This window comes from Pantoea sp. Ap-870 (assembly GCF_011752515.1).
Lineage (GTDB): Bacteria > Pseudomonadota > Gammaproteobacteria > Enterobacterales > Enterobacteriaceae > Pantoea > Pantoea dispersa.
On record NZ_VWXG01000009.1, the window covers coordinates 57672 to 115342 of the forward strand.

49 protein-coding genes, 1 tRNA gene and 2 pseudogenes (2 of these 52 cut by a window edge) are annotated in these 57671 nt (G+C 56.9%); 31 read left to right on the forward strand and 21 right to left on the reverse strand.

The window, feature by feature from the left end; genetic code table 11:
- On the forward strand, window positions 1–765 hold the 3' portion of the coding sequence (locus tag F3J41_RS19095) for a multifunctional CCA addition/repair protein (protein WP_021509623.1). The gene continues 468 nt to the left of window position 1, outside the view; only the last 765 of its 1233 coding nucleotides appear in the window; the start codon falls outside the window, past its left edge; the stop codon is at window positions 763–765.
- A gap of 18 nt (window positions 766–783) precedes the next feature.
- Here F3J41_RS19095 and bacA read toward each other — a convergent pair whose 3' ends face one another.
- Window positions 784–1602: an undecaprenyl-diphosphate phosphatase gene (bacA, locus tag F3J41_RS19100; RefSeq protein WP_031280132.1), complete on the reverse strand. Its 819-nt coding sequence runs from the start codon at window positions 1600–1602 to the stop codon at window positions 784–786.
- A gap of 191 nt (window positions 1603–1793) precedes the next feature.
- A complete protein-coding gene (gene folB, locus F3J41_RS19105; protein ID WP_021509625.1) occupies window positions 1794–2153 on the reverse strand; it encodes a bifunctional dihydroneopterin aldolase/7,8-dihydroneopterin epimerase in 360 nt (119 codons plus the stop codon).
- Window positions 2154–2260: 107 nt separating this feature from the next.
- On the opposite strand from folB, the gene plsY reads away from it, so the two are divergent.
- A complete protein-coding gene (gene plsY, locus F3J41_RS19110) occupies window positions 2261–2860 on the forward strand; it encodes a glycerol-3-phosphate 1-O-acyltransferase PlsY (protein WP_021509626.1) in 600 nt (199 codons plus the stop codon).
- 30 nt (window positions 2861–2890) lie between these two features.
- On the opposite strand, the gene tsaD is transcribed toward plsY, so the two are convergent.
- The gene (gene tsaD, locus F3J41_RS19115; RefSeq protein ID WP_166712098.1) at window positions 2891–3904 is read right to left on the reverse strand and encodes a tRNA (adenosine(37)-N6)-threonylcarbamoyltransferase complex transferase subunit TsaD; all 1014 of its coding nucleotides are present in this window, start codon (window positions 3902–3904) and stop codon (window positions 2891–2893) included.
- Between the two features lie 281 nt (window positions 3905–4185).
- On the opposite strand from tsaD, the gene rpsU reads away from it, so the two are divergent.
- The 3 genes from rpsU to rpoD all read left to right on the forward strand — a co-directional run bounded on the left by rpsU (window position 4186) and on the right by rpoD (window position 8489).
- Window positions 4186–4401, forward strand: a complete 216-nt coding sequence (rpsU, locus tag F3J41_RS19120; protein ID WP_001144069.1) for a 30S ribosomal protein S21 — start codon at window positions 4186–4188, stop codon at window positions 4399–4401.
- A 119-nt stretch (window positions 4402–4520) separates the two neighbouring features.
- A complete protein-coding gene (gene dnaG / locus F3J41_RS19125) occupies window positions 4521–6266 on the forward strand; it encodes a DNA primase (RefSeq protein WP_021509629.1) in 1746 nt (581 codons plus the stop codon).
- A 378-nt stretch (window positions 6267–6644) separates the two neighbouring features.
- Window positions 6645–8489: an RNA polymerase sigma factor RpoD gene (gene rpoD, locus F3J41_RS19130; RefSeq protein ID WP_058759769.1), complete on the forward strand. Its 1845-nt coding sequence runs from the start codon at window positions 6645–6647 to the stop codon at window positions 8487–8489.
- A gap of 48 nt (window positions 8490–8537) precedes the next feature.
- Here the strand turns inward: rpoD and F3J41_RS19135 are convergent, their stop codons facing one another.
- The 3 genes from F3J41_RS19135 to F3J41_RS19145 form a co-directional block, all read right to left on the reverse strand.
- On the reverse strand, window positions 8538–9299 hold the full coding sequence (locus F3J41_RS19135) for a substrate-binding domain-containing protein (protein ID WP_166712100.1): 762 nt from the start codon (window positions 9297–9299) through the stop codon (window positions 8538–8540).
- 88 nt (window positions 9300–9387) lie between these two features.
- Complete coding sequence (gene mug / locus F3J41_RS19140; protein ID WP_058776518.1) at window positions 9388–9903, reverse strand: G/U mismatch-specific DNA glycosylase; 516 nt, start codon at window positions 9901–9903, stop codon at window positions 9388–9390.
- A complete protein-coding gene (locus F3J41_RS19145; RefSeq protein ID WP_125311934.1) occupies window positions 9900–10487 on the reverse strand; it encodes a TetR/AcrR family transcriptional regulator in 588 nt (195 codons plus the stop codon). The genes mug and F3J41_RS19145 overlap by 4 nt, the downstream gene beginning before the upstream one ends.
- A gap of 136 nt (window positions 10488–10623) precedes the next feature.
- On the opposite strand from F3J41_RS19145, the gene F3J41_RS19150 reads away from it, so the two are divergent.
- The 8 genes and pseudogenes from F3J41_RS19150 to F3J41_RS19185 all read left to right on the forward strand — a co-directional run bounded on the left by F3J41_RS19150 (window position 10624) and on the right by F3J41_RS19185 (window position 18066).
- Entirely contained in the window at window positions 10624–11406 is a 783-nt protein-coding gene (locus tag F3J41_RS19150; protein WP_166712102.1) for an SDR family oxidoreductase, read from the forward strand.
- 199 nt (window positions 11407–11605) lie between these two features.
- Window positions 11606–11681: transfer RNA gene (locus F3J41_RS19155), tRNA-Ile, on the forward strand.
- 211 nt (window positions 11682–11892) lie between these two features.
- Window positions 11893–12339, forward strand: a pseudogene (locus F3J41_RS19160) (DUF2778 domain-containing protein).
- Window positions 12340–12937: 598 nt separating this feature from the next.
- A pseudogene (locus F3J41_RS19165) lies at window positions 12938–13261 on the forward strand (tyrosine-type recombinase/integrase); the annotation flags it as partial.
- Window positions 13258–14247, forward strand: coding sequence for a hypothetical protein (locus F3J41_RS19170; protein ID WP_247656311.1), 990 nt, complete (start codon window positions 13258–13260; stop codon window positions 14245–14247). The pseudogene F3J41_RS19165 and the gene F3J41_RS19170, both read left to right, overlap by 4 nt.
- 711 nt (window positions 14248–14958) lie before the next feature.
- Window positions 14959–16263 (forward strand): type II toxin-antitoxin system HipA family toxin YjjJ, encoded by a 1305-nt coding sequence (gene yjjJ / locus F3J41_RS19175; protein ID WP_166712104.1) that lies wholly within the window; start codon window positions 14959–14961, stop codon window positions 16261–16263.
- Between the two features lie 127 nt (window positions 16264–16390).
- Window positions 16391–16924, forward strand: coding sequence for a TetR/AcrR family transcriptional regulator (locus F3J41_RS19180; protein WP_166712106.1), 534 nt, complete (start codon window positions 16391–16393; stop codon window positions 16922–16924).
- Window positions 16921–18066, forward strand: coding sequence for an MFS transporter (locus tag F3J41_RS19185; protein WP_166712108.1), 1146 nt, complete (start codon window positions 16921–16923; stop codon window positions 18064–18066). The genes F3J41_RS19180 and F3J41_RS19185 overlap by 4 nt, the downstream gene beginning before the upstream one ends.
- Here the strand turns inward: F3J41_RS19185 and F3J41_RS19190 are convergent.
- From F3J41_RS19190 to F3J41_RS19200, 3 genes are read right to left on the reverse strand one after another with little or no spacing between them, the layout of a single operon-like run.
- The gene (locus F3J41_RS19190; RefSeq protein ID WP_166712110.1) at window positions 18063–19916 is read right to left on the reverse strand and encodes a TolC family protein; all 1854 of its coding nucleotides are present in this window, start codon (window positions 19914–19916) and stop codon (window positions 18063–18065) included. The genes F3J41_RS19185 and F3J41_RS19190 overlap by 4 nt on opposite strands.
- Window positions 19917–19921: 5 nt before the next feature.
- On the reverse strand, window positions 19922–21163 hold the full coding sequence (locus tag F3J41_RS19195; protein WP_058759830.1) for an HlyD family type I secretion periplasmic adaptor subunit: 1242 nt from the start codon (window positions 21161–21163) through the stop codon (window positions 19922–19924).
- Window positions 21160–23472 carry a type I secretion system permease/ATPase gene (locus tag F3J41_RS19200; RefSeq protein ID WP_166712112.1) on the reverse strand — a complete coding sequence of 771 codons (2313 nt, stop codon included), beginning with the start codon at window positions 23470–23472 and terminating at the stop codon, window positions 21160–21162. Before F3J41_RS19200 ends, F3J41_RS19195 begins: the two co-directional genes overlap by 4 nt.
- A gap of 269 nt (window positions 23473–23741) precedes the next feature.
- Here F3J41_RS19200 and ddlA point away from each other — a divergent pair, with 269 nt between their 5' ends.
- Window positions 23742–24836, forward strand: a complete 1095-nt coding sequence (gene ddlA / locus F3J41_RS19205) for a D-alanine--D-alanine ligase (protein WP_166712114.1) — start codon at window positions 23742–23744, stop codon at window positions 24834–24836.
- Between the two features lie 16 nt (window positions 24837–24852).
- On the opposite strand, the gene F3J41_RS19210 is transcribed toward ddlA, so the two are convergent.
- The 4 genes from F3J41_RS19210 to F3J41_RS19225 all read right to left on the reverse strand — a co-directional run bounded on the left by F3J41_RS19210 (window position 24853) and on the right by F3J41_RS19225 (window position 30073).
- Window positions 24853–26277, reverse strand: a complete 1425-nt coding sequence (locus F3J41_RS19210; RefSeq protein ID WP_058771312.1) for a GGDEF domain-containing protein — start codon at window positions 26275–26277, stop codon at window positions 24853–24855.
- 292 nt (window positions 26278–26569) lie between these two features.
- On the reverse strand, window positions 26570–28039 hold the full coding sequence (locus tag F3J41_RS19215; RefSeq protein WP_136545726.1) for a SulP family inorganic anion transporter: 1470 nt from the start codon (window positions 28037–28039) through the stop codon (window positions 26570–26572).
- A gap of 2 nt (window positions 28040–28041) precedes the next feature.
- Window positions 28042–28683 carry a carbonic anhydrase gene (locus F3J41_RS19220; protein ID WP_166712184.1) on the reverse strand — a complete coding sequence of 214 codons (642 nt, stop codon included), beginning with the start codon at window positions 28681–28683 and terminating at the stop codon, window positions 28042–28044.
- A 580-nt stretch (window positions 28684–29263) separates the two neighbouring features.
- The gene (locus F3J41_RS19225; RefSeq protein ID WP_058771313.1) at window positions 29264–30073 is read right to left on the reverse strand and encodes a 5'-nucleotidase, lipoprotein e(P4) family; all 810 of its coding nucleotides are present in this window, start codon (window positions 30071–30073) and stop codon (window positions 29264–29266) included.
- A gap of 109 nt (window positions 30074–30182) precedes the next feature.
- On the opposite strand from F3J41_RS19225, the gene F3J41_RS19230 reads away from it, so the two are divergent.
- Window positions 30183–30893 (forward strand): polyphenol oxidase family protein, encoded by a 711-nt coding sequence (locus F3J41_RS19230; protein WP_166712116.1) that lies wholly within the window; start codon window positions 30183–30185, stop codon window positions 30891–30893.
- Between the two features lie 31 nt (window positions 30894–30924).
- Here F3J41_RS19230 and F3J41_RS19235 read toward each other — a convergent pair whose 3' ends face one another.
- The 4 genes from F3J41_RS19235 to F3J41_RS19250 form a co-directional block, all read right to left on the reverse strand.
- Window positions 30925–32244, reverse strand: a complete 1320-nt coding sequence (locus F3J41_RS19235; protein ID WP_058771315.1) for a gluconate:H+ symporter — start codon at window positions 32242–32244, stop codon at window positions 30925–30927.
- 79 nt (window positions 32245–32323) lie between these two features.
- Entirely contained in the window at window positions 32324–33088 is a 765-nt protein-coding gene (gene idnO, locus F3J41_RS19240) for a gluconate 5-dehydrogenase (protein ID WP_166712118.1), read from the reverse strand.
- A 9-nt stretch (window positions 33089–33097) separates the two neighbouring features.
- Complete coding sequence (gene idnD, locus F3J41_RS19245) at window positions 33098–34129, reverse strand: L-idonate 5-dehydrogenase (RefSeq protein WP_166712120.1); 1032 nt, start codon at window positions 34127–34129, stop codon at window positions 33098–33100.
- Between the two features lie 169 nt (window positions 34130–34298).
- Window positions 34299–35000 carry a response regulator transcription factor gene (locus F3J41_RS19250; RefSeq protein ID WP_058759838.1) on the reverse strand — a complete coding sequence of 234 codons (702 nt, stop codon included), beginning with the start codon at window positions 34998–35000 and terminating at the stop codon, window positions 34299–34301.
- A gap of 500 nt (window positions 35001–35500) precedes the next feature.
- Between F3J41_RS19250 and F3J41_RS19255 the strand changes: the two genes are divergently transcribed.
- The 3 genes from F3J41_RS19255 (at window position 35501) to F3J41_RS19265 (ending at window position 42226) form a co-directional block, all read left to right on the forward strand.
- Window positions 35501–39178: an ATP-binding protein gene (locus tag F3J41_RS19255; RefSeq protein WP_166712122.1), complete on the forward strand. Its 3678-nt coding sequence runs from the start codon at window positions 35501–35503 to the stop codon at window positions 39176–39178.
- 99 nt (window positions 39179–39277) lie between these two features.
- A complete protein-coding gene (locus F3J41_RS19260; RefSeq protein WP_021509694.1) occupies window positions 39278–39901 on the forward strand; it encodes a response regulator transcription factor in 624 nt (207 codons plus the stop codon).
- A 318-nt stretch (window positions 39902–40219) separates the two neighbouring features.
- On the forward strand, window positions 40220–42226 hold the full coding sequence (locus F3J41_RS19265) for an NADPH-dependent 2,4-dienoyl-CoA reductase (protein WP_166712124.1): 2007 nt from the start codon (window positions 40220–40222) through the stop codon (window positions 42224–42226).
- On the opposite strand, the gene rlmG is transcribed toward F3J41_RS19265, so the two are convergent.
- The gene (gene rlmG / locus F3J41_RS19270; protein ID WP_166712126.1) at window positions 42227–43345 is read right to left on the reverse strand and encodes a 23S rRNA (guanine(1835)-N(2))-methyltransferase RlmG; all 1119 of its coding nucleotides are present in this window, start codon (window positions 43343–43345) and stop codon (window positions 42227–42229) included. It lies immediately after the preceding gene.
- A gap of 81 nt (window positions 43346–43426) precedes the next feature.
- Between rlmG and F3J41_RS19275 the strand changes: the two genes are divergently transcribed.
- On the forward strand, window positions 43427–43927 hold the full coding sequence (locus F3J41_RS19275) for a M48 family metallopeptidase (protein WP_166712128.1): 501 nt from the start codon (window positions 43427–43429) through the stop codon (window positions 43925–43927).
- Here the strand turns inward: F3J41_RS19275 and F3J41_RS19280 are convergent.
- Entirely contained in the window at window positions 43924–45612 is a 1689-nt protein-coding gene (locus F3J41_RS19280; protein WP_166712130.1) for a chloride channel protein, read from the reverse strand. The two genes, F3J41_RS19275 and F3J41_RS19280, sit on opposite strands and share 4 nt — an antisense overlap.
- Window positions 45613–45749: 137 nt before the next feature.
- Between F3J41_RS19280 and F3J41_RS19285 the strand changes: the two genes are divergently transcribed.
- From F3J41_RS19285 to sstT, 3 genes are all read left to right on the forward strand, one after another.
- A complete protein-coding gene (locus tag F3J41_RS19285; protein ID WP_166712132.1) occupies window positions 45750–46736 on the forward strand; it encodes a Gfo/Idh/MocA family protein in 987 nt (328 codons plus the stop codon).
- 255 nt (window positions 46737–46991) lie between these two features.
- Complete coding sequence (locus F3J41_RS19290) at window positions 46992–47963, forward strand: TerC family protein (RefSeq protein WP_166712134.1); 972 nt, start codon at window positions 46992–46994, stop codon at window positions 47961–47963.
- 228 nt (window positions 47964–48191) lie between these two features.
- Window positions 48192–49427 (forward strand): serine/threonine transporter SstT, encoded by a 1236-nt coding sequence (gene sstT, locus F3J41_RS19295; RefSeq protein ID WP_058771322.1) that lies wholly within the window; start codon window positions 48192–48194, stop codon window positions 49425–49427.
- A 46-nt stretch (window positions 49428–49473) separates the two neighbouring features.
- Here the strand turns inward: sstT and F3J41_RS19300 are convergent, their stop codons facing one another.
- Window positions 49474–50964, reverse strand: coding sequence for a UxaA family hydrolase (locus F3J41_RS19300; RefSeq protein WP_166712136.1), 1491 nt, complete (start codon window positions 50962–50964; stop codon window positions 49474–49476).
- Between the two features lie 4 nt (window positions 50965–50968).
- Window positions 50969–52417, reverse strand: a complete 1449-nt coding sequence (locus F3J41_RS19305) for a tagaturonate reductase (RefSeq protein ID WP_166712138.1) — start codon at window positions 52415–52417, stop codon at window positions 50969–50971.
- A gap of 299 nt (window positions 52418–52716) precedes the next feature.
- On the opposite strand from F3J41_RS19305, the gene exuR reads away from it, so the two are divergent.
- The 9 genes from exuR to F3J41_RS19350 all read left to right on the forward strand — a co-directional run.
- Window positions 52717–53469, forward strand: a complete 753-nt coding sequence (exuR, locus tag F3J41_RS19310) for a transcriptional regulator ExuR (protein ID WP_058759846.1) — start codon at window positions 52717–52719, stop codon at window positions 53467–53469.
- A 336-nt stretch (window positions 53470–53805) separates the two neighbouring features.
- On the forward strand, window positions 53806–54480 hold the full coding sequence (locus tag F3J41_RS19315; RefSeq protein ID WP_021509705.1) for a DedA family protein: 675 nt from the start codon (window positions 53806–53808) through the stop codon (window positions 54478–54480).
- Window positions 54480–54848, forward strand: coding sequence for an EnvZ/OmpR regulon moderator MzrA (mzrA, locus tag F3J41_RS19320; RefSeq protein ID WP_166712140.1), 369 nt, complete (start codon window positions 54480–54482; stop codon window positions 54846–54848). Before F3J41_RS19315 ends, mzrA begins: the two co-directional genes overlap by 1 nt.
- Before the next feature lie 173 nt (window positions 54849–55021).
- A complete protein-coding gene (locus F3J41_RS19325; protein WP_136546454.1) occupies window positions 55022–55396 on the forward strand; it encodes a DUF1090 domain-containing protein in 375 nt (124 codons plus the stop codon).
- 34 nt (window positions 55397–55430) lie between these two features.
- A complete protein-coding gene (locus tag F3J41_RS19330; RefSeq protein ID WP_021509708.1) occupies window positions 55431–55736 on the forward strand; it encodes a YqjD family protein in 306 nt (101 codons plus the stop codon).
- A gap of 1 nt (window position 55737) precedes the next feature.
- Window positions 55738–56133: a phage holin family protein gene (locus F3J41_RS19335; protein ID WP_021312955.1), complete on the forward strand. Its 396-nt coding sequence runs from the start codon at window positions 55738–55740 to the stop codon at window positions 56131–56133.
- Window positions 56130–56414, forward strand: a complete 285-nt coding sequence (locus tag F3J41_RS19340; RefSeq protein ID WP_010618800.1) for a YqjK-like family protein — start codon at window positions 56130–56132, stop codon at window positions 56412–56414. The genes F3J41_RS19335 and F3J41_RS19340 overlap by 4 nt, the downstream gene beginning before the upstream one ends.
- 206 nt (window positions 56415–56620) lie before the next feature.
- Entirely contained in the window at window positions 56621–57031 is a 411-nt protein-coding gene (locus F3J41_RS19345) for a DoxX family protein (protein ID WP_010618799.1), read from the forward strand.
- An 80-nt stretch (window positions 57032–57111) separates the two neighbouring features.
- On the forward strand, window positions 57112–57671 hold the 5' portion of the coding sequence (locus tag F3J41_RS19350) for a glutathione S-transferase family protein (protein WP_166712142.1). 415 nt of this gene lie beyond the right edge of the window; 560 of the gene's 975 nt are visible here — the first part of the coding sequence; it begins with the start codon at window positions 57112–57114; its stop codon lies beyond the right edge, outside the window.

A 57671-nucleotide genomic window follows, 5' to 3' on the forward strand; every position in this document is an offset into this window, starting at 1 on the left:
CAGGCGCTGATGCGCGAGATGGCGCACAGCGGCGAACTGGCGCACCTCACCGCAGAGCGGGTGTGGAAAGAGACGGAAAAAGCGCTGCTGACGCGCAATCCACAGGTCTATTTCCAGCTGCTGCGCGACTGCGATGCATTGCAGGTGCTGTTCCCGGAAATCGACAACCTGTACGGCATTCCGGCCCCCGTTAAGTGGCATCCGGAGATCGACACCGGCGTCCACGCGCTGATGACGCTGACCATGGCCGCAGCGCTCTCCGACCAGCTTGACGTGCGCTTCGCCACGCTGTTCCACGATGTGGGTAAAGCGCTGACGCCGCCAGAGAAGTGGCCGAGCCATCATGGTCACGGCCCGGCCGGTGTACCGATTGTTGAAGCGCTGTGCCAGCGGCTGCGCGTGCCGAACCAGGTGCGCGATCTGGCCCTGGTGGTGACGGAGTTTCACGATGTGGTGCACACCATTGAACGCCAGCCGGCTGACGCGCTGGTGGCGCTGTTTGACCGCATCGACGCCTGGCGCAAGCCCGATCGCGTGGAAAAGATGGCACTGACCAGCGAAGCCGACGCTCGCGGGCGTACGACGCTGGAGAGCATGGCTTATCCGCAGGGCGATTATCTGCGGCGCGCGTTTGCGCTGGCGCAGGCGGTGCCTACCAAAGCGGTGGTCGAGGCCGGTTTCACAGGCGCGGCGGTGCGGGAAGAGTTGACGCGTCGGCGCGTGCTGGCGTTGCAGGAAGGGTTAATCGACGCGCGGCCAGCGTAACCGGCCGCGCCTCGCGCATCACATAAAGATGGCGTAAACCGCTGCCGCGACGATAAAGCGGTAGATGGCAAACGACACAAACGAGATACGTTTGATCAGCTCAAGGAACACTTTGATCGCCAGCAGCGCGACAATAAAGGCGGTCACGAAGCCCACGGCAAACATCGGGAAATCCTGCATCGTCAGGAAGCCCATGCTCTTGTAGAGATCGAGTCCGGTAGCACCGATCATCATCGGTACCGCGAGGATGAAGGAAAACTCGGACGCCGCATAGCGGCTGACGCCCATCAGCATACCGCCGGAAATGGTGGCACCGGAACGCGAGAAGCCCGGCCACAGCGCCAGACACTGGAAGCAGCCAATCATAAACGCCTGGCGATAGGTGATGTCATCAATGCCCACCGCTTTCGGCTGCTTTGGCTTGAGATATTCCGCCGCCAGCAGCAGCACGCCGCCCACCACCAGCGCGTACATCACGTTGATCGGGTTAAACAGGGTTTTAATCTGGTCATGCAGTACCAGGCCAATCACTACCGCCGGCACCATACCCAGCAGAATGTGAATCAGCGTCAGTTTTCCGCTGCCGACGCCTTCGTGGCGCTCCTGGCCGAAGTGAATGCCGATCAGGCCAAACAGCCGGCGCCAGAACATCACGACTACGGCGAGGATGGAGCCCAGCTGGATCACCACTTCAAAGGTTTCCGCCTTCTCACCTTCGAACCCCAGCAAATGGCCAACAATAATCATGTGGCCTGTGGATGAGACCGGCAGGAACTCCGTAAGGCCTTCCACAACCCCCAGGATTGCAGCTACCCATAGCTGATGAATGTCTGCCATCAAATTTTACCCTCTATCCGTTTTAAACAGTAAAAAGGCGGTCGCGCACCGCTACCGCCTGAAATTATGCCTGCACCTTGCTGAAGGAAACCTTAAGGATTTCGGTCACTTCCCCTTCATCAGCGCAGCGGCCTCCACTGAGACACACCATAATTTGGTTTGGTTTCATTGTGATGGCAATCACGCAGGATTTATTTAGGAATAGTCCCGCGCTCAATTCTCACGCCCACGCTCGCCGCCTGGGCGACAGCCCCCGGTTTACCTACCTTCACGCGTACTCCGGGCGTTTTGAAACGATTCATCAACAGATCGGCGATTTCTTCTGCCACCCGTTCGACCAGCGCAAAACGCTGCCCCTGCAGATGACTGAGGATCGCTTCGGTGACATCGGCGTAGCTCAGACAGTGGTTCACATCGTCGCTCACCGCCGCCTGACGGTTGTCCCACGCCATTTCGACATCGAGCACTAGCTTCTGCTGCATGCCCTGTTCCCAGTCGTAAACGCCAATGGTGGTGAACACGGTGAGTTGTTCTATAAATACGATATCCATGATGTCACTCTCTGTTTTTGGCTTAGCCGGATACCACTTCCGGCGGATTATGCGTATTATCCACGCTTATTGAGAACAAAACGACCCAAAAGGAACGGTACGAAGCTATGAGTGCTATCGCGCTTGGTATGATTATTTTCGCGTATCTTTGCGGCTCGATTTCCAGTGCGATCCTGGTTTGTAAACTCGCTGGTTTACCCGATCCCCGCAGCGCAGGCTCTGGCAATCCAGGCGCCACCAACGTGTTACGTATTGGCGGTAAAGCCGCCGCTGCCGCGGTACTGATTTTCGACGTGGCGAAGGGAATGGTGCCGGTATGGATCGCCTGGTGGCTGCACGTCACGCCGATGTATCTTGGTCTCACGGCCATCGCCGCCTGCCTCGGCCATATCTATCCGGTGTTTTTCCGCTTTCGCGGCGGCAAAGGTGTGGCCACCGCGTTTGGGGCCATCGCGCCGATTGGCTGGGACCTGACCGGCCTGATGACCGGCACCTGGCTGCTGACGGTGCTGCTCAGCGGCTACTCATCGCTGGGCGCGATCGTCAGCGCGTTGATTGCCCCGTTTTACGTCTGGTGGTTTAAGCCGCAGTTCACCTTTCCGGTGTCGATGCTGTCATGCCTGATTTTGCTGCGCCATCACGACAATATTCAGCGCCTGTGGCGCGGTCAGGAAAACCGCGTGTGGAAGCGTAAAAAGAAGAAATAAAAAAACCGGCGCGCAGCCGGTTTTTTATCATCAGATGGCCGGTAATTCCGCCAGTGGCCAGCGTGGCCGCACGCTGACACCCAGCTCACCGCGCGTGCCGCCTTTCAGCCGCACCATGCCGGCATAGGCAATCATCGCGCCGTTGTCGGTGCAGAACTCCGGACGGGCATAAAACACCTCGCCGCCGCGCGCGCTCATCATGGTTGCCATGCGTTCACGCAGCGTGCGGTTGGCGCTCACGCCGCCGGCAATCACCAGGCGTTTAAAGCCGGTCTGCTCCAGCGCACGCTTGCATTTGATCATCAGCGTATCCACTACCGCATCTTCAAAGGCGCGGGCGATATCGGCGCGCGCCTGTTCGTCACCGTCATGTTCGCGAATGGTATTCGCCGCAAAGGTTTTCAGGCCGGAGAAGCTGAAGTCCAGCCCCGGACGATCGGTCATCGGGCGCGGGAACTTAAAGCGATCCGGCGTGCCCTGCTGTGCCATGCGCGACAGCATCGGGCCGCCCGGATAATCCAGCCCCAGCAGCTTGGCGGTTTTATCGAACGCTTCCCCGGCGGCATCGTCAATCGATTCACCCAGCAGCATATATTCACCAATGCCGGTAACGCTGATCAGCTGCGTGTGGCCGCCGGAGACCAGCAGTGCCACGAACGGGAATGCCGGTGGGTTGTCTTCCAGCATCGGCGCCAGCAGATGGCCTTCCATGTGATGCACCGGCACCGCCGGCACGTTCCAGGCGAACGCCAGCGCGCGACCAATGGTGGCGCCTACCAGCAGCGCACCGACCAGGCCGGGACCGGCAGTGTACGCCACGGCGTCAATCTCTCCGGCCTGCAAGCCCGCCTGTTTCAGCGCGGCCTGGATCAGCGGCACGGTTTTCCGCACGTGATCGCGCGAAGCCAGTTCCGGCACCACGCCGCCGTAATCGGCATGTAATTTTACCTGGCTATATAATTGATTCGCCAGCAGACCGGATGCATCGTCATAAATCGCGATGCCGGTTTCATCGCAGGACGTTTCAATACCCAGAACTCGCATAGCTTTATCACCCTCTTCTTGCGGCGCGCAGTGTAGCACAGGCCGGCTGACGCCTGCGCCCTTCCGCACGCGAAAAAGTGTTTTTCTGTCGCGCAAAGAGTGCGCTATACTCCACGGCCTGAAAAAACCGGCAGCCGCACAGGCAAACGCTCCTGTTGGTTCTAAATTGTCCATGGTGCTTTACAAGCCAGCCGCGCCTGGAGTAAAATGCTGCACCATTTTGAAAAGTGCTGGCGCCGCAGTCAGCAGCAAAAACCGAATTTTATCGAGGTGAGAGTTACATGCCGGTAATTAAAGTACGTGAAAACGAGCCATTCGACGTAGCACTGCGTCGCTTCAAGCGTTCCTGCGAGAAAGCAGGCGTTCTGGCTGAAGTTCGTCGTCGTGAGTTCTATGAAAAACCAACGACTGAACGTAAGCGCGCTAAAGCGTCTGCAGTTAAGCGTCACGCCAAGAAACTGGCTCGCGAAAACGCACGCCGCACTCGTCTGTACTAATTTCTTTTCGGAAGTTCGCTTCCGCCGCGTGTTAAACGCAGACAGAGTCAAGTAAGAGGCCGTGCTTTCCGAAAGGAAGCGCGGCTTGTTGCCGTTTATGAGCTGAAAAACCGGGGCTTATGGCTGGACGAATTCCACGCGTATTTATCAATGATTTACTTGCCCGCACGGACATCGTGGATCTTATCGATGCCCGCGTTAAGCTGAAAAAGCAGGGTAAGAACTATCACGCGTGCTGTCCTTTCCATAACGAAAAAACCCCCTCTTTCACCGTAAGCGGTGAAAAGCAGTTCTACTACTGCTTTGGCTGTGGTGCCAAAGGCAACGCCATCGACTTCCTGATGAATCACGATCGTCTGGATTTCGTCGAGAGCGTAGAGGAACTTGCCACGCAGCACGGCTTAGAAGTGCCGTACGAAGCGGGCAATGGTCCGAGCCCGATGGAGCGCCACCAGCGCCAGAGCCTGTATCAGCTGCTGGAAGGTTTAGACAGCTTTTATCAGCAGAGCCTGCGTAATCCGCAGGCGAAATCAGCACAACAGTATCTCGCCACACGCGGTCTGAGCCAGCAGGTGATCGATCACTTTGCCATTGGCTATGCGCCAGCCGGCTGGGACAACGTGCTGAAGCGTTTCGGTCAGCAGAAAGAAGATCGTGAATCGCTGATGGAAGCTGGCATGCTGGTCAGCAATGACAGCGGCCGCACCTACGATCGTTTCCGCGATCGCGTGATGTTTCCGATTCGCGACAAGCGCGGACGCGTGATTGGTTTTGGTGGCCGCGTGCTGGGCAACGATACGCCCAAGTACCTGAACTCACCGGAAACACCGATTTTCCATAAAGGCCGCCAGCTGTACGGCCTGTATGAAGCGCAAAAAAATCATCCGCAACCGGCGCGTCTGCTGGTGGTGGAAGGCTATATGGACGTGGTTGCGCTGGCGCAGTTCGGCATTGATTATGCTGTCGCCTCGCTGGGCACCTCGACCACAGCGGAACATATCCAGCTTTTGTTCCGCTCGACCGATAACGTGATCTGCTGCTATGACGGCGACCGCGCCGGTCGTGAAGCTGCATGGCGTGCGCTGGAAACCGCATTGCCTTACATGAATGACGGTCGTCAGCTACGCTTTATGTTTTTGCCCGACGGCGAAGACCCGGATACCCTGGTGCGTAAAGAGGGCAAAGCAGCGTTCGAAGCGCGGATGGAGCAGGCCATGCCGCTCTCCACGTTTCTGTTCGACAGCCTGATGCCGCAGGTGGATCTGAGTACGCGCGACGGCCGTACCAAGCTGGCGACGCTGGCGCTGCCGCTGATTAGCCAGATTCCGGGTGAAACGCTGCGGATTTATATGCGTCAGACGCTGGGTAATAAACTCGGCATTCTGGACGATAACCAGTTAGACAAGCTGATGCCGAAGCAGGCGGAAAGCGGTACCGCGCCGGTGGCACCGCCGATGAAACGCACCACCATGCGCGTGCTGATTGCGTTGCTGGTGCAGAATCCGCAATTTGCCGCCATCGTGCCTGCGCTGGACGGGCTGGAACAGTCTAAATTAGCGGGATTGCCGCTGTTTGTGGAGTTAGTCCGCCGTTGTACTGAGAATCCTGGCCTGACCACCGGACAGCTACTAGAGTTATATCGCGGGACAGAATTTAGCCAGCCCCTTGAAACACTGGCCACCTGGAACCACATGATCGTAGATGACGAAGCGGAAGAAGTGTTCCAGGACTCGCTGGCAAGCATCTATGATGCTGCGCTGGAGCAGCGCCTCGAAGCACTGATTGCGCGCGACCGGACTGAAGGCCTGAGCGCCGCCGAACGCCGTGAATTCTGGGCATTAAGCCAGGCATTAGCCAAAAAATAAGATTTTACCGGGTCAGAATGATGAAGGCTGATAACGCCGCCCTTCTTGCCTGATGTTTCTGGTTTATGGACGCTGTAAGCGAAGCCGGAAGCAATGCATACATACCAGAGGCGTTAACGTCGCTGTCAGTTTCAAGGCTGCCAGCGCGCAGCAACCGGAGCGTACTGGCGTACGTGAGGATTGCGGGCACTGCCAGAATTGAAAATGGCAAGTGAGTTAGCCCCGGACAGAATATTAAGCGGCTTAAGTGCCGATTTACGATGGGCCAAAGCCCTGGCCGCGTTGAAGGCAGCGGCAAAAATACAACGCCTTCACTGTTATAGTTGGCTCGCTGCCGACCGACACCAATCTAATTAACAGAAGTGTGGATACCGTCTTATGGAGCAAAACCCGCAGTCACAGCTTAAGCTGCTTGTCACCCGTGGTAAGGAGCAGGGCTATCTGACCTATGCTGAGGTCAATGACCATCTGCCGGAAGATATCGTCGACTCCGATCAGATCGAAGACATCATCCAAATGATCAACGATATGGGTATTCAGGTGGTGGAAGAAGCCCCGGATGCCGATGATCTGATGCTGAATGAAAACAGCACCGATACTGACGAAGATGCCGCGGAAGCTGCCGCTCAGGTATTATCCAGCGTTGAATCTGAAATTGGCCGTACCACCGACCCGGTTCGCATGTACATGCGTGAAATGGGTACCGTTGAGCTGCTGACGCGTGAAGGCGAAATCGACATCGCCAAGCGTATCGAAGACGGTATCAACCAGGTGCAATGCTCTGTCGCCGAATACCCGGAAGCAATCACCTACCTGCTCGATCAGTACGATCGGGTTGAAGCGGGCGAGTCACGCTTGTCTGACCTGATCACCGGTTTCGTCGATCCGAACGCCGAGGAAGATCTGGCACCGACCGCGACCCACGTTGGTTCTGAGCTGTCAGAAGAAGACCGCGACGACGACGAAGAGGAAGACGAAGAGAGCGACGATGACAGCTCCGACGACGATAACTCTATCGATCCGGAACTGGCGCGCGAGAAGTTTAACGACCTGCGTACGCAGTACGAAACTACGCGCAACGTGATCAAAGCCAAAGGCCGCAGCCATGCGGACGCCGTGGCCGAGATCAACAATCTCTCTGAAGTGTTTAAACAGTTCCGCCTGGTACCGAAGCAGTTCGATTACCTGGTGAACAACATGCGTGAAATGATGGAGCGCGTGCGCACGCAAGAGCGCCTGATCATGAAGCTGTGTGTTGAACTGTGCAAAATGCCGAAGAAAAACTTCATCACCCTGTTTACCGGTAATGAAACCAGTGAGAGCTGGTTCAAAGCGGCACTGGCCATGAACAAGCCGTGGTCAGAAAAACTGCAGGAAGTGGAAGAAGACGTCATGCGTTCGCTGCAGAAACTGCTGCAGATCGAAGAAGAGACCGGCCTGACCATTGAGCAGGTGAAAGACATCAACCGTCGTATGTCGATCGGCGAAGCCAAAGCGCGTCGTGCGAAGAAAGAGATGGTTGAGGCTAACCTGCGTCTGGTGATCTCCATCGCCAAGAAGTACACCAACCGTGGCCTGCAGTTCCTCGATCTGATTCAGGAAGGCAACATCGGTCTGATGAAAGCGGTGGATAAGTTTGAATATCGCCGTGGCTATAAGTTCTCAACTTACGCCACCTGGTGGATCCGTCAGGCTATCACCCGTTCCATCGCCGACCAGGCGCGTACCATCCGTATTCCGGTGCATATGATTGAGACCATTAACAAACTCAACCGTATTTCGCGCCAGATGCTGCAGGAGATGGGCCGCGAGCCAACGCCGGAAGAGCTGGCTGAGCGCATGCTGATGCCGGAAGATAAAATCCGTAAGGTGCTGAAAATCGCTAAAGAGCCGATCTCCATGGAGACGCCGATTGGTGATGATGAAGATTCGCATCTGGGCGACTTTATCGAAGACACCACGCTGGAGCTGCCGCTGGATTCCGCGACTTCGGAAAGCCTGCGTTCTGCCACCCACGATGTGCTGGCTGGCCTGACCGCGCGTGAAGCCAAAGTCCTGCGTATGCGTTTCGGTATCGATATGAATACCGACCACACGCTGGAAGAGGTGGGCAAACAGTTTGACGTAACGCGTGAGCGTATCCGTCAGATTGAAGCCAAAGCGCTGCGTAAACTGCGCCATCCGAGCCGCTCGGAAGTGCTGCGTAGCTTCCTCGACGATTAATCGTCCTGGTCAGTAAAAACCCCGGCTTGCCGGGGTTTTTTATTGTCTTCAGTATGGCGTCAGCCCTTTCTCCTGCATCACGCTGCGCGCCTTGTCGCTCTGCAGGTATTTCACGAACTTCGCCGCGGCCTGCTGCTGCTGGCTGCTGCGCGTGATCACCGCACCGTACAGCGTATCCTGCTGTGCTGCCGGCGGAATCAGTCCCACGATAGTAATGCCTTTTACCGCCTTCAGCTCGCTGTTCTGCTGGAAGCCCAGCTCGGCTTTGCCCTGCGCGACCGCCTCACCCACCGGCGTGGCCGGAATCACGGTGATCTTCGCTGCCGTTTTCGGGCCCAGCTGCAGCTTATCCAGCATCTTGCTCTGAATATATTTGCCGCTGGCGCTGTCAGACACGGCGATACTTGAAGCGGAGGTCAGCACCTGTTTGAACTTCGCGACGGTACTGATATCCGGCGGCGTGGTGCCCTGCTTCACCGCCATGGCAATGTACGAGTGCGCCAGCACCTGATGGCTGGCGCTATCCACCCATTTGGCCTGCTCCAGCGGCTTGATGGCGTAATCCACCATGACCAGCACGTCGGCGCTTTCATGGCGTTTAAGGCGATTAGGAATCGCCTGCGGCGTGTCACCCATCGACGGCGCCGCTTCCAGCTCAATGCTGTCACCGCTCTGATGCTGATAATCCTGCTTCAGGCTTTCAATCACCGGGTACATACCGCCGGAACTGAATACCTTCAGCGTTGCGGCCTGGACGCCCGGTTGCGCCGCCAGCAGCAGTGCCGCCAGAACCATGGTGCGTTGCTTCATCTCCCTGCTCCTTTTTTTGCGTGGAGCATTCGGTGTAGCCAGAAACAAAACGATGAACAACGTTATTACTTTGTGAAACAGAGCCAGCTCACGCCTTATTCTGTAACCAATCATGAAGCTGGCGATAAGCGGAGACCATCTCCTCCAGCGAAGCGCGGTTTAATCCGCTGGGATTAGGCAGCACCCATAAGCGGGTTTCGCCCAGCAACTGCGGCTGCTCGCCCCACGCCACGTTGCGCTGACGAAACGCTTTCTGAAACGCATCCTTACCCAGCACCGCCAGCGCGCGCGGCTGATAGCGCAGCACCTTTTCCTGCAGACGCGCACCGCCGTCACGCAGCTCCGCGCCCGCCAGCTCGCTGGCCTGAATGGTAGGGCGCTCTACCAGCATGGTGATGCCGCAGCCGGTCTCCAGCAACCGCTGTTCCTGCTCCGGCAGCAGCTGTTCGCGGGTGAATCCGGCCTGATGAATCACCTTCCAGAAGCGGTTGCCGGGATGCGCAAAGTGAAAACCGGTATGCGCCGAGGATTTACCCGGATTGATGCCACAGAACAGCACCTGTAAATCGGGCGCGATGATGTCACGGATGTCGTGATCGCTCATGCCGTCACCAGCCCGGCGCGCAGTTTGACCGCCTGACGCGTCACCTCCAGCATCTGGCGCGCTTCCGCTTCATCGGTGCAGGCGCGCGCCAGCGCCAGCGCACCGACCATTTCGGCCTGCATGCTGCTGGCGATGCTCTCTGCCTGCGCATGTCCCAGCTGTTGCAGCGCCTGCACCAGCTGGCGCCGCACCGCTTCGCGCTTCGCCGAAAACAGCGCCCGCGCATCCGGCGGTAAATGCGCCACTTCACTGACCAGCGCAGGTATCGGACAGCCCACGCCCGGCGCGCCACAGTGCTGGTCCGACAGATAGCGGTCGATCCACTGGTTCAGCCGTTCAGCCGGATCCTCAATCGCCAGCACGGCGGCAAAACGCTGCGCCGAATCGGCAAACATCTCGCTAATCACCGCTTCGACCAGCGCTTCACGCGAGGCAAAGTGCGCATAAAACCCACCGTGCGTCAGGCCAACGCGCTTCATCAGCGCTGCCACGCCAATGCCTTCGGTGCCGCATTCGCGCATCACTACCGCCGCTTCTTCCAGAATGCGCTGCCGCGTGCGCGCCTTATGGCTTAGCTTTTCCATCGGTTGTTACCCTGCTCATCGTTAATGGCAATCAGTGTAATTATTACGATCGTCATATTCCAGCTTGACGATGGATATGATGGTCGTCATATTATCAGCACACCAATATGACGACCATCATACAGAGGGCTTTTCCATGTCACACCAACTGGCTTTAATCACCGGCGCCTCCAGCGGTATCGGCGCAACTTACGCTAAACAGCTGGCCGCACGCGGCAACGACCTGATTCTGGTGGCGCGCGATGCTGCACGTCTGAGCGCACTGGCGCAGTCGCTGCGTGAGGCGCACGGCGTTGAAGTCAGCGTGCTGGCTGCAGATCTGACGCGCCATGAGGATCTGGCGCGTATTGATAGCGAGCTGCGGAACAATACGCGTATTACTACGCTGATCAACAATGCGGGCATGACGGTGGAAGGCGAGTTTATCGACGCCAGCATCGACCAGACGCAAACCATGCTGGCACTGAATGTGGTGGCGCTGACGCAGCTCTCTCACACGGCTGCGCAGGTTTTCCGCAGCCGCAACGCGGGCACCATCGTGAACGTGGCGTCGGTACTGGCGCTGGTTAACGAGCAGGCAAACGGGGCCTACAATGCGACGAAAGCTTTTGTGCTCTCGCTGACGCGGAATATGCAGCGTGAGCTGGCGGGCCATAACGTACGCGTGCAGGCACTGCTGCCGGGCCTGACGCGCACCGAAATCTTTCAGCGCACCGGGCGCTCGGTGGATGACCTGCCGGCAGAGATGGTGATGGAGGTCGACGACTTAGTCGCCGCCGCGCTGCGCGGTCTGGATGACGGCGAAGCGATCACTATCCCTTCGGTGGAAGATATGGGCCTGTGGCAAAGCTTTGAGCAGGCGCGCGGCGCCATCCTGCCGTTTATCTCGCTGAATAAGCCCGCCACGCGCTATTGCTGAACCTGCGCATCCTGAGACAAGGCAGCAGCAAGCCTTGTCTCAAAAACGCGACAGCAGTGGGCGCTTATTGCCCGCTTCTGCCGGGGTTGCGGGATTTTTTACTGTGAGATCAAGGACTCAGTGATTGCGGGAATTTTCACCAACCGATTGAGCAACGCTGGATCGCCCCACCGAGATACTTTATAATCCCCGCTCCGCTGGCCCCTTAGCTCAGTGGTTAGAGCAGGCGACTCATAATCGCTTGGTCGCTGGTTCAAACCCAGCAGGGGCCACCAAATATTCATAAAATCATGTATTTAAATCACTTCCCTAGTGATCCCCCCCGTCCTCTCTTTGGATGGTGCCGCTTTAAATATATGTAACTACAAAGCCTGACCAGACTAATCGCTTAAAATGATTGAATGGTGATTAGTAAGCTTATGAAATGACTTAACAAAAGGAATCGTTATGTCTTACAGCTGCTATCTGTTATTAAATCGTCGTGAAATGACTTCACTCAATTGTCCGGGCATTGGTGTTTTTCCCGCGTTTTCAGGCCAGAAAGATGGCCGTAATAATCCTGATAAAACTCATGTCCCCGATATTGGCCCATTAGTGCGCGGACGTTATTACATTGTTTAGCGGCCATCAGGTGGAAGATTAGGTCCCTGGCGTGAGAGGTTTTTGAAAGAAATATACGGAACGGATCGGACTACCTGGTTTGGTCTTTACCGCGATGACGGCAAAATTGATGATTACACGTTTGTGGAGGGCGTCAGACGTGGGAATTTCAGGCTCCATCCCATAGGACCGCTCGGTCTTAGCGAGGGCTGTATTACACTTGCTCATCCTATCCAGTTTCAGTACATGCGCGATATGTTCCTGCGCGCCGGCCCCACTCTCAATATTCCAGGTAGTCAATTGAAAGCCTATGGAACGGTAAAGGTGTACTGATGATGCGTATTATTTTACTCATTTTGTTATTTATCATCTGTTGCGTGGCAATCTCTAAAGCGATCGCGTTATTAGTTCCTGCATCAATATTTTATTCAATCGCCAACGCCCTGCAGATCTATGGTGATGAGTCGGTTATTGATTTTATATTAATAGTCAATATTTCTATATCGATTCTGCTTTCTCTAATACTGGTAATCCTTCTAAAGCGTAAAAAATGAAGATAAGAGGCTCCGGAGCCAGGTTTCATCAACTGAGAGCCGGTTTAAGAGATTTTTAAAGGTGTTGTCGTTGCTGTAGTCACCCACTACGTAACAGTGATCAGCCCAGGAATATGAAGTAGAAGCGTATTGAGGATTTTGATTACCAATTCGTAATAGACTAACTACGCTTGTTTTTGTCGTACCTTAGCTATCGCGCAATAATGCTTTTACAAATAATTTTACTGAGCTTATATCCCTTTTTTCGGTGAAAATCATATGCAAAGTGAGATAACTTTTGAATTGTCGAATTTTGTTCGAACATAAAACGGTGTTTTAGGGAGGATGAGAGCCAATCTGGTCAGATTTCTCTGTGTAAAAATGAGCTAAAGGTAAGCCAGACGGTGCCGATAACCGAAAAATTACCGGCTGAATTGCCATCAAGCAGGAAAGCGCAGAAGCTATTCAAACCATGCTATTCAGCATTTAGAAAGGCTATGCAACACGCTGGTATCGAGACACCTGCCGGGCAGCTAACGCACGTTTTATGCCACACATTTGCCTCTCATTTTATGATGAACGGCGGAAACATTCTTGTACTTCAGCGAATATTAGGCCATACGGACATAAAGGTAACTATGCGATATGCACATTTTGCGCCAGATCATTTAGCTGAAGCAGCGTTACTCAATCCTCTACAGAAAATGGAAAAAGAAAAATGAATGAAATTGAAGAAGATAATAACTCTGTTCGAACCAAACGCACTGGAATACCAATTTTCCATAAATTTGCCACAAGACCAAAAGTTATACTCTCCGGCATTTTAATTTATGTAGGATTGGGCATTGCAATTCTATTTAGCTCAGATATGGGCCCATCATATTTTATTGAGAAATTTGGCCCAATCATGTTAGGAGTATGCATTGCCATCCCAGGGTTTATAATGATAAGCGGCGAGATGAGCAAGTTGACCAAGCTAAGAAGAGAAGACAAGTTTATTGATGTAGACGACAGTAGAGACAATGAATCTCAAATTTTTGAAAAAAAAATACTCAATGAGTTGAATTATCTCAAAGCAAATTCTAACAACTTCTCTGAGCAAAGCATTGAAGAGATTGTATCTAAAGTAATTGAATCCAAGACATTAGATCAAGGAAACATGTTTGACTCATTCGAAAATTACTTTAATGAAATTCGCCGTGTTTTATTAGAGCAAGCTTATACTTCAGATAAGAAAGCTTCAATTCTTTTAGATAAGGGAACATCTTATTCAAAAGGCGGGATAACTTTTTTTATAATATCCATTATAACGTGGCAAACTTTATCATGGCTCACAGACTTCAAAGAACAATATATCTATGGAATGGTATCTTGCTCTTTATTATTTATCTTCATCGAATTTTTATCTGCTTGGTTTCTTAAACAATATCGTCACTTTGTTGATACCTCGACCTATCATATAAAAGTGAAGTCTATTTTTGACAAATACATGATGTCATATTTGGCTATTAAAAGCCTTAGTGACGAAAGTAGTAGTAATGATATAAAATATAAAGCCATGCTTAAAATACTTGAAGAAGAATTGAAATGGCCCGAAACCTATCTATTGAAGAAATCAGAAGTAAGTTTTGCCAGGGAGGCAATTGAAACGATGTCTCACTTTGCAAAAGCAATCAAGTCAGAGGCAAAGAGTAAGGGTAACGAGTAAAATGCATTCAATGTTTTAATAAATTCTAGGGGAGTGTAAAAAGTGAGAGCCATAGATGATGCCAATTTCTTAATTGCCTCCTCATCTGAACAGGCTGCCTACCTCAATTTGACTGTAATATTTATGTAAATCAAACTTAAGATGACTATTTGAAGTGGCACCAAAGTGGCAGCAGAGCTCAACGCTATGTGTCACTTTTCATCACTATTCAGCCAAAAAAATATAAAAATCAGTAAATTACTGATTTAATTCACTTCAAATTGGGACTCATAATCGCTTGTTCGGTGGTTCGAACTTGGCGAAGGCCGCCAATCACTTGTTCATCTGATTGACTTAAGTCACCCTTAAACAGGTGGCTTTGCTATTTAGATTTAAACAATAGCGATGTAAGGTCAGCGCTTTTTGCTGATACAGTTAAAACTCCAATGCGCAGCACCCTTCCCACTTTCAACCTGAAATCACCTGTCTTGCCGGCCTTTCCGGCTCATACTGCCTCACGCTGTCATTGTGTTAACAATCGCCACTTACAAACAACGACGCGAGAATCTATCTCATTAAGCCTGCATGCAGCCTCAACTTCCTACAGAACCACACATTTGCACACCAAGCGTGGCACATCCCAGTGACTGCCAGCTATTTACTTGCTAACATAACTACTCAAAAACTATTCATATATCTATTCACAAAACTATTCAAAAGCTACTCAAACACATGTCATTACATTCAAAAAACATACGCCAGCTTCTCTATAGCGGGCCGATGACAGCAAGGCAAATCATTGAAAAAATGGGCATAAGCCAGCCTACGCTTTCCCGTGCGATTAGAGAACTGGGTGATGACATCGTCAAAATCGGGGCGGGTCCAGCTATTCAATATGCCCTGCGAGATACGTTTCGCGGATTCCGCTCGGCCCCGATTTACCGCGTTACCGATGAGGGGCAAATCAAACCTCTCGGCGAGCTGATTCCGGTTCGTCCGGAAGGGTTTGTGATGGTGCAGGCGGACCACAAAAGCTTTCACAGTGACGGGCTGCCGTGGTGGCTGTTTGACATGCGACCACAGGGCTATCTCGGCAGAGCGTATGCCTCGACTTATGCCAGCGGGCTCGGTCTGCCGGCGAATCCCGAACAATGGGCGGACGCAGATGTCGTCAGAGCGCTGCTGGCGCAAGGTCATGATGCGATCGGCAACCTGCTGATCGGCGAACAGGCGCGCAGCCGTTTCCTGGAAATGCCCGAACCAACACCTGTGGAGCGCGCGACGGCGTATCCCGAACTGGCGCGGGCTGCGGGCGCTGGTGAGGTGCCGGGCTCATCAGCGGGTGGTGAGCAGCCCAAATTCTGCACCTATAGCGAACGCGGTCATGTGCTGGTGAAATTCACCGCAGCAGATGACAACCCAGTCAGCGAACGCTGGCGCGATCTGCTGATGGCTGAACATCTGGCCCTGAAAGTGCTGGATGTTGAGACCGACGTGTTTGATATTGCAGGGCAGCGCTTCCTCGAAATCCCCCGCTTCGATCGGGTGGGCAAAATGGGCCGTATCGGCGTGTTTTCGCTGCGGGCGCTTGATGCGGAGTTCGTCGGCAATGCCAGTGCAAGCTGGCCGGTCCTCGTCGACCAGCTTGTAGCGGAAAAGTGTGTCCATTCTGAGGCCGCTAATAGCACGGCCCGGCTTTGGGCATTCGGCATGCTGATCGGCAATACCGACATGCACGCCGGTAACCTGTCATTCATCAGTCGCCATGGCCGTCCTTATCACCTCGCGCCGGCTTACGACATTCTGCCGATGGGCTTTGCGCCCAGAGCGGGCGGCGCCATCGTGAATACGCTGCGGCCAGCGTCACTGCCGGAAGTGGTCAGCAGCGATACATGGCGGGAAGCGCTGGCTTTGGCGGAGGAATTTTTGTCTCTGGCGAACAGTTGCGATGGTTTCTCAGCGCGTTTTGCGCCTTGTCTCGCCGCGTTACAGCAGCATCTGGATGAGGCCCGATCGCGCATCGCCCGGCTGGGCTAAGCGCGTTTCCATATTGATAATGTCTTCAACGCTGCATCATCGAAACAGGCGGTGATTAACCGCCTCGCACCCGATTTTTGCCCCCGCAACTTTGCAAAAGTAAAACGATCGGTTTACTTTTTAAGGTATGCGTAAAAAACAACATATCCTGAACGCTGCCGAGCGGCTGTTCTACAACAACGGTTTTCATGCCACCAGCACCGATTACATTTGCCGTGAGGCGAAGGTCTCCACGCGTACGCTCTATCAGCACTTTCCGTCGCGCGAGCGGTTAACTGCCGCGGTGATGACCGCGCGTCGGCAGCGCTTTGCTGATTTGTTGTCACAGCCAGACGATCCGGCAGCCATTAGCCAGCTGTTTTCGGTTCTGGAACAGTGGATGCGGGCGGAAGGATCGCTCGGCTGCTTTTTTGCCAAAGCGTACGGTGAGTATGCGGAGCAGGATGCTGAGCTGGCGGCGCAGGCGCTGGATTATCGCTACTGGCAGCGCGGCTACATCCGTGCCTGCCTGGCGCACTCGCACAGAAATTCGCCGTCAGCGCTGGCCGATGCCATCTGGATATTGTTTGAAGGGGCGATTATGGCCGGGTTGATTGACGGTCCGCAGGCCGCGGTCACTGCGCGTCTGGCGGCTGAGCAACTGATGGCGAATGCGGCATGAAAGCCTCACTCCGCCTGACGCTGAGCGGCTTTATGCTGATTGCCGTGACCTACGGACTGGCGCGTTTTGCCTGGGGAATGATGATGCCGCAGGTGGCGCAGCAGATCAGCTTCAGCCCACGCGCATCGGGCATGCTGGCCGCCTGCAGCTATCTGGCTTACTGCCTGGCCACGCCCGGCGCCACGATGCTGCTGGCGCGCTGGGGCGTGCGCAGCACCGCCATGCTGGCAGCGCTGACGGCCATGCTCGGCTTACTGCTGCTGGCCGCTGCCGGCAGCACATGGCTGATTGCCGGTGGGTTATTTATCGCTGGTATCGGTGCCGGGCTGGCTTCGCCGGCGCTCGCCAGTGCCGTGAGCCTGCGCATTGATGCGTCGCGGCAAACCGCCGCTAACACGTTCATTAACGCCGGCACCGGCGCGGGCATTATTGTGTCAGTGCCCATTTTTATGCTGATGCCCGGCGGCTGGCGCGCGGCCTGCTGCTGTTTTGCCGCGCTGGCGTTAATCAGCCTGCTGCTGGCACGCTATTGCCTGCCCGCCGGGCGCGCCGATCCATCGGGATCGCCGGTTGGCTGGCGCGATCGGTTGCACAACTGCGCGCTGCAGCGGGTGATCATCATCGCTTTCCTTAGCGGTGTCGCCAGCGCGGCGTGGTGGTGTTTTGGACCGGATGTGTTACGCCAGCACAGCCACCTGAACGAGGGCCACGCCAGTATGCTGTGGCTGGTTAGCGGCGCGGCCGGCATTCTCGGCGCGCTGACCGGCCCGCTGGCACGCTGCATCGGTATGCGTCAGGTGTACTGGCTGGCGCAGCTGGCGATGGCCGCACCACTGCTGTTGCTGGCGGCGCTCACCCACTTTAGCTACTGGCTGGTACCGGCGGCAGCACTGTGCGGCGCGGGATACGTCACGCTGTCGGGTATTCTGCTGGTTGCAGGTGCCGCCGCCACGCCACAGAATGCGGCCTCTGGCGTGGCGGCGGCGTTTCTGACGCTGGCGATTGGGCAAATTGTCGGGGCGATACTCTTTGCGCAGATCTACAGCAGCAGCGCCGCCACAGCCCTGCTGCCGTTCGCTGCCATCCCGGTTGCGCTGCTGTTTCTGATACCGGCTAACCCGCCACAGCGCGCTGACGCTTAACGTCCGGTGGTGAGCCAGCGGCTGAGGATGCCGGCACTGGAGTAGCCGCGAATGATCGCCGCGTAGCTGTCAAAGCGATTGCTCACTTCGCTCACCTGGTTGTTATACAGATCGCTCTCGGCGCTCAGGACATCCAGCAGCGAGCGGCGTCCGAGGTGATACCACTGATCGAAAAAGTCTTTGCGGATGCGGTCAGACTCGACGATCAGACTCTTATACAGCGCGGCGCGATCGGCCATGGAGTGTGCATCCTGGCTGGCAGCGCGCACGCGATTTTCCAGATCACGTCGCTGCTCCTGTACCTGCTGACGGCTGGCTTCGGCGCGTTTAATCGCCGCAATCTCCTGCGCGTTGGTTGAACCACCGCGGAACAGGCCCCAGCTAACGTTGATTCCGGTTTGCCACGCCTGCTGGCGACCGAGCTGATCCTCACGCGTGCTTTTGGTTACCGTCCAGTTGAGTTTTGGCAGGCCGGAAGCTTTAATCGCCTCCGCTTCTTTAAACCCCGCTCGTGTTTCCGCATTGGCGCGCAGGATCAGCGGATGATAATCCAGGCTGGCCAGCTGACGATTGAGATCGCCAAAATTCATCGCCCAGCGATCGCTGGCTGGCAGCGTCACGCGACTATTGCCCATCAGGCGGTTCAGCGTGATTTCGACATCGCGCGCGCGCGACTCGGCATTCTCCAGATAACTCTGCGCCTGCAGCAATCGGCCTTTGGCCTGCGTCAGCTCGCTGCGACGACCGGTATCTGACTGCACAATGCCGCTCAGCATGGTGGTCAGTTCGGTCATGCGCGCCACGTACTGCTGGCTGATGGCAATGATCCGCTGCTGCTTGTTCCACTCAATCAGCGCGTTGCTGACCTGCATCGCCAGCTCTTCACGCTGCGCCTGCGCCGCCTGCTGCGCCGAGGTCACGCGCTCTTCGCGGCTCTCGATGGTGCGGCTGGTCTGACCGAAATCAATCAGGTTGGTCGCCATCGACACGCCGAGCGCCGGCACGTTGCTCTGACTACCGTCGCTTTTTACCCCGCCACCAAACTCTTTGGTCGCCGAGCTGGCGCTGACATCCAGCTGCGGCCAGCGCTGCCCTTTCGCCTCATCCACGCTGGCGGCGGCGGCATCGGTCTGCGCCACGGACGATTTCAGCGCCGGGCTGATGCGCCAGGTGATGCGCGCGGCCGAGAGGAATTTCTGCCGCAGCTCGGATTCAGCCACGGTTTCATCCACCGCGCCGCTCAGGCTGACCGGTGAACGCGCCACGGCGGCATCGGCGGCAGTGGTTCTGGTTTCCGCTACTGGCGGACTGACATAACTGAACTCGCTCTGTGCTTTTACTTCTGCTTCATTCACCGGCACCGGCGCAGGCTGCTGTGAGTTGAAAGTGCGTACCGATTTCAGCAGCGGATTCGTCTGCCTGGGTTCCGGCTGGCGCTGCTCCTCCGTCAGAAAACCGCCGCCCTGTACCGGCTGCACCGGCGGTGGTGCAATCGGCGCTGCTGGCGCTGGGGCCGGTGAAGGTGCCGGCGCTGGTGCCGGCTGAGCGCGTGGCGCGGCGACCGGTGGTGCAACCGGCGCGGCCTGAGGTTGCGTAAACATCGGTTGCGGTGCCGGCGCGGTTGCAAAGCGCTGGGCTGGCGCAACGGGCACGCGCTGTACCGGCACGCTGCGTACCGGTGCCGCAGCGGGGGCGGCCGGGCGATGTCCGCTCATCTCGGCAAACATCATCAATTCACTGGTCGAATCGGCCATTACGCTGATGGCCGGAGCCATCATGACCGTAATGCAACCGGCAAGCAAAGAGAGGCGCCGCGCCGCTGCGCGACGGTGCATATTATTATTTTTCATGGTTATTAACGCTCGCGGAAGGCTTCTTTCGCCTTAAGTACCGGCTTCAGCAGGTAATCAAGGATGGTTTTCTCGCCGGTGCGGATTTCCACCGTGGCCACCATGCCGGGAATGATCGGCAGATCTTTATTGCCTGCGTGCAGCGTGCTTTTATCGGTGAGAATCAACACGCGGTAATAAGTGTCATCCGGGCGGCCGGAAGCGGCTTTCTGATCGTCTTTCAGCGTATCCGGACTGATGTATTCCACATGGCCATCCAGTCCACCGTAGATGGCGAAGTCGTAGGCGGTGATTTTCACTTTGGCCGGCAGCCCCGGACGCAGGAAGGCGACATCAGAAGGACGGATTTTCCCCTCCACCAGCAGTTGCTCTTCCAGCGGCACGATTTCCAGGATGTGCTCACCGGGCTGAATGACGCCGCCGATGGTGTTGACGCGCACGTTTTTCACCGTGCCGCGCACCGGTGCGGTAATGGTGGTGCGCTCGACCACGTCCGCGCGGCCAATCAGGTTTTCGCTTACCTGGCTCAGTTCCAGCTCCAGCCGCGCCAGTTCGGTGTTGGCATCAGACTGGTAACGGTTACGCCGCTCGACAATCTGCGCCTGGATGTCGTTCGCCTGGCGCTGCATGCGCAGCAGTTCAACCTCAGACAGCAATCCTTTCGCCGCCAGCGGCTCCGCCAGACGAATTTCACGCATCGACAGGGCATAGCTGCGCTGCAGTGAGTTAATGCTGTCGTTCAGCGCGCGCTTGCGTGATTCATAGGCTTTGGTCTCCTGCGCCACCACGGCGGGATCGCTCTTCACCTGCTCGTCAAATGTCAGCGGCTGCGCGTAGGCTTCGGCACGCAAACGCGCAATGCTGCCCTTCAGGCCAATCACCTTGCTCAGCGCCTCACGATAGCTTGATTGCGCACGCGTCGGATCGATTTTCAGCAGGACGTCGCCCCGGTTGACCACCGTGCCTTCACGCACATTCATTTCGGCGAGAATGCCGCCTTCCAGACTCTGAATCACCTGCTCGCGGCTGCGGGAAATCACTTTTCCGTCGCCTTTGGTGATCTCCTCCACCCGCGCATAGTTTGCCCAGGTGAGACCGATGCCAATCACCGCGATGATGATCCACATCACCAGTTTCGATCCCGGCGTGGTTTGCGACAGCAGGGACGCCTGCACGTCATTCATGAATTCGGCATCCGCAGCGGAGAGATTTTTGCTGCGGCTGCGCCATGGCATTAACTTGATCATACTGCGGCCTCCTCTGCCGCGGCGACGGCGGGCTCTGACGTTGCCGAAGCATCGTTAGCCGGCGCGGGTGCGCGCGCCGCCTGCTCTACCGCCTGACGCGGCGGCTGGCGGGTTTTACCTTTACCTTCCAGCGCGGCCAGCACCTGCTCTTTCGGGCCATCCGCGACAATTTTTCCTTCCTCAACCACGATGATGCGGTCGACCAGCGCCAGAATTGACGGACGATGCGTCACAACGATCAGCGTGTGACCTTCGCTGGCGCGACGCAGATGGGCGAGGAACTGGCTTTCGGTCATGCTGTCCATGGCGCTGGTCGGTTCATCCATCAGCAGCACTTTGGGCCGCGTCAGCAGAGTTCGCGCCAGCGATACTAACTGACGCTGACCGCCCGACAGCCCTTCACCACCCTCGCCGACCGACAGGTTGATGCCGCTTGGATGGCGCGCCGCCACGTGATCGAGACCGGTCAGATTCAGCACGCGCAGCAGTTCATTCGCGGTGGCATCCGGCCGGCCAATCATCACGTTCTCGCGCAGCGTGCCGTAGAACAGGCGCGCATCCTGGCTGACGAAGCCCACCGCTTTGCGCCAGTCGGCCGGATCGATCTGGTTAACATCGAGTCCGTCAGCGGAGATCTGCCCTTTCACCGGCTGATACAGACGCGCCATCACGCGTAACAGCGTCGATTTACCGCTGCCGATGCGGCCAAGAATCGCCACGCGCTCACCGGCCTTGATAGTCAGCGAGATGTCTTTGAGGATTTCCGGATTGGGCTTCATCGGCGGTGCCGGATAAGAGAAGCTGACATTGCTGAGGGAGATCTCGCCGGTCAGCGGCGGATCGGTCAGGTAGGTTTTACTGCTGTCGCGATCGACCGGCATCTCCATCAGCTTATTCAGCGAGGTCAGCGCCGCTTTGGCCTGCTGATAACGCACCGCCAGACCAATCACCTGACCCAGCGGGCCGGTGGCGCGGCTGGCCAGCATCACGGTGGCGATCATCGCACCCATGGTGAAGGTGCCGGCGTTGATCAGATAAACCCCGGCCACCACCAGCATCACGGTCTGAAACTGCTGCAGAAAGGTCACCACGCCGGTCGCCAGCGTCGAATAGCGTTTTGACTTCATTGAGTTAGCCGACTGCAGCGCGCTGAAGTTCTCCCAGCGGCGCTGCATATGCGCTTCACCGCCCACGGCTTTCAGCGTTTCCATGCCTTCAACCGACTCAATCAGCACGCCCTGTTTCAGCGACGCATCGCGCAGATTCTCTTTCATGATGCGCGCCAGCGGCCACTGGATCGCGGCGCTGACGATGATGATCAGCGGGATCATCATCAACGGAATAATCGCCAGCGGACCGCTGATAAAGAAGATCACGCCGACAAACATCAGGATAAACGGCAGATCCGAAATCGCCGCCAGCGTCGCCGAGGCAACAAAATCGCGCACCGATTCGTATTCACGGATCTGGTTGGCGAAAGTGCCTGATGAGGCCGGCTTGTGCTCCATCTGGATCGATAACGCCTGACGGAACAGCATGCTGCCCAGCACCAGGTCGGCCTTTTTGCCCGCCATGTCCAGCAGATGTGCCCGCACAAAGCGGGTAATGGCTTCGAAGATCATGGCGATGGTGACGCCAATAGCCAGCGACCACAGCGTAACAAACGCCTGGTTTGGCACCACACGATCGTAGACGTTCATGGTTAAGAAGATGCTGGAGAGTGCCAGCACGTTGATCAGCACGGCGGCGATGGCGGCGCTGCGGTAGTAACGCCGGTAGCGCCACAGGGTGCTGAACAGCCAGTGACCTTTGACCTCCGGCAGCATTTCACTGGCGCGCTCATCCAGTACCGCCGCCGGTTTCGCCATCACCGCAAAGCCGGCGTAAATCTCGTTGAGCTCCGCCAGGCTCATCTCCACCGCTTTATCACTCACCTCCGGCATGATCAGCTGGAAGCGCAGCTCGCGCTGATTCTCCTCATTGGTGTGAATGCGCCGCGACAGCACAATGCAGCCGCCGCCGTTCTGCCGCAGCAATATCATCGGCATCAGCTGATCCGGCAGATCCTGCAGGCGGCGTTCGACCATGCCGCCGGTAATGCCAGCGTTCTCCAGAGCGGTCATGGCCTGCGACGGCGACAGCAGCGTCGCTTTTGGCAGGCCGGCGACCAGCGCCTCTTCACTCTTCTCGCGTTTATAGTGTTTGCAAATCCACGCCACGCTTTTTAACAGCGTGTCATCCACAGTGGTTTCGATACGAGCAACAGAACGCGCATCCTGCTCCACGGCATTCTGCTTCTGGTCCATCATTTCCCGACTCCTGTAAACCTGACAAAAAACGGTGGACGCATCGTCCACCGCAGACTTTTCTTTGAATTGGGAAAATTCTGACAGAAGGCAGCTTTCAGGCCGTCCAAGACTTGTCTCAAACGGTGGAGAATATTTATGAATAAAGCGGAGAAAGCCCGATTGAATGCGGTCTGGAGACCGATCGATTGCAGAATAATCGCGGCGCTGTTGAGCGCTGTCCTGGGCGTGTTATCTTAGCTGCTCGCTTTACTGCAACCGGACAAAGAGCAATGGCAAAACAGCGGGTAGGTATCGTATTTGGCGGCAAGTCGGCCGAACATGAAGTGTCGTTACAGTCGGCCAAAAATATTCTTGAGGCGATCGATAAAAACAAATACGACGTGGTGCTGCTGGGGATCGACAAACAGGGCGAGTGGCATCTCAATGATGCTTCAGGCTTTCTGCTCAACGCCGACAATCCGGCGCTGATTGCCCTGAACCGCTCCGGTGAAAACGTGGCGCTGGTGCCCGGCAGCCGCGCGGAACAGCTGATTACGCTGCAGCAGGCGCAGCCGCTGTCGCAGCTGGATGTCATCTTCCCGATTGTGCACGGCACGCTGGGCGAAGATGGCTCGCTGCAGGGACTGCTGCGCATGGCCAATCTGCCGTTTGTCGGGTCGGATGTGCTGGGTTCCGCGGTCAGCATGGACAAAGATTTCACCAAACGCCTGCTGCGCGATGCCGGCCTGAAAGTGGCGCCGTGGCTGAGCGTCACCCAGACGCAGCGCGCGGCGCTGGATGTGCAGGCGGTGATTGCGCGCTTTGGCCTGCCGCTGTTTATCAAGCCAGCCAATCAGGGATCATCCGTTGGGGTGAGCAAAGTGACGCAGCCGGATGAATTCGACGCGGCGCTGGATCTGGCGTTCCGCTTTGACCGCAAGGTCCTGATTGAACAGGGCATCAGTGGCCGTGAGATTGAGTGCGCGGTGCTGGGTAACGAGGCGCCAGAAGCCAGCCCGTGCGGTGAAATTGTGGTGCACGACGCCTTCTACTCGTATGACACCAAATATATCAGCGAGAGCGGCGCGCAGGTGGTGGTACCGGCTGACATCAGTGCGGAAGCCAGCGAGGCCATTCGGGCTGTAGCGATTACCGCGTTCCAGGCGCTGGAGTGCTTTGGCATGGCGCGCGTCGATGTGTTCCTCACCGAAACGGGCGACATTATTGTCAACGAAGTGAATACCTTACCCGGCTTCACCAACATCAGCATGTATCCCAAACTGTGGCAGGCGGCCGGCCTGAGTTACAGCGATCTGATTACCCGCCTGATTGAACTGGCGCAGCAGCGTCATCAGCAATCCAGCCAGCTGAAAAGCAGCGTGTAACCTGCGATGGCGTGGCTCAGGCCACGTCATGCGCCATGCTGCGCGGCGCGATTGCCGGTGAGGTCTGATTGCGGCCATTGCGCTTGGCAACGTAAAGGTGTTTATCCGCCGCTGACACCAGCCGGTTGATCACCCCCGGCCATTCACGTTCGTTAACCGCACCGCCGCGCGCCAGGCCGAGGCTGACCGTCACGGTCACGGTGTTGCCCTGAATCCAGAACTTCTCTTTCACCATTGCCTGACGAATCACTTCGGCCAGCTGAAACAGCTGGCTGTGGGTGTAATCAAATACCACCACCACGAACTCTTCGCCGCCAAAGCGGCACACCAGGCCGCGACTGCCGACCACGTGCTGAATACGGCGCGCAATTTCCTCCAGCACGCCATCGCCGGCATCATGGCCGAAATTGTCATTAATGGCTTTGAAGTAGTCGACATCCAGCATAATCACGCCGGCTTCACGCTGCAGGGAAAACGGCTGCTGGCGCAGGTTCTCATACAGGCCGGAGCGCGAAAGTAGCTGGGTGAGGAAATCATAATTGGCGCGCAATGCCAGGCGATGGTTAAGCTGCCGAATGGCGTCCATGCTCACCGCCACCAGCAGCGGGCTGAGCGCTACGGTGGCCACGCCGAGCCGTGCAGAAGTGAGATGGCTGATGGGCAGCAGCGAATCATCGCCCTGAATATTCATCACGCCGTGCGAGACCAGCACGATCTCGGTGATGCCGGTGAACAGAATCACCAGGCTGGTGATCGGAATCGGCAGAACAATGGCACACCAGATCAGCGCCGGTACCGGGAAGGTCAGACTGCCCGCGCCACCAATCAGCGCCCCCACCGTGAGCGACAGCGCCACGGCGAGCAGCGGCAGCAGCCTGGCCGGATGAATCAGCGTCCGCAGCGGCACGCTGCGCAACGGACGCGTCAGCATCACCGGCAGCAGCATCAGTGAGGTGGAGAACTGCTCGCTGAACCAGTCGGCCCACGCCACCACAAAGCGCGCGTTAAAGTCGATATCCTGCGCCCATGCGCCCCAGGTGGCGCAGGCTGCCGCGCCGAGCAGGCACGCCGGAAAGATGCGCATGGCGTTGAACACCTGGCTGTTTGCAGTGGGCGATTGCAGATGCTTAATCAGCATGCTCACTGACACCAGGATAAACAGGATATTGGCAAAATTAATCGTCACCGCTGGCAGTGCCCAGCCGGAAAAAACCGTATCGTTGAAAATCATGGCGGCAAAACACACCAGATAACTGGAAGTGGTGTGTAAAAACGGGTTGCGCACCATCAACCCGGCGATGAGAGCATTCACCGGCCAGAACAGGGAAAACTCTTCGGGAATACGCAGGTGGCTGCCAATAAAGCAGAAGAACAGCGTAATAAGACACAGCGAAAGAGCATTCTTTTTAACATTATTCTCTTCAAACAGCTTAACGCGCATACGTCTGAACCCTGTAACCTGAAATCGCTGCCATCCGTCGCTGGCATCAGCAATCATTTAACCTGAAAAATCCGTGCGATAATTCGCTAATTAAACCGGTGTTCGTCGCCCTGCTCTGCGACTGAGCGGCGCTCACTCTGCCATGAAAGCCAGAGACGAGCTACCAGCCCTGCCAAAAGGGAGTGAAACAGGCAGGCGCTGTGATCGGCAATTATGCCGTATAAATAAAAAAATCGGATATCCGGGATATCCGATTCTGGCGAAAAAAACTGCATGACTGCGCGCGGTAGCGTTATTTCACCGCTACCGGCCACTGGCTCAGCCGGATGCCGCGCTCACCGGCGCTATCCCCGAAATCCTGCAGCACCGCTTTCACGTCCGGATCCATATACTCGGCGTTATCGTGATCGACAATCACCACGCTATTTTCCGGGATCTCCGCCAGCAGCCCCTGCAACTTCGGGTTGTGCATGAAGGTCAGGTTTTGCTGAAAGCGCAGCACGTAATGGTCGTCATAGCGGGTAAGCTGCAGCGCGTTGCGGTGGCTTTGGTAGATGCTGCACAGAATCTGCGTCGCGATACCGATGCCAATCCCGGCCAGCATACCAAACACAATGATACCGCCGATGGTGGCAAGAAACGGCACGTACTGCTGCGCGCCCATGCGAATCTGTTCGACGAACAGGCGCGGCGTTGCCAGCTTGTAGCCGGTATACAGCAGCACCGCGGCCAGGCTGGCGAGCGGAATCGCGTTAAGCAGGGCGCTGAACCACAAGCCACAAATCAGCAGCAGCACGCCGTGCAGCAGAATCGACAGTTTGGTTTGTGCACCAACGCTGACGTTGACCGAGCTGCGCACAATCACCGCGGTAATGGGCATCGCGCCGAGCAAGCCGGCGGTCAGGTTACCGATGCCCTGCGCGAACATCTCTTTATTCGGTGACGGCGCCGGGTGCTGCGGACGCAGTTTTTTCAGCGCCTCCTGGCTGAGCAGCGTTTCAAGGCTGGCCACCAGCGCCAGCGTAATCGCTACCACCCACACCGACGGATTCTGCCACGCCAGCCAGTCAGGAGTTTCCAGCTCCGCCACCAGCGCCGACATACTGTCAAACGCCGGCAGTACGATACGCGGCAGGCCTTCGCCGAGGCTGGGAAAGAGGCGATCGCCTAACACCGTGGCGAGGCAGCCAAACAGCACCGCCACCAGCGGGCCGGGGATCCAGCTCAGCGCTTTAACCGCTTTGATCGCGGGCGTGGTCCACAGCCACAGAATCAGCAGCCCGCTACCGGCCACCAGCATCGCGCTGAGCGAAAACGAAAACTCACCGCTGACCAGCGACTGCAGACCGGCATCGCTCGCGGCGCCCAGCGCTACCGGAATCTGCTGCATAATCAACAGCAGGCCAATGGCCGCCAGCATCCCTTTGATGACACTGCCCGGCACCAGCGAGATAAAACGACCGGCGCGCAGCAGGCCGAGCATGCACTGCAGCACGCCAGCCAGAATCAGCGCAGTGAGAAACGCGGAAAAGCTGCCGAGCGTCTGGATTGAGGCCACAACAATGGTCACCAGCCCCGCCGCCGGGCCGCTCACGGCAAAGCGCGAGGGACTGAGCGCGGTAACCAGCAGACCGCCGATCACCCCGGTGAGCAGACCGGCAAAGGGCGGCAGACCGCTGGCCTGCGCGATGCCCAGACACAGTGGCAGCGCCACCAGAAACACCACCAGACCAGCAGGAATATCCTGACGAAGCGTTTGCAGATTCATGATGAGGGTTCCTCTGACGATTGCTGTATTAACTCTTTCAGATGGCCGGACTGCAGGTCATAAACGCAGCCAAATACATCCAGCTGCTGTCCGGCCTGCCAGGCCTGTTGCACCGGCTCGCAGCGCACCAGCTGGCTAAACTGGGCGATGACATTGGCTTCAACCAGCTGGTTAAGCTTACTGCTCTCCTCTTCCTGCGCGGGACTGGCGTGATAGGCCACTAATCCCTGCTGCAACGCGCGGCGCAGCGCGGCAATGCGCCTGGCGAGCGCCGAATCCTCCTGCGCTAACGGGCTGGCAGGCAGACCCAGCGCCGCCTGCACGCCGCCGCAGCCGTAGTGACCGCACAGCACAATGCGCTCGACGCCGAGATAAAAAATCGCGTACTGCAGCACGCTGAGAAAGTTGTCATCATCGGGTAGTACCATATTGGCGATATTGCGGTGCACGAATAGCTCGCCCGGATGCGAGCCGGTCAGCACTTCTGCCGGTACGCGACTGTCGGAACAGCCAATCCATAAGGAGTGGGGTTTCTGCTGATGCAGATATTGTTCAAAGTAATCTGGATTACGCTCGCGGCGCTGGAGTGCCCAACTGCGATTTTTCGCTAATAAGGGTTTAAGGGTCGTCACAATTATCTTCTCTCTGTATCCGCAAATAGCGCTTCCGGGCAAATAAATGCATGGCGCAGCACGGTTTTAGCGTTCTGTGGCAGGTGAATACGGCGCTTTCTCACAGAAATTGGTTATAGACGCTTATGAATTGATTTGCACCAGGAATATTTCAGCCCGGCAGAAGAAGCGACCTTATGTAAAATAAGTGTCAGCAAATGTCATGAAAAAGTAAGTTAATGCAAGTGACGCAATCAGCAGGAATTTCATTAAAAATAAATATAATCAGTCTATTAATAATATTTTTTAAAACGCATTTCGGATGCACTGACAAATATATACACGTAAAACTTTTACGCCTTTACGCTGGTATAGTGGATTACGCTCTGCTCGCTGAGAAAAATCCTAATTACTAAATTTATGAATAGTGTTATCAGCTGGTTTTAACGTTATTTGCGATGATATTTCACTGAAGGCGGCGGAAGGATTAAGTAAGAGATCGGGAAAATGATAAGCAGAATAATAATTACAAAGAAACGTAAATATCAATGGCGCTGACTGCCTGCGATAAGCGCCCGCCAGGGCAGGCGCTATTTCGCTTGACGAATTATTTACCGTTCCAGGCTTTCATGCGGGATTCACGCACCTGCAGCTGCTGTTCCGGGGTTAACTTATTGTAGTTTTCAGCCATGCCGCTCTCCCAGTCGCCGTACAGTGGATTGGGCAGCACAATGAACTGGGTGCCGAAACGCTGATGGTTGAGCGTGACAAACTGCTGGCGCTGGGCGTTGCCCTGATGCCAGGTGGCACCGCCGAAGTCATTCAGGTTATCGCCGATATACAGCACCACGTTGTAGCCGGCGTTTTTAATCGCGTCGAAACGCGCCTGTTTATTGGAGTTGCCGGTACTGAGACGCACGGTTTTGTCGCTTACGCCGCTGAAGCCCAGCTTGTTGAGGTTATCGACCGTGGCCGCGTAGTCTTTCTGATCGCGGTTCGAGACGTAGAACATGGTGCCGCCGTGGCTATTCACGTAGTTGGCAAATTCGACGGCACCGGGCACCGCGGTCGCCTGGCGCGCCTGCGTCCACGCTGACCAGGTTTTCCCGGAGAACGGCTGGCCGTTTTTTGCCTGCCACGCGCTGTAGGCGCTGTTATCGATCATGGTTTCATCCAGATCAACAATCACCGCTTTGGGTTTGCCGGTGAGCGAAGGAGCGTTATCAAATGCCATGCGTGCCGTATTGAACGCCTGCCAGCTCAGCGCCTGATACTCGCCAGACTGCTGGAACCAGTTGACTGCCAGCACCGACTGCTGACCGAGTTGCTGCTGAGCCTGCTGTTTTTGCGGTTGGGCACAGCCGGTGAGCGTCAGGGCAATCAGGCCTGCCGCGGCCAGCCAGGAGGTGTTTTTCATCATGTCGTCCTTAAGTGATTATGGTCAGTTTTTGTAAAGCTTTAAAAATGTAGCAGTTAACGTAAGCTGTGGGCAGAGGAAAACCGGGGTCAGGTCACAGGAGACACTTATGGATAATCGCGGGCCGCGCTCGGCGCTGCTGGAGAGTCAACGCTGGCTGGAGTATGCCTTTCAGCCTGCCGGTCAGCCGGCACCGGCCGCTGCGGCGTACGGACAGCAGCGGCACAGCGCAAAAGTGGTGCTGGCCGGGCAAAACCGGCCGCCGAAAAGTTGTGAATCCGATGGGGTGATCAGTGACGATCATCAGCCGGTTGCGGTTTACACCGCTGACTGTCTGCCGGTGCTGTTTGCCGATGTGAAAACGCATCAGGTGGCGGCGGTACATGCCGGCTTGCAGGGTACGCTCGGCGGCGTGCTGAGCAGTGCCCTCGATCAGCTGCTGGCGGGTGGCGCGACGCCGGCATCCCTGCTGGTGGCGATCGGTCCGGCAATCGGCCCGTGCTGCTATGAGCTGGGCGTCGATCGCATCGCACAGATGCAGCAGCGCCCGGACCTGCCGGCGCTAAGCTGGTCACAGCAACAGCCGCGGAATCCGCAGGCGATCCGCCCTCAGGCGCGGGCACATCATCAGGGAGTATGGTTTGATTTGCCTCAGCTGGCGCAGGACCTGCTGTTACAGCGCGGCATTCCGGCGGCGCAGATTGATCGCGTGGCGGTGTGTACTTATTGCATGGCAGAGGCGGGTTCGAGCTATCGCTATAACACCCATTTTGACAGCGGCTATCAGTCACGTTTCTCGTGGATTCGCCGCCGCGCGTAAGCACGCTTCACCTCCTTGTGAAGCACGAGCCTTAGTGAATGATGGCGTTGAGAGCCAGCACACCGGCGAGGCCGAGGATGGAGATCAGCGTTTCCATTACCGTCCAGGTTTTCAGCGTTTCAACCACGCTCAGGTTGAAATAGCCTTTGAACAGCCAGAAACCGGGATCGTTCACGTGCGAGGCGATCACGCTGCCTGAACCAACCGCCAGCACCATCAGCGCCGGATCGGTATGGGTAGCGGCAATGATCGGCGTCACGATGCCGGCGGTGGTGATCGCCGCGACGGTGGCCGATCCCAGCGCGATGCGCAGCATTGCCGCCACCGTCCAGCACATCAGCAGCGGTGACAGCGACGATCCTTTCATCAGATCGGCGATATAGTTACCGACACCGCTATCCACCAGCACCTGCTTAAAGGCGCCGCCGCCGGCAATGATAAAGACGATCATGGCGATGGCGGCAATCGAATCGCCACACATATCCATCACCTGCTCCATTTTGCGCCCGTTGCGCAGACCGAGGGTAAACACCGCAATTACCACGGCGATAAACAGCGCCACCGCCGGGTTGCCGATAAATTCAAAGAACTGGCGTAGCGCATTCTCTTTCGGCATCGTCAGTTCGCAGACTGCCGCAATCGCCATCAGCACTACCGGAATCACCGCGGCAAAGATGCTGATAAAGAAGCCCGGCATCTCCTCTTCGGTGAAGATTTTAGGGTTATACAGCCCTTCCGGCGGCGACTTTTCGAAGCTTTTGAGGAATTTTGAGAAAATCGGGCCGGCAATGATCACCGTCGGGATGGTAATGATTAAGCCGTACAGCAGCGTGGTGCCGAGATTGGCACCAAAGATGGTGGCAATGGCGGTTGGGCCGGGATGCGGCGGCAGGAAGCAGTGTGTCACCGACAGCGCTGCCACCATCGGCACGCCGACGTACAGCAGCGGCAGTCCGGCCGCCGCAACGATGGTGAACACCAGCGGCAGCAGCAGTACAAAGCCGACTTCGTAGAACATCGCCAGACCGACGATCAGTCCGGTGACCACCAGCGCCCACTGCAGCCGCTGTTTACCGAACGCGGCAATCAGCGTGGTGGCCACCCGCTGGGCAGCGCCGGTGTCGGACACCAGCCGCCCGAGCATGGCACCAAAGCCGAGGATCATCGCCAGGCCGCCGAGCGTGGAACCAATACCTTTCTGAATCGAGGCCATCACATTGAGCGGCGTCATGCCTTCGGCGATACCTACCACCGCCGAGACAAACACCAACGCAATGAAGCCGTTGACCTTGAAGACAATCATCAGAACCAGCAGCAGTATCACACCCAGCACAATTATGGTTATTGGCATTTTTTATTATCCTTAGGAAGACAGAGGGGTGTTTAAGGTTTAGGCGTGCGCCGGCAATTACGCCAGCCGCGCCACGGCATTACACGGCGACGCGCATACCGCCATCAACAAACAGCAGATGGCCATTGACGAAATCAGATGCGCCCGACGCCAGGAACACCGCCGCGCCAATCAGCTCTTCCGGCTTGCCCCAGCGTGCGGCCGGCGTACGTTTGGTCAGCCAGCCGGTGAAGGCCGGATCGTCAGCCAGCGTCTGGGTCATCTCGGTGACGAAATAGCCCGGTGCAATGGCGTTAACCTGAATATTGTGGCGCGCCAGCTCCACGCACATGCCGCGCGTCAGCATGGTGACCGCGCCCTTGGAGGCGGCATACGGCGTGATGGTGTCGCGCCCCAGTTCGCTCTGCATTGAGCCGATGTTGATGATTTTTCCGCGCTGACGCTGCACCATTCTTTTCGCCACGGTTTGTGACACCAGAAACACTGCTGTCTGGTTGACGGCAATCACGTCGTTCCAGTCCTGCTCGGGAAACTCAAGAAACGGCCGGCGGCGCTGAATGCCGGCATTGTTCACCAGGATATCAATCGCGCCCCACTGACTTTCAATCTCCTCCACCGCCTGCTGAACCTGCGCCGACTGCGTGACGTCAAAGGCTTTCGCCCGCGCGTGATAACCCAGCTCGCGCAGTTTCGCCGCGCCCTGCTCTGCGCCGTCCCCGGTGGTGGCGTTGATGATCACTTCCGCGCCCGCCTCCGCCAGACCGCGCGCCAGCAGAAAACCGATGCCGCGCGCCGAACCGGTGAGCAGCACACGCTTGCCCGTCAGGGAAAATAGCTGACTCATACTGACTCCTTAAAACGTTAACTGGACTTTCGCCGCCCGGGTTTTATCACCGGCAAACTGCAGTGCCGCGTCGATATCCTGTAAGTCATATTCTCCGCTGAACAGCGGCAGCGGATTGACCACGCCGCGTGCCAGCCAGTCAACCGCCGTGTTGAATTCGTGGGTGAAACGGAAAGAACCGACCAGATTGATCTCTTTGGCGATCAGCGTCATCAGCGGAAAATCCGGAATGGTACCGCCCATGCCAACCTGCACCAGCGTGCCTTTGGCGCATACCACGTCGAGACAGCGCTGCAGCGAAGACGGATGGCCGGAAGCCTCGAAAGCGATATCAAAGAAGCCTTTATCTGCAAGGTAGGGCGTGAAATCACCGTCAGCCGCGTGGATCACCCCGGTCGCGCCCATCTGCTGCGCCAGGCTAAGCGAGCGTTCGCTGATATCGCTGCAAATAATCTCCGCGGCTCCGCGGGCTTTGGCAGCGGCGGCAATCAGACAGCCAATCGGCCCGACGCCGGAAATGAACACGGTTTTGCCGCTCAGATCGCCCGCCTGCTGCGTGGCGTGGATGCACACAGCCAGCGGTTCAGCAAACACCATCACGCTGTCATCGGCCTCCTGCGGAAACGGCACGCACTGCGCGCTATCGACCACTTTGTATTGCGTGAAGCCGCCATCCACGTGCGGCAGATACATGGCGCTGCCGAAAAAGCGCATAGAGGTGCACTGATTTTGCTGCTCGCGCAGACAGTATTTACAACTGCCGCACGGCTTTGAGGGATTGACCGCCACTTTTTGATTGGGCTGGAGCTGCGGATCGTCGCTCTCCACCACGTAGCCGATCACTTCATGGCCGAGGATCATCGGCATCTTCACTTCAAAGCTGCCGACTTTACCTTCCTGATAGTAGTGCAGATCGGACCCGCAGATGCCGCCGCGCGTGATGCGTACCAGCGTGCCGGTGCCGTCCCACTGCACCTGCTGCTGTGCGACGCTGACCTGTTTTTTACCGGTAATGACGCAGGATTGCGTTTCAATGTTCATTGTAGCCCCTTCAGTGCTGTAGCAATGGGGGCTATCACAGCCGGATACGGCCGGCGAAACTGTGACGAACATCACTCAACGCGATGTTACAAAACGGCTGTTACCGGGAACGTGATGCAGAGAGGCGGAAAAGCAGACGGCGGCCATCCCTGACCGCCTTAAAGAAAGATTAGCTGCCCGACATCAGGTCGTGGCTGTATTTGAACAATTCCGAATCCGAGCGCAGGCCGAGCTTTTTCAGCGCCGATTGCTTTTGTCCGCTGACGGTTTTGCGGCTGCGTTTAAACTTCACGGCAATTTGCGACACGCTAAGTCCATCCAGAAAACAGCGCACCACTTCTACTTCGCGCGGACTGAGGGTTTTGACCTTCTCGTACATATTGCCTTTGCTGGAGAGATCGAGGTTTTCGTTGATGGCGTCTTCATTCATCACGTAGAGGTTTTCCACCTCGTACGCCACTTCCTGCGACAGGAATAGCCGCCCCTGCGCCACCTGGCGAATCGCCTGGACGATCTCCTGCATATTGTGGCTTTTTCCAATAAAGCCCTTAACGCCGGCGCTCAGCACCATTTTGACAATCGCCGGACTCTCCATGGACGATGAGATCAATATCTTTTGCTGCGGATAGTGATTTCGCAGCTGTTTCACCAGGGCCAGGCCATCCAGTTCCCGCTCGCCCAGCAAAAAATCCAGCACCAGCACATCCACCGTGGTGCTGCGCAGCTGACTAAACAGTTCATTACTTGAAGACCAGGTCCCGACCAGATGAATATCGGGTTCGTGTTTCAGGCATAACTCGAAAACGGTACGAACCATCGGGTGATCATCAAGGACAGCGACACGCACCTGTTTATTATGTGCATATACCATTCTTTTATTCCTTTATTACAGTCTCAATTTTGTCCAGTACTGATAACCACACCAGTGAAAATGACCTGAAAGTATGCGCTGACCGCTGCCGGGAAAATCGCTTGCAACGGTTTAAACCAAACGTCACCAGGTTAACAAAAATTAGAATTTTGCTTACGCGTTTAACTTATTACCGCTAATTAAAAGGTAGTTTTACCGGATGAATGGACAGCAGCGGTGAGCGGCCCCGGAAAAACTGCGAAAATTCTGACGTAACTCTGTGAAAGGACCACATAAGAATTGTCTTGAAAGGTCATTTTATGGATAAACCGTTGAAATATTTGAAATCAAAGCAAAAGCAATATCTAAAAAAAATCATGAATGTTAATAATAAGTTAAACATTCGAGAATGGTCGCAAAATATCCTTAATGCGGCATTAGATCAGGCAGGCGGGAAAAATCTCTTTATACTCCTTTTCCCTTATCGGCATTAATGACTTTATTTTCTTCAGGAACGCACGGTGTTTAATCCTGTTAATTTCATCCGTCTGGCGGGCGTGGTCCTGTTTATTTTTTTTGGCGGCGCGCTGCAGGCGCAGGTCAAACCATTGCAGCTTTTAGCGCGTTACGATACCGCCCAGCCCGCGCTGCAGCTGGCGGAGCCCATCTCTTCTGCCTTTCGAAATAAAGTAATTAAAGTCGCGGTGGCCGGTAAAGCACAGCCACCGATATATATGGATACCGATACGCGCCGCTTCGAAGGCCTGAGCGCCGACTACCTGTCGCTGATTCAAAGCATGCTGGAGACCAGCATTGAGCTTTATCACTTCCCCAGTCATAGCGCCGCGCAGCAGGCGGTACTGCAAGGCGAAATGCATATGCTGGCGATTTACGTCGCCCAGCCGTCGTCACAGTCGCAGCCGCTGCTGGCCAGCGCCCCGTGGATGCTGGATTACAGCGTGATGGGACTAAAGACCGACAGCGACCTTTTTCTCAATAACGGCATGCCCGAGCAAATCGCCTGGTCAGGCACGCCGCTGCAGCGCCAGTACCTGGAAGAGACATACGAAAACGCGCAGCTGGTGCGTTTCCCGGGCTACTATGATGCCGTCGCCGCCACCGTTTATGGCCAGACGGCGCGCGTCTGGGGAAATGCGGCGACGCTGACGCACCTCAACCGCTATCTGTTTGCCAACGCGCTTACTATTCTGGCCGATGAGCATACGATTCCGCTCAACGTCGGTTTCGGCATCAGTCCGCTGTATCCTGCGCTGGCCGACGCCATCAACCAGGCGCTGCCGCAGATTCCGCTGTCTATCCGCATGCAGATTGCCAAACGCTGGCAACTCGATCCCCATCATGTACTGCAACGTAATCCGCTGGCGCTGACCGCCGACGAAGAGCAGTGGCTACAAAACAACATTCACATCGAGACCACCTTGCCGCTGGCGCAGGCACCGCTCAGCAGCCGGACGCCAGCAGAACAGTTTCGCGGTATGGCGCCGGACGTGCTGGAGCTGATCACCAGCCAGACCGGCCTGAATTTTGTAGCGCACGCCAGTCATGAACACCCCGGCGGACGTCCTTTGCCAAAGCTGTTTCCGCTGGAAATTCTGGAGCCACAGTTCGAAGCACAACCGGCTCTGATTACGCGTCCGTGGCTGGTATCGCATTGGGTGATCATTCGCAATCAGCAGCCGGGAAACATTATGGCGCGCGACACCTTTCCGTTTGGTTCGGCGCTGATGCTAAAAAATTCGCTAATGAAAAGCTGGCTGCAGGAGCACTATCCGCACCTGTCGGTCAGCGATACCGATCGTCCGCTGGATGCGCTGCGCCAGCTGCTGGCGCGCAAGGTCGATGCGGTGATCGTGCCGAAAATTTTTGCCGACTACCATCTGCGCAACCATTTTGGCAGCGGGCTGATCGTCGAGGGTACACTGGGCGCCGATCCCGCGCGCTTTGTGATGCGCGTTGAGCCCGGCAATGAGACGCTGATCAGTATTCTCGATAAAGCGCTGCTGGCCATCCCACCGGAAACCCTGTTTAAGCTGATGGCGCAGTGGCGTCAGGCGGAACCGCCGTTTCTCAGCGGCTCGTGGCAGAATTACAAGCAAACGATTCTGCTGATCGTTTCGGTATCGCTGGGATTGATTGTGCTGATCCTGCTGTGGAACCACCATCTGCGCAAAGTGATTCAGCAGCGTATGCAGGCCGAGAATGCGCTGAAAAATCAGCTCAATTTTACCCACACGCTGTTTAATGACTCGCCGGTGGCGATGTACATCCGCGATAAGCAAACGCGGCTGGTGGATTGTAATAATGCCTATCTGCGCTTTTTGCACATCAAACGCGACGAGGTAATCGGCAAACGACTGTCGGACGTATTCAACACCAATAACGCCAGCATTCACACCATCGAAGATGGTTATCAGCAGACACTGCTGGATGGTGAAGCGGTAATGCGCGACGTCCAGCTGATGTTTGGCCAGCAGGCCTTCCATCTGTACCACTGGACGCTGCCGTTTCGCGATCGGCTGGGGGAAGTTGCCGGGGTGATCGGCGGCTGGGTCGATGTCACCGAACGTAACGCGCTGTTGCAGGAGCTGCAGCTGGCCAAGGACACCGCAGACAAAGCCAACCGCTCCAAAAGTGAGTTTCTCGCCAGCATGAGCCATGAGATCCGCACGCCGCTGCACGCCATCATTGGTCTGCTGGAGCTGGAAACCCGCTCGCAGCCGTGTGAGACGCTGTCAGAAAATATTCGCGTCGCCTACAGCTCGGCGCGTGCGCTGCTGTCGCTGATCGGCGATATCCTCGATCTGTCAAAGATCGAATCTGGCCAGTATCAACCCACGCCGGAAACCGTCTACCTGCCGGATGTGATCGATCAGGCGGTGACACTGTTTCGCAACAAGGCCGAAAGCAAAGGGATCGATCTGCGCGTAGAAATGGACATCGCGGCCTACTGGGTACAAACCGATCCGCTGATGATCAACCAGATCCTGTCTAACCTGTTGAGTAACGCCATTAAATTTACCGATCGCGGCAGCGTAACCGTGGTGCTGATGCAGGGGATTGGCCAGGAAGAGGAAGGCTGTGAGTTCGTCATAGAAGTGAGTGATGACGGCTGCGGCATGACCGAAGAGCAGCAGCAGGCGATCTTTGAGCCTTTTGTCCAGGTCGGTGAACGTCAGCAGCAGCAGATTGGCACCGGTCTTGGCCTGAGCATCTGCCGCAATCTGGCAGAACTGCTGGATGGCGAACTGATTGTGGAGAGTACGCCAGGTGAAGGGTCGGTGTTCTCCTTCTACTTCCGCGCGCCGGCCGGCGAACCGCGCGATCAAACCCAACCGCATCTGTCACAGCCGCTGGTCACCGACAAGCTGTCGGTGCTGGTGATTGATGATCATGCGCCTAATCGCCTGCTGCTGGGTAAACAGCTGGAGCTGGCGGGCCATCAGGTGGTGGTGAGCGAAAGCGCCGTCGAAGCGCTGAAGCTGTGGCAGCAGGATCCGCTGCGTTTTGACCTGATCATTACCGACTGCAATATGCCCGGCATGAACGGATTTGAATTTGCCCAGGCGCTGCGCCAGCATGAACGCCACCATCATCTGCCGCCGATCACGCTATACGGCCTGACCGCCTCCGCCGAGCAGCACATCATGCAGCGCTGCCTGCAGGCTGGCATGAACGACTGTCTGTTCAAGCCGCTGAATCTGGATACGTTGCTGGCGCAAATCACCCACTGTCCGCGCCGCACGCCAAACGCGCCTGACAGCGAGGCTGCCGCCGGCGTGACCGGGCAACCTGCTGCTGACATCCCCGCTGCCGCGCTGCCGGCCCCTGCGGCGGTTCCGACTTTTGCGCCGCTGCTGATGCAGCTGGCTGAGCGCGATCCTGCCAGCTGCACCACCCTGCTGGAAAGTATTCGCACCAGCCACGATGAATTGCTGGCGGCGCTGCAGCAAACCACTGATGCTCACGCGCTGTCACAGCTTGGTCATAAGCTGAAAGGCGGTGCCAGCATTCTTAACGCCAGCGCGCTGATGGAGCTGGGGCGCAAGCTGGAGAAACACCAGCAGGAAGGACACGATGTCGCGCAGCTGATTGCCGCCATCGCGTGCGAGATAAACACCGTCAATGAAACATTAATTATCTTTGAACAATATCGGCTGAAAAATCAGCAGGTTTTATAAAAACATAATCTTATCAAGACATTTCTCGGTTCGCCGGGATAAGCCGCCAGACATAATGTCCGCCAGCGCCATCATATCGGTGTCGTAAAAGGGAGATCTATGTTTAATGCAAAAATTCTCATCGTTGATGAGCATCGCCTTGTTGCGGCTGGGGTGCAGGCTTTATTATTAATGAATGGCTTTAATTGTGTCACTACAGCAAACACAATTAATGATGGTATTGACGATGTTATTCATCAGCACATCGACATCCTGATTTTAGATCCTGATTTTAAAGAGAAAAATGGCATCGCCTTTTTACGCGATATCGTAAAATCTAAAACCTGGATGAAAGTCATTCTGCTCAGTCAGAGCAGTAACAATCACCTGCTTATACAATCGCTTAGTCAGGGTGCTAACGGCTTCGTGTCGAAATACGATCCGATTCAGACGCTGATCGCCGCCATTGGCTGCGTATTTAACAATGTAAATTATCTGCCCGGCGATATTCTTGACCGGCGCCAGCGCTATGTTAATGAACAGGATATGCTGTCGCGCCTGACCGAGCGGGAAACGCTTATTTTACGTCAGCTGGCGCAGGGAAAATCCAATAAAATCATTGCCTGTGAATTAGGATTAAATAACAAAACCATCAGTACTTATAAAACTAAAATTTTTCAAAAGCTCGAATCAAAGAATCTGGTCGATATTATCGAACTGGCACGGCGAAACGGTGCCTGCTGAAGCCAAAATCAAGACCAGTCTTGCGGATTAATTCGACTGAGGCATGGCATCATCACCTCGTCCTCACCCGGGATTGTTATAGAGATTGAGTCATACAGGAATTTATAACCACAGAGCTAATTTATTAGCCCAATCTTCATGCCATTACAGGGCGCGCAGGTTTCTTCCCGTGCCTGGCGAAAGTGGTCCGATACTTTCGTCTGCGACTTGCCGCCCTGCTTTTTTTTGATGTTTCTCACAGGCTGAGCGCCGCAAATTTCCAGCCCGCACTTTTCCCGCTAGAGTTCACTCATCCGACCACTCACTGAGTAAGTGATCATGACTGAGCGTTATCCGCATCTGTTTGCCCCGCTGGATCTGGGCTTTACGCAACTGAAAAACCGTTTCCTGATGGGCTCAATGCACACCGGTCTGGAAGAGCATGCTGATGGCGCACAGCGCCTCGCTGCCTTCTACGCCGAGCGCGCCCGGGAAGGCGTTGCGCTGATTGTGACCGGCGGCATCGCGCCGAATGCGCAGGGTGTGGTGGCGCAGGGCGGAGCCATGCTCACAAACGAAACCCAGTGCGGCTGGCACCGCCAGATAACCGATGCAGTACATGCACAGGGGGGCAAAATTGCGCTGCAGATCCTGCACGCCGGACGTTACAGCTATCAGCGCGATCTGGTGGCGCCCTCGGCGTTACAGGCGCCCATCAACCCGTTTACACCGCAGGCACTGAGTGAAGCGCAGATTGAACAAACCATCGCGGATTTCGCGCGCTGCGCCCGGCTGGCGCAGCAGGCCGGTTACGACGGCGTCGAAATCATGGGTTCCGAAGGCTACCTGATTAATCAGTTCCTGGTCGCCCATACCAATCAGCGCGACGACGGCTGGGGCGGTGATGTGGCGCGGCGGCAGCGCTTTGCACTGGAAGTGACGCAGGCGGTGCGCGCCGCCGTCGGTGATGCCTTTATTATTATTTTTCGCCTGTCGATGCTCGACCTGGTGAATAACGGCAGCTCGCTGCAGGAGACGCTGCAGCTTGCCACGGCGCTGGAGCAGCGCGGCGTGACGCTGTTCAACAGCGGCATTGGCTGGCATGAAGCCCGCATTCCCACCATTGCCACCTGCGTGCCGCGTGCCGGTTTCGCCTGGGTCACGCAGCATCTGCGCCAGCACGTCAGCGTACCGGTTATCGCTACCAACCGTATTAATCATCCTCAGGTGGCGGAAGAGATTGTGCGCGACGGTATTGCCGACATGGTGTCGATGGCGCGGCCATTTCTTGCCGATGCCGCGTTTGTCAGCAAAGCGCAGGCGGGCCAGCCCGACGCCATCAATACCTGCATCGCCTGTAATCAGGCCTGTCTCGATCAAATCTTTGCCGGTAAGGTCACTTCCTGCCTGGTCAATCCGCGCGCCTGTCATGAAACGCTGATGCCGGTCATCGCCGTCGCGCAGCCAAAACGGCTGGCGGTGGTGGGTGCCGGTCCGGCCGGTATGGCGTTCGCGCTGCAGGCGGCGCAGCGCGGCCATCACGTCACCCTGTATGAAGCCGATGCGCAGATTGGCGGCCAGTTTAATATTGCCCGCCAGATCCCCGGCAAAGCGGAGTTCAGCGAAACGCTGCGCTATTTCCGCCATCAGCTGGCAGCCGCAGGCGTTGAGCTGTGCCTGAATCATCGCGTCAGCGCCGACGAACTGGAACAGGCGGATGAAGTTATCATCGCGACCGGCATCACACCGCGCCAGCTGGCGATTCCGGGCATCGATCACCCCAGCGTGCTGAGCTATCTCGAGGTGATACGCGACAAAAAACCAGTTGGCCAGCGCGTGGCGATTATCGGTGCCGGCGGCATTGGTTTCGACACCGCGGAGTTTCTGCTGCAGCACGCCGATCGCGAGGAAGACTTCTACCAAAGCTGGGGCATCGATCGCAGCCTGCAGGCGCGCGGCGGTTTAGTGCGTCCACAGCCGGCTCCCGCCGACCGCCAGATCTGGCTGCTGCAGCGTAAATCCGGTAAGCCGGGCGCCGGGCTGGCGAAAACCACCGGCTGGATCCATCGCGCCAGCCTGCAGGCGCACGGCGTGCAGATGTGGGGCGATGTCGAATATCTGAAGATTGATGATGACGGGCTGCACCTGCGCCATCAGGGGGAAGCACTGACGCTGGCGGTAGATAACATCGTGATTTGCGCCGGACAGGAACCGCTGCGTACGCTGGCGCAGGCGCTGGCCGCACGCGGCAAAGCCGTGCGGCTGATCGGCGGTGCCGACGTCGCGCAGGAGCTGGACGCACGGCGCGCCATTGCTCAGGCCACTGAGCTGGCGCTCAGCCTGTGATTAACGCAGCTTGACCGAACGCAGCACCACAAATTTGGCGTTAGAGGCCACCAGCTCGCAGTTGCCAAACAGCTTCTTCATTTTCTGATGATAGCCAAGGTGGCGGTTGCCGACGATGCGCAGCTCGCCGCCATACTGCAGGCAGCGTTTGGCGTCACGCAGCATCTGCCACGCCAGGTGGTCGGTCACCGCGTGCTGCTGATGGAACGGCGGATTGCACAGCACCGCATGCAGCCGGTCCGACGGAAAACCGCTCAGCACGTTGTTAACCCGAAACTGGCAGCGCGCCAGATCCTGTGGCCGGTTGAGCTCAACGTTAAGCTGGCTGGAAGCCACCGCCATGTAAGATTCATCGACGAACAGCACCTCGGCCTGCGGATTCTGTTCCAGTGCCTGCAGGCCGATCACGCCGTTACCGCAGCCGAGATCGACGATTTCGCCCTCAATATCGTGCGGCAGATGTTGCAGAAAGAAGCGCGCGCCAATATCCAGCGCGGCGCGGGCGAACACATTGGCGTGATTGTGGATGTGATACGGCGTCTCGTCGAGCGGCCACACGGTGGTCGCCGGCACGTCCGCCAGCGCCGGGGCGCTGAAATGGCTGTAAATCAGACGCGCTTTTTTCCACGCCAGCGAGGTTTTGCTCGCACCAAGAATGCGTTCAAACAGCTGCAGCGTGGAATTGTGGATATCTTTGGCTTTACCGGCCGCCAGAATCAGGGTATCCGGCGTGACGACCGTCCGCAGCGCGCGCAGCTGGTGCTCAAGCAGCGCCAGCGCTTTGGGCAGCTTAATCAGTACCGCCGCCGGGGCAGCCGGCAACGGCGCCAGGCTATCAAGAAAGTGTACCGACGCTTCATCCAGACTGTTGAGACGCAGATTCTGCCGGGCGGCCTGCTGGCTGAGCCACGAGTCGCTGACGTGCCAGATTTCCCGATCGTTCAGCCCGCAGGTCAGCGCGCCAAAGCTGTCATTGAATACCAGCACCGGGCCTGCCGGCAGCGCCTGCTGCAGCAAATATTCATCTGCGGCGTCCCACGCCTGTAGCGGGCTCTCTTCGCGCATCGGCGGGAAGCGCTGAAGCGTCAGCGTGCGATCGGTCAGTTCAAGTTGGCTCATGGAATCTCCGGCGTGGTACACTTTGCGCGATTTTCGCCCTGAAAAGGGGGCGCAGTATACTGTCTTTCGTCGGGAATCCCAATGTCATTAATCTATCTGCAGGGTTACCCTGAAAACATCCTCGAACAGGTGCAATTGCTGATTGATAATCAGCGATTAGCCGCCTTTTTGCAGCAGCGCTATCCCGATAGGCACGACGTCGTCAGCGACCGCGCGCTTTATGACTACACGCAGGCGCTGAAAAACCGCTATATGCGCAGCGCGCCGCCGGTCAGCAAGGTCATCTGGGATAATAAAATCAAAGTGATGAAGCATGCGCTTGGCCTGCACACCGCCATTTCCCGCGTGCAGGGCGGTAACCTGAAAGCCAAGGCTGAAATTCGTATCTCGACCTTTTTCCGCCTCGCGCCGGAACCCTTTCTGCGCATGATCGTGGTGCACGAACTGGCGCACCTGAAAGAGAAAGATCACAGCAAAGCCTTTTATCAGCTGTGCTGCCACATGGAACCGGACTACCACCAGCTGGAGTTCGACGCGCGCCTGTGGATGACCGAACAGGCGCTGCGCGGCAACGCGGCCTAAAGAAACTCCTGCGCTTTCTGGATCAGACTGGTTTTGGTTAATGCGCCAAGGAAGCGACGCTCCTGCGCATTATTCAGCACCGGTAAACGCTCCAGCGTCACGCGTGCAAACGCCTCCCAGCCTTCACGCATGCTCTGGTGCTGGTAAATGCAGGGGAAATTATCATTCATCACGCTGCTGACCGGCGAATCCAGCGTGATCTCCTGTGCCAGCACTTTGCGCGAAATATCATGAATTGATACTACGCCAAGAAACTGACCGGCCTGATTAATGACGTAGACGTAGCGCTCGCGCTTGAGTGAACTCACCGCCAGCGCCTGCCCGACCGATTCCGCCGGCTGCAGCGCCGCGCCGGGGATGATCAGCTGATCAACCCGCATATTATCAAAATCATATTTCGCTTCTGAACGATTAAGGTGATGGCTTACCACCGGATAGGTGCTGGCGGACTGCAGCCGGTAGACCAGCATTGACGCCAGTACCGAGGCGATCATCAGTGGGAACAGCAGGCTGCTGTTGAGCGTCATCTCCAGCACCATCAGCATCGCCATCAGCGGCGCCTGACTGACCGCCGCCAGCACCGCCGCCATACCCACCGCCGCATACAGCAGCGTATTGCCCACCGGCAGATGCAGCAGCACGCCAGTCTGCGCCAGCGCCACGCCGAGCAGCGCACCAATCAATAATGAGGGCGTGAACAGGCCGCCTACCGCGTTGGAGCCAACCGAGAGCGTAGTAGCCAGCATTTTCAGCACCAGCAGGCCGAGCAAACCCGCCAGCAGATAGTTGCCTTCAATGATTTTCACGATCACTTCATAGCCGTTACCAAGGATATCGGTGGAGATCAGCGCCAGTAAGCCAACCGCAAAACCACCTGCGCCCAGCCTGAGCGGCAGCGAGCGCACGCGGCTGAACAACGCTTTGCTGCGCGCAATCAGCTTGATCAATAGCCAGCCTGCCACGCCCGCAGCAAACCCAATGATTACCGTCATCAGCAGGCTGGTGAGATCCATTTGAAACAGCGTGTCGGAGAGCGGATAGAGCGCACTGCGAAAGCCCAGTGACCACATGGTCATTACCGCCACAGCCGAGGCGATAATCAGCGGTATCAGCCGCTGTAGCGCAGAGATGCCAAACGCGATTTCCGCGACAAAAATCGCCGACGCCAGCGGGGCGTGATACACCGACGACAGACCGGCGGCCGCCGCCATCGCGACGATGTCGCTGTTGCGCATATTGAGGGACGCTGGCAGCCAGCGCCCCAGCAGGCTGCCGCTCAGCGCCGACAGCTGCACCATTGGCCCCTCTTTACCAATCGATGCCCCGCTGCCGATACTGGCAATCGACGACAGCGCGCGAAACAGCGAGGTTTTGGTGGGCACCGCATCCAGCCGCGCGTTAATCACTTCAAGGTAATCGGTTTTCACCGTCTCCTGCTGCTCAATCGCCACCGCGTAGCGCAGGAACCAGCCGGCCAGCAGCCCGCCCGCCCCCACCAGCAGCGGCCAGAAGATCCACGGCCAGACGTGCATCGCGACCGTGATTTCGCTGTCGCTGTGAAACAGCAAATGATTGATGAGATCGATGATGCCGCGAAACGCCAGCGTGACCAGCGAGGCCACCAGGCCCACCGGAATGGCGATCAGCAGTGTGGTCCAGTTCAGTGCGTGTTTGCTTCCGCTCACCCGGCGTCCCCGCATGTCGGTTAAAAAAGGGTTTGGCATCATCATATTGGAATGCGGATCGCAGGATCAAATTTCGCCTGCCTGCGCCGCCAGGGAACATGCTACTCTGCCGCTTTCAGAGTGAAGGAGAACCAGCCGTGATACGTTTTGCCATTGTGGGAACCAACTGGATCACCCGCCAGTTTATCGACGCCGCGCATGAGAGCGGTAAAATGAAACTGAGCGCCGTCTATTCACGCAGCCAGCAGCAGGCCGACGCCTTTGTCGCGGATTATCTCTGTCCGCTGACCTTTACCTCACTCGAGGCGCTGGCGGCAAGTGCGGAAATCGACGCGGTGTATATCGCCAGCCCCAATGCGCTGCACTGTGAGCAGGCGCTGCTGTTCATGTCGCACGGCAAACACGTCATCTGCGAAAAACCGCTGGCCTCTAACCTGCGTGAAGCTGAGGCGATGATTGCCTGTGCGCGTCAGCATCAGGTGGTGCTGTTTGAGGCGTTCAAAACCGCCAGTCTGCCGACGTTCCTGCGCCTGCAACAGGCACTGCCGCAGCTGGGCACACTGCGCAAAGCGCTGTTCAACTACTGTCAGTACTCGTCACGCTATCAGCGCTATCTCGACGGTGAGAACCCAAATACCTTCAACCCGCGCTGGTCCAACGGTTCGATCATGGACATTGGCTACTACTGTCTCGCCGCTGCCGTTACCCTGTGGGGCGCGCCGCAGCAGGTGAAAGCTGAGGCCTCGCTGCTGGCAAGCGGCGTCGATGCGCACGGCGTGGTAGTGCTGGACTACGGCGATTTCGACGTCACGCTGCTGCACTCAAAAGTGAGTGATTCCCTGATTCCCAGCGAAATCCAGGGCGAAGCCGGCTCGCTGGTGATAGAGAAAATTTCCGAGTGCCAGCAGCTGCGCCTGATTCCGCGCGGCGGCGAGAGCCAGAACCTGACGCAGCCACAGCACATCAATACTATGCTGTATGAAGCAGAGACCTTTGCCCGGCTGGTGGAAACGCGCCAGGTGGAGCACCCTGCGCTGGAGGTGTCACGCATAACCGCCCGGTTGCTGACAGAGATTCGTCGCCAGACCGGCGTGGTGTTTCCGGCGGATCGGAAAGAAGTGTAAATATTGCAAAATATTACAGCCTCCCCATTGAATCTGGTCGCTGTTGCACGTATGTTGGCCGCAGCAAAGGGGAGTAACTTGTAAGCTGACCGATCGTCATTACGATGCGTAGCGCATCCGGTCGTCAGGCAACCCGGAATTGATTCTGTGTTGTAAGTGAGACCTTGCCGGAAGGCGAGGTTTGCTTGCAGCTCTATAAAGCGGCTGACGTCTTCTGACTCAGCCGTTTTTTCATTTTCAGGACAGGATACGACTATGCACTCTGTAGGCACACCGTTACTCTGGGGCAGCTTCGCTGTCGTCGTGCTCATCATGCTGGCGATCGATCTCTTCTTACAGGGACGACGCGGCGCACAAACCATGTCATTCAAACAGGCTGCCGTCTGGTCGCTGGTATGGATCTCCGTTTCTCTGCTGTTTGCCGCCGCGTTCTGGTGGTATCTCGACGGTAGCGCCGGGCGCGAAGTGGCAACCGCGCAAACCCTGGCTTTCCTGACGGGTTACGTACTGGAAAAAGCGCTGGCGGTCGATAACGTCTTCGTCTGGCTGATGCTGTTCAGCTACTTCGCCATTCCGTCTAATCTTCAGCGCCGCGTGCTGATTTACGGCGTGCTGGGCGCGATTGTGCTGCGTACCATCATGATCTTTGCCGGCAGCTGGCTGGTCACACAGTTCAGCTGGATCCTCTACATCTTCGGCGCTTTTCTGCTGTTTACCGGCATCAAAATGGCCTTCGCGAAAGAGGGCGATGACGCTGCCGTCGGCGATAAGCCGGTGGTGCGCTGGCTGCGTAAGCATCTGCGCATGACCGATGAACTGCACGGCGAAAAGTTCTTCACCCGCAAAAACGGCGTGCTGTTTGCCACACCGCTGCTGCTGGTGCTGATTATGGTGGAGCTAAGCGATGTTATTTTCGCTGTCGACAGTATTCCGGCTATTTTTGCCGTCACTACCGACCCGTTCATCGTGCTGACCTCTAACCTGTTCGCCATCCTTGGCCTGCGCGCTATGTACTTCCTGCTGGCCAACGTGGCAGAGCGCTTCTCAATGCTGAAGTACGGTCTGGCGATCGTGCTGGTGTTTATCGGTATCAAGATGCTGATTGTCGAGTTCTATCACATTCCGGTGGCGATTTCGCTGACGGTGGTCGGCGTGATTCTCAGCGGTACGCTGCTGATTAACGCCTGGGTAAACCACAGAAACGACCAGAAAGGCATCTCACGATAATCTTCTGCAGGGGCGCTAATCGCCCCTGCTTTGTTTCGCCAGTGCCAACCTTCGCGTTTCATATCTCTGTCACACTTCCAGTCATCAGCAGATCAAAAAACCGATCTGGCGCGCACCGGCAGAATTATCTCTTTTCTCGTCAGCTCTTTTCCTTATACTCCGCCGGGCAAACCGTTTGGCGCGGAGCAACCGCGCACAACACTCATACCGCGATAAAAAGACCGTAATATGCTAAATAATCTTCTTCGACCGCTGGGCGTCCTGTTCTCAGGCAGTCTGGTAAAACAAATCATGATTGGCCTGGTTGCCGGCGTGGCGCTGGCGTGGCTTTCACGCGATGCCGCGTTAGCCGTCGGTCTGCTGGGCGAACTGTTCGTGCGCGCGCTGAAAGCTGTGGCACCGCTGCTGGTGCTGGTGCTGGTGATCTCTTCGATTGCCAACCATCAGCAGGGGCAAAAAACCAGAATTCGCCCGATCATTATGCTGTACCTGCTGAGTACCTTCTTCGCGGCGGTGGTCGCGGTGATTTTCAGCCATCTGTTCCCGCAGACGCTGTCGATGGACGTCGGCGCGACCGAAATTACCCCGCCGTCCGGCATCACCGAAGTGCTGCACGGCCTGCTGATGAGCATGGTCGCCAATCCGATTGAAGCGCTGATGAACGCCAACTACATTGGCATTCTGGTGTGGGCGGTTGGTCTTGGCCTGGCGTTTCGTCATGCCAGCCCGAGCAGCAAAGCCTTTCTGAATGACGCGTCGAATGCCGCAACCTGGGTGGTGCGCTGTGTGATTCGCTGCGCGCCGCTGGGCATTTTTGGCCTGGTGGCATCGATTCTGGCCTCAACCGGCTTCGGCGCGCTGTGGCAGTATGCTCACCTGCTGACGCTGCTGATTGGCTGCATGCTGATTATGGCGCTGGTGGTCAACCCGATGCTGGTGTTTCAGAAAATCCGCCGCAATCCTTATCCGCTGGTGTTTACCTGCCTGCGCGAAAGCGGCGTAACGGCGTTCTTTACCCGCAGCTCGGCGGCGAATATTCCGGTCAACATGGCGCTGGCCAAACGCCTGAATCTGGATGAAGACACTTATTCGGTATCGATTCCGCTGGGTGCGACCATCAGCATGGCGGGTGCGTCAATCACCATTACCGTACTGACGCTGGCTGCGGTGCACACGCTGGGCATTGCCGTGGACGTGCCCACCGCTATTCTGCTGAGCCTTGTCGCCTCGCTGTGTGCCTGTGGCGCGTCCGGCGTGGCGGGCGGTTCACTGCTGCTGATTCCGGTTGCCTGCAACATGTTTGGCATTCCTAACGATCTGGCGATGCAGGTGGTTGCGGTCGGTTTTATCATCGGCGTACTGCAGGATTCCGCCGAAACCGCACTCAACTCCTCGACCGACATTCTGTTTACCGCCGCCGTATGTCAGGCGGAAGCGGAACGTCAGCCTCGCACCGCCGGTTAACCCGCGTCGCGGCACCCACCGGTGCCGCGCTTTAACCGCTGACGCATTAAAGCGTCACGCCACTCTTGAAGATTGCCAGCTCGCGGAAATCATTCGCTTCATTACGCGCCGGCTGGCCGTTTGCAATCGCCACAATAGTCTCAACAAACTCCGCCAGCAGCGTCTCCATGCAGGTGCCCTCCAGCAGTCGTCCGGCATTGAAATCAATCCAGTGCGGCTTTTTCTCCGCCAGCGGCGTGTTGGTGGCGATTTTCACGGTGGGCACGAAGCCACCGTACGGCGTGCCGCGTCCGGTGGTAAACAGCACCATATGGCAGCCGGCTCCGGCCAGCGCGCTGGTGGCGACCGCATCGTTACCGGGCGCGCTGAGTAAATTGAGCCCCGGCGTGCGCAGCCGCTCACCGTATTTCAGCACATCCACCACCTGACTCTGTCCGGCTTTTTGCGTACAGCCCAGCGACTTCTCCTCCAGCGTGGTGATGCCGCCCGCCTTGTTGCCCGGCGATGGGTTTTCATAAATCGGCTGCTGATGATCGATAAAGTAGCGCTTGAAGTCGTTAATCATCGCCACCGTTTTGTCGAAAATCGCCGCATCACGGCAGCGGCTCATCAGGATGCGCTCGGCACCAAACATCTCCGGTACTTCGGTCAGCACCGTGGTGCCGCCGTTGGCGATCATCTGGTCAGAGAAACAGCCGAGCAGCGGATTGGCGGTGATGCCGGAAAAGCCGTCCGAGCCACCGCATTCGAGACCAAACTTCAGCTCGCTCAGTTTGCCCGGCTGGCGACGGTCGTGACGCATCACGTTGTACAGCGCATGCAACCGCTGCAGGCCGGCTTCCACTTCATCATCCTGCTGCTGACACTCCATAAACTGCACACGTTCGCTGTCAAAGCCGCCCAGCGTGTCGCGAAAGATATCGACCTGATTGTTTTCGCAGCCGAGTCCAATCACCAGCACCGCGCCGGCATTGGGATGACGCACCATATTTTGCAGCATGGTGCGGGTATTTTCGTGATCCTGCCCCAGCTGTGAACAGCCGAAGGGATGGCTGAACAGGTGCACGCCGTCGATGCCGGCCGCGTCGTCACTCTCCCGGAGGAAGCGTGACACAATCTGCCGGGCGATGCCGTTCACGCAGCCGACGGTCGGCAAAATCCACAGCTCGTTACGAATGCCAACCTCACCCGTGGCGCGACGATAGATCTGTACCTCACGATCCGCCGCCTGCGGTGGCAGCGTAAGGTGTTCCGGCTGATAGTGATAGTCATCGACATCGCTCAGATTGGTGCGCGCGTTGCTGGAGTGAATCAGCTCGCCGACGGCGATCGGCTGAGTGGCATGGGCAATCGGCAACCCATACTTAATCACCTGCTCGCCACTGTTGAGCGGTTGCAGCGCAAACTTGTGGCCGCGCCCGATATCCTGCTGCAGCGTAATCCGCTGTTCTGCGACGATAACCTGGGTGCCGGCCGCCAGATCCTGCAGCGCGACGGCGACGTTGTCGCGTGAATGTATTTTGATTGCCTGTTGCATCGCGTTATCTCAGTTGGCTAAGGGCCGTCCGCATGCCGTGGACGAGAATGTTGTGCAGCTGCTGGCTGACCGCCGTAACCAGACCGGGCCGCTGGGTTAAATCTTCGCCCCAGTGCTGCGCGTCGCTCAGTACGTCGCTCACCAGCTGCTGCGGGGTGAGTTGATCGGTGAGGACCGCCGGCCACAGCCGGGCAAAACGCTGCAGCCAGTGCGCGTCATCCTGCAGCGGCCACTGCCGGTCATCCTGCTGGCCGCGATAAAACGCCAGCAGCGCGGCAAAGGCAAAGATGAGGCGCGGCGGCCAGTCGCCACCCTGCTGCTGCGCCTGCAACAGCGCCGGCAGCAGGCGCGTGCGGAATTTGGTCATGCCGTTGAGCGCAATCGCCAGCAGCGCATGGTGAATAAACGGATTGCGAAAGCGGCGCTGCACCGCATCCGCATAGGCGTGCAGCTCGGCGCGCGGCAAATCCAGCGTCGGAATCACCTCTTCGCGCAGCAGCGCATCGACAAAAGCGGCCAGCTGCGCATCGTTCATTGCCTCGCCCACGCTCGCCAGCCCGGCCTGAAACGCTACCGGCACCAGCGCAGTGTGCGCCCCGTTAAGGATCGCCACCTTCTGCGCTTTGTACGGCGAGATGTCATCCACCCGCCTGACGGCAGGTGCCAGCGCCGTCAGCTGCAGCTCGTGCATCAGCGCATCCGGTCCCTGAAGCACCAGCTGGTAGTCGCGCTCCCCGGCCACCAGATAGCGGTCGTCATAGCCCAGTTGGGCTGCAATCTGTGCGCCATCCGGCGGATAGCCGCTGACAATGCGATCCACCAGCGTGTTGTAAAAGGCGCAGTGCTGCGTCACCCACTGCGCAAAGGCCGCTGGCAGCTGCCACTGCTGGCAGTAACGCAGCACTAACGCGCGCAGCGTGTCGCCATTATGGTCGATCAGCTCACACGGCACGATCAGCCAGCCTTTATCGGCGGCACCGGCAAAGTGCTGATAACGCGCCCACAAAAGCTGCGTCAGTTTGCCGGGAAACGACGACGCAGGTTGATCCTCCAGCCGATCCTGTTCGGCAAACACGATGCCGGCCTCGGTAGTATTGGAGAACACAAAACGCATCTGCGGCGCGCGTGCCAGAGCCAGGAATTCATCGAACTGCTGATAAGGCTGGATTTCACGATTAAGGCTGCGGATCAGCCGGGTTTCACTGAGCGGTTGCCCCGCTTCATTCAGGCCGCGCAGCAGCGTGGTATAGAGGCCATCCTGCTGATTGAGCGTCTCCGTCTGCATCCGGTTGCGCGGTCGCACCACCACCACGCCGGCATCGGTGCCCTGATGTTCATTGAGCCAGTCGAGCTGCCAGTCGATAAAGGCACGCAAAAAGTTGCCTTCGCCGAACTGGATCACGCGTTCGTTATAGCGTGCGCCGGGGAAATCGCGGCGGTTGAGTCGCAACATGTCGCTTCCTTGAAGATGAAATCGGTCAGCTAATGCGCAAAAGTTATCATACCAATTTCAGCGACAGGGAGATTTGTTTGCCAACTGCGTCACATTATCCATCATTGCCATACGGCGAAAGACGGCGTACCACTGATTTTCATCGACTTAAGACTATGTATATTATATTAATTAAAGATAAAAACCTGAGCAGGCGCGCAGGTTCTTAACTTGCCAGATGGTATAACATCTTCAGCGCTTTGCGACATCGCAGGGTAAGTGGTATAACAACTTACCGTCTTTCACAGAACCGAAAAATCATGGACCTGAACGAATCCCGCCGCCTCTACCAGCAACTCGCCAGCGAACTCAAGCAGCGCATCGAAGCGGGCAGTTATGCCGTGGGGGCAAAGTTACCGGCAGAGCGGATGATTGCGGAGGCGCACCAGGTGAGCCGCACCGTGGTGCGGGAAGCGATCATCATGCTGGAGGTGGAAGGCTACGTCGAGGTGCGCAAAGGGTCGGGTATTCATGTGATCAGCGACCAGCCACAACCGCGCGACAGCGCCGCCGATCAGCTGGAGTTTGCCAGCTATGGCCCCTTTGAACTGCTGCAGGCGCGCCAGCTGATTGAGAGCAATGTCGCCGAATTTGCCGCCACGCAGATCCGTCCGCAGGATATCGTGGCGCTGTTGGCAATTCAGGAAAAAGCCCGGCAGGAAGATCACGCGCGCGACTCAACGTGGGATATGGAGTTTCACGTGCGCATTGCCCAGGCCACCCAAAACAGCGCGCTGGCCGCCATCGTAGAGAAAATGTGGCGGCACCGGCTGCATAATCCTTACTGGCTCAAACTGCACGAGCACATTGACGCACGCCATATCACCAGCTGGTGTGACGATCACGACCAGATTTTAAAAGCGCTGATGCGCAAAGATCCCGCCGCCAGCAAACTGGCGATGTGGCAGCATCTGGAAAATACTAAACAGATGCTGTTCGACGCCACCGCCGATGATTTCGAATTCAACGTCGACCGTTACATGTTCGCAGAAAATCCGGTGATCCTGCCCTGAAGCCGCAATGGCAGAAAACGCTGCATTTTCAGGCTAAAAAGTCAGTTAATCTGCAATAGTGTCAGCTCGTGTAAAGCTCCTTTTGACCATCTGCGTCAAAAGGTAAAACTCCTGTGCGACCGCGACTTTACACTGTCTGAATCCCGCGATTTTTGTTACAGTTATCGCCCTTTTCTTACCCTTTGCGACAGGGCTATAAAAAGTCGCTGATTTAACAATCAATTCTGGATGGATCCGGAAATCCTGCTCAGGTGGCATACCTAAAATGTATAACTTAACCCGCCTGCGCCTAAGCCCCTCACGGGCACGTTTAACAATGATGTTCAGGAATGATTGATGGATATTTTGCAAGCATTGCTGCATGCCCTGTGGCAGCAGGATTACGAAATGCTCTCCGACCCCACGCTGGTGTGGGCGATTTATGGCGTGTTGTTCATGATTCTGTTTCTCGAAAATGGCCTGCTGCCCGCAGCGTTTCTGCCTGGTGACAGTCTACTGATTCTGGTCGGCGTGCTGATCGCGAAAGGCACCATGAGCTTCCCGCTGACCCTGCTGGTGCTGACCACCGGTGCCAGCCTCGGCTGCTGGGTCAGTTACATTCAGGGCCGCTGGCTTGGCAATACGCCGACGGTGCAGAAATGGCTCTCCCATCTGCCCGCGCAGTATCATCAGCGCGCCCACAGCCTGTTCCACCGCCACGGCTTGTCTGCGCTGCTGATTGGCCGCTTTATCGCCTTTGTCCGTACCCTGCTGCCGACCATTGCCGGCCTCTCTGGCCTGAGCAATGCCCGCTTCCAGTTCTTTAACTGGATGAGCGGCTTCCTGTGGGTGCTGATTCTTACCGTGCTCGGCTTTGCGCTGGGGAAAACCCCCATTTTCCGCCGCTATGAAGATGAGCTGATGTTCTGCCTGATGCTGCTGCCGCTGGTGCTGCTGGTCATCGGTCTGGTGGGTTCACTGGTAGTGCTATGGCGTAAACGTCAGGCGGGTCAGAACGGGAAGTCACAGTAATGACAGGGTTGCGTAATTTCCCCAGGCGTTTACTCCCCTGGCTGTGCGCTGGCGTGCTGGCGCTGCTGGCTATCGGCATTGTGCCCAAACTGATGCAGCATGAAACGGTGGTGAAGATCCGCGTGGCACACAGTGGCACCAATCTGCCGGACGGCTTTTATCTCTATCAGCAGCTTTCGGCGCAGGGCGTGCGGATTAAAAGTATTACCTCAGCAGGCGATGCGCTGGTCATTCATTTTGAGAATGAAGAGCAGAGCCTGGCCGCGCAGAAAGTACTGCGCCGCCTGCTGCCACAGGGCTTTGTCGTGGCGGCGGGTCCGCAGGCGTCACAGCAGGTGGTGGACGCTAATCGCCTCACCTATAGCTGATCCCCGCCGTCGGGTTCACCGCCCGGCGGCACCTCAATCCTCGCTATCCCCGCGTGTTTTTTGAATTTTTTCGTCTGCTGTCTATTCTTAAGTAAGCGCGAGCAGACGACAAGCTGGGATGCCCCTCCTGTCCGGTTTGCGACAGGTCGTCAACAATGGAAGGTAAAAACCTGATGAAACAACAACTACTGCTGGGTGCGATTCTTTTCTCTCTCTCGGGTTCACTGCTGGCAGCGGAATCGCTGTGTCAGCAAAAACAGCAGGATATTCAGCGCGAAATTGAGATGGCGAAACAGCACGACAACCAGCGCCGGGTCACCGGACTGGAACGCGCGCTGACTGAAGTCCGCGCCAACTGCACTGACGAGAAACTGAAATCCGCCCACGCTGAACGCATTGAAGCCCAGCAGCATAAAGTGGCTGAGCGCGAGCGCGAACTGCAGCAGGATCGCCAGGAAGGCAAAGACCAGGAGAAGATCGGTAAGCGCGAACGGAAGCTGGAAGAGGCACGCCAGGAGCTGAAAAAGCTGCAGGCCGAGCCTTATTAATCGGACTTAAATAAATGATGTAATGGAGAACACCATGGCTAAAGACACCACATCTGAACATCTGCGTGCGGAACTGAAAAACCTTGCCGACACCCTGGAAGAAGTGCTGAGCAGCTCGGCTGATAAGTCGAAAAGCGAGCTGGATAAACTGCGTCACAAAGCACGCGGTGCCATTGAGAGTTCACGCGAGCGGCTGGGCGAATCCGGCGAACGCATCGCGCAGACCACGCGTGAAGCGGCGGAGAAAGCGGACGTCTACGTGCGTGAAAATCCGTGGCACGGCGTGGGTATCGGCGCAGCAGTGGGCGTGCTGATCGGCATCCTGATTTCACGTCGTTGATATGAGCGAGAATCAGAGCCACGGCCCAGGCAAAGGGGTCTTCAATGTAGGTCAGCGCGTGGTGACAACGCTGGTTGGCATGGTCGAGACACGCGTGCGGCTGGCCGTTGCCGAGCTGGAAGAGGAAAAAGCCAATCTGATCCAGATGCTGATCATGATAGGCCTGACCATGCTGTTTACCGCTTTCGGATTGATGAGCCTGATGGTGCTGATTATCTGGGCGGTGGATGCGCAGTACCGGCTGATGGCGATTGCCATCACCACCGGCGTGCTATTCGCGCTGGCGCTGATTTTTGGTTTATGGACGTTGCGTAAATCCCGGCAGTCCACGCTGCTGCGCCATACGCGCAAAGAGCTGGACACCGATCGCACCTTACTCGAGGAGCATCGCTCATGAGTCAGCGTGAACGTGAAGCACGCATTCATGAATTGCTTAATCAGGTACAGCAGCAGCGGCTGGATCTCAGCGCTGCTCGCCGCGACTGGCTGGAAAGCACCGCGCAGTACGATCGCGGCTGGCTGACGTTTCTCAGCCTGCGCCGCTATCTGGCGATTGGCAGCAGCGCGCTCGCCATCTGGTCGATCCGCAGCCCCAACCGCATCATGCGCTGGGCCAAACGCGGACTCGGCCTGTGGAGCACCTGGCGCATGATCAAATCGGCGATGCCGCCACGCTAACTTTCCCACCTTAAACCGGATCGAAAAGGTTCGGTTTTCCTCCTTCAGAATTCCTGAATAACATCGACAGTTTATCTCGCTTACAACTATTGCTGCGCGCGACTATCATCTCCCTCCATCAGCCCGACGAACTGTTTAACGCGGTTTAGCGGGAAAATAACCCGGCAGGCCAACAACCTGCGCCAAAAACCTTGTTGGAGTAAATGATGAAAAAATTCGAAGACTCAGGCCTGCTGCTGGCACGCGTATTAATGACCATCCTGTTTATTACTGCCGGCTGGGGCAAAATCACCGCCTATGCAGGCACCGCACAGTACATGCAGGCGATGGGCGTGCCCGGCTTCCTGCTGCCGCTGGTGATTCTGCTGGAACTGGGCGGCGGCCTGGCGATTCTGTTCGGCTTCCTGACGCGCTTCACCGCGCTGTTCACCGCCGGCTTCACGCTGCTGACCGCGTTCCTGTTCCACAGCAACTTTGCGGAAGGCGTTAACCAGCTGATGTTCATGAAAAACCTGTCCATCGCCGGTGGTTTCCTGGTGCTGGGTCTGGTAGGTCCGGGCGCCTACAGCATTGACCGCCTGATTCGTCAGCGCTTTATGCCAGCAACCGCACGCTAAGCACACAAGCCGTGCAACAGCACATATACTGAATAGCAGGGGCGGGGATTTTCCTCGCCCCGTTTTTTTATGGAGGGCTTATGGGACAACTGATTGACGGTGTCTGGCATGACACCTGGTACGATACGAAGTCAACCGGTGGCCGCTTCAAACGCACAGAAGCAGTCTGGCGTAACTGGATCACGGCAGACGGCAACGCCGGGCCAACCGGGAAAGCCGGCTTTGCCGCCGAGCGCGATCGTTATCATTTATACGTTTCGCTGGCCTGCCCGTGGGCGCATCGCACCCTGCTGATGCGTCAGCTGAAGGGGTTAGAAGAGATGATTTCGGTGTCAGTGGTGCACCCGCTGATGCTGGAGAACGGCTGGACCTTCGACGATGACTTCCCCGCCGCGACCGGCGATTCGCTGTATCAGAACGAATTCCTCTATCAGCTCTATCTGCATGCCGATCCGCAGTACAGCGGGCGCGTGACCGTGCCGGTGCTGTGGGATAAAAAGCAGCACACTATTGTCAGTAATGAATCCGCCGATATCATCCGTATGTTCAACAGCGCCTTCGACGCGCAGGGCGCTCGCGCCGGCGATTACTACCCGCCCGAGCTGCGTGACAAGATCGACGAACTCAACGGCTGGATTTA

Coding starts and splice junctions, on each gene's coding strand:
- mzrA (WP_166712140.1), top strand. CDS start 54,480: ATGACAGGGTTGCGTAATTTCCCCAGGCGTTTACTCCCCTGGCTGTGC.
- F3J41_RS19345 (WP_010618799.1), top strand. CDS start 56,621: ATGAAAAAATTCGAAGACTCAGGCCTGCTGCTGGCACGCGTATTAATG.
- F3J41_RS19260 (WP_021509694.1), top strand. CDS start 39,278: ATGTTTAATGCAAAAATTCTCATCGTTGATGAGCATCGCCTTGTTGCG.
- F3J41_RS19305 (WP_166712138.1), bottom strand. CDS start 52,417: ATGTTGCGACTCAACCGCCGCGATTTCCCCGGCGCACGCTATAACGAA.
- F3J41_RS19250 (WP_058759838.1), bottom strand. CDS start 35,000: ATGGTATATGCACATAATAAACAGGTGCGTGTCGCTGTCCTTGATGAT.
- F3J41_RS19170 (WP_247656311.1), top strand. CDS start 13,258: ATGAATGAAATTGAAGAAGATAATAACTCTGTTCGAACCAAACGCACT.
- F3J41_RS19300 (WP_166712136.1), bottom strand. CDS start 50,964: ATGCAACAGGCAATCAAAATACATTCACGCGACAACGTCGCCGTCGCG.
- F3J41_RS19265 (WP_166712124.1), top strand. CDS start 40,220: ATGACTGAGCGTTATCCGCATCTGTTTGCCCCGCTGGATCTGGGCTTT.
- dnaG (WP_021509629.1), top strand. CDS start 4,521: ATGGCTGGACGAATTCCACGCGTATTTATCAATGATTTACTTGCCCGC.
- idnO (WP_166712118.1), bottom strand. CDS start 33,088: ATGAGTCAGCTATTTTCCCTGACGGGCAAGCGTGTGCTGCTCACCGGT.
- tsaD (WP_166712098.1), bottom strand. CDS start 3,904: ATGCGAGTTCTGGGTATTGAAACGTCCTGCGATGAAACCGGCATCGCG.
- bacA (WP_031280132.1), bottom strand. CDS start 1,602: ATGGCAGACATTCATCAGCTATGGGTAGCTGCAATCCTGGGGGTTGTG.
- F3J41_RS19235 (WP_058771315.1), bottom strand. CDS start 32,244: ATGCCAATAACCATAATTGTGCTGGGTGTGATACTGCTGCTGGTTCTG.
- F3J41_RS19185 (WP_166712108.1), top strand. CDS start 16,921: ATGAAAGCCTCACTCCGCCTGACGCTGAGCGGCTTTATGCTGATTGCC.
- F3J41_RS19225 (WP_058771313.1), bottom strand. CDS start 30,073: ATGAAAAACACCTCCTGGCTGGCCGCGGCAGGCCTGATTGCCCTGACG.
- F3J41_RS19290 (WP_166712134.1), top strand. CDS start 46,992: ATGCACTCTGTAGGCACACCGTTACTCTGGGGCAGCTTCGCTGTCGTC.
- F3J41_RS19340 (WP_010618800.1), top strand. CDS start 56,130: ATGAGTCAGCGTGAACGTGAAGCACGCATTCATGAATTGCTTAATCAG.
- folB (WP_021509625.1), bottom strand. CDS start 2,153: ATGGATATCGTATTTATAGAACAACTCACCGTGTTCACCACCATTGGC.
- rlmG (WP_166712126.1), bottom strand. CDS start 43,345: ATGAGCCAACTTGAACTGACCGATCGCACGCTGACGCTTCAGCGCTTC.
- F3J41_RS19145 (WP_125311934.1), bottom strand. CDS start 10,487: ATGGAAAAGCTAAGCCATAAGGCGCGCACGCGGCAGCGCATTCTGGAA.
- plsY (WP_021509626.1), top strand. CDS start 2,261: ATGAGTGCTATCGCGCTTGGTATGATTATTTTCGCGTATCTTTGCGGC.
- F3J41_RS19335 (WP_021312955.1), top strand. CDS start 55,738: ATGAGCGAGAATCAGAGCCACGGCCCAGGCAAAGGGGTCTTCAATGTA.
- F3J41_RS19230 (WP_166712116.1), top strand. CDS start 30,183: ATGGATAATCGCGGGCCGCGCTCGGCGCTGCTGGAGAGTCAACGCTGG.
- F3J41_RS19315 (WP_021509705.1), top strand. CDS start 53,806: ATGGATATTTTGCAAGCATTGCTGCATGCCCTGTGGCAGCAGGATTAC.
- F3J41_RS19325 (WP_136546454.1), top strand. CDS start 55,022: ATGAAACAACAACTACTGCTGGGTGCGATTCTTTTCTCTCTCTCGGGT.
- F3J41_RS19195 (WP_058759830.1), bottom strand. CDS start 21,163: ATGATCAAGTTAATGCCATGGCGCAGCCGCAGCAAAAATCTCTCCGCT.
- sstT (WP_058771322.1), top strand. CDS start 48,192: ATGCTAAATAATCTTCTTCGACCGCTGGGCGTCCTGTTCTCAGGCAGT.
- mug (WP_058776518.1), bottom strand. CDS start 9,903: ATGAGCGATCACGACATCCGTGACATCATCGCGCCCGATTTACAGGTG.
- rpoD (WP_058759769.1), top strand. CDS start 6,645: ATGGAGCAAAACCCGCAGTCACAGCTTAAGCTGCTTGTCACCCGTGGT.
- F3J41_RS19135 (WP_166712100.1), bottom strand. CDS start 9,299: ATGAAGCAACGCACCATGGTTCTGGCGGCACTGCTGCTGGCGGCGCAA.
- exuR (WP_058759846.1), top strand. CDS start 52,717: ATGGACCTGAACGAATCCCGCCGCCTCTACCAGCAACTCGCCAGCGAA.
- F3J41_RS19150 (WP_166712102.1), top strand. CDS start 10,624: ATGTCACACCAACTGGCTTTAATCACCGGCGCCTCCAGCGGTATCGGC.
- rpsU (WP_001144069.1), top strand. CDS start 4,186: ATGCCGGTAATTAAAGTACGTGAAAACGAGCCATTCGACGTAGCACTG.
- F3J41_RS19180 (WP_166712106.1), top strand. CDS start 16,391: ATGCGTAAAAAACAACATATCCTGAACGCTGCCGAGCGGCTGTTCTAC.
- F3J41_RS19330 (WP_021509708.1), top strand. CDS start 55,431: ATGGCTAAAGACACCACATCTGAACATCTGCGTGCGGAACTGAAAAAC.
- F3J41_RS19275 (WP_166712128.1), top strand. CDS start 43,427: ATGTCATTAATCTATCTGCAGGGTTACCCTGAAAACATCCTCGAACAG.
- ddlA (WP_166712114.1), top strand. CDS start 23,742: ATGGCAAAACAGCGGGTAGGTATCGTATTTGGCGGCAAGTCGGCCGAA.
- F3J41_RS19200 (WP_166712112.1), bottom strand. CDS start 23,472: ATGATGGACCAGAAGCAGAATGCCGTGGAGCAGGATGCGCGTTCTGTT.
- F3J41_RS19190 (WP_166712110.1), bottom strand. CDS start 19,916: ATGAAAAATAATAATATGCACCGTCGCGCAGCGGCGCGGCGCCTCTCT.
- idnD (WP_166712120.1), bottom strand. CDS start 34,129: ATGAACATTGAAACGCAATCCTGCGTCATTACCGGTAAAAAACAGGTC.
- F3J41_RS19210 (WP_058771312.1), bottom strand. CDS start 26,277: ATGCGCGTTAAGCTGTTTGAAGAGAATAATGTTAAAAAGAATGCTCTT.
- yjjJ (WP_166712104.1), top strand. CDS start 14,959: ATGTCATTACATTCAAAAAACATACGCCAGCTTCTCTATAGCGGGCCG.